This is a genomic window from Dyella sp. 01N448 (genome assembly GCF_056399225.1).
Genome location: NZ_JBFTQX010000010.1, coordinates 57507 through 115177, shown reverse-complemented (window position 1 = coordinate 115177; position 57671 = coordinate 57507). Strand labels below are relative to the sequence as shown.

44 protein-coding genes (1 of these 44 only partly in view) are annotated in these 57671 nt (G+C 64.9%); 13 read left to right on the top strand and 31 right to left on the bottom strand.

Features of this window, described 5'->3' with window-relative positions; genetic code table 11:
* The 6 genes from AC1DKY_RS16580 to AC1DKY_RS16555 all read right to left on the bottom strand — a co-directional run.
* Positions 1–170, bottom strand: the 5' end (the start) of a protein-coding gene (locus tag AC1DKY_RS16580) for an FUSC family protein (protein WP_441604851.1). It extends 400 nt beyond the left edge of the window; the window shows 170 of its 570 coding nt (coding positions 1–170); it begins with the start codon at positions 168–170; its stop codon lies beyond the left edge, outside the window.
* A gap of 8 nt (positions 171–178) precedes the next feature.
* On the bottom strand, positions 179–2374 hold the full coding sequence (uvrD, locus tag AC1DKY_RS16575) for a DNA helicase II (protein WP_441604850.1): 2196 nt from the start codon (positions 2372–2374) through the stop codon (positions 179–181).
* Between the two features lie 58 nt (positions 2375–2432).
* Positions 2433–4388 (bottom strand): serine hydrolase domain-containing protein, encoded by a 1956-nt coding sequence (locus AC1DKY_RS16570; RefSeq protein ID WP_441604849.1) that lies wholly within the window; start codon positions 4386–4388, stop codon positions 2433–2435.
* A 118-nt stretch (positions 4389–4506) separates the two neighbouring features.
* Positions 4507–5679 carry an FAD-dependent oxidoreductase gene (locus tag AC1DKY_RS16565; protein WP_441604848.1) on the bottom strand — a complete coding sequence of 391 codons (1173 nt, stop codon included), beginning with the start codon at positions 5677–5679 and terminating at the stop codon, positions 4507–4509.
* A 181-nt stretch (positions 5680–5860) separates the two neighbouring features.
* Entirely contained in the window at positions 5861–6079 is a 219-nt protein-coding gene (locus AC1DKY_RS16560) for a hypothetical protein (RefSeq protein ID WP_441604847.1), read from the bottom strand.
* A gap of 164 nt (positions 6080–6243) precedes the next feature.
* Entirely contained in the window at positions 6244–7860 is a 1617-nt protein-coding gene (locus AC1DKY_RS16555; RefSeq protein WP_441604846.1) for an alpha-glucosidase family protein, read from the bottom strand.
* A gap of 515 nt (positions 7861–8375) precedes the next feature.
* Between AC1DKY_RS16555 and AC1DKY_RS16550 the strand changes: the two genes are divergently transcribed.
* The 5 genes from AC1DKY_RS16550 to AC1DKY_RS16530 all read left to right on the top strand — a co-directional run bounded on the left by AC1DKY_RS16550 (position 8376) and on the right by AC1DKY_RS16530 (position 19045).
* The gene (locus tag AC1DKY_RS16550) at positions 8376–11261 is read left to right on the top strand and encodes a TonB-dependent receptor (protein ID WP_441604845.1); all 2886 of its coding nucleotides are present in this window, start codon (positions 8376–8378) and stop codon (positions 11259–11261) included.
* Positions 11262–11437: 176 nt separating this feature from the next.
* Positions 11438–13012, top strand: a complete 1575-nt coding sequence (locus AC1DKY_RS16545) for an alpha-amylase family glycosyl hydrolase (protein ID WP_441604844.1) — start codon at positions 11438–11440, stop codon at positions 13010–13012.
* On the top strand, positions 13012–15345 hold the full coding sequence (locus tag AC1DKY_RS16540) for a glycoside hydrolase family 31 protein (RefSeq protein WP_441604843.1): 2334 nt from the start codon (positions 13012–13014) through the stop codon (positions 15343–15345). The genes AC1DKY_RS16545 and AC1DKY_RS16540 overlap by 1 nt, the downstream gene beginning before the upstream one ends.
* Before the next feature lie 11 nt (positions 15346–15356).
* The gene (locus tag AC1DKY_RS16535) at positions 15357–17561 is read left to right on the top strand and encodes an alpha-L-rhamnosidase-related protein (RefSeq protein WP_441604842.1); all 2205 of its coding nucleotides are present in this window, start codon (positions 15357–15359) and stop codon (positions 17559–17561) included.
* Positions 17558–19045, top strand: a complete 1488-nt coding sequence (locus tag AC1DKY_RS16530; RefSeq protein WP_441604841.1) for an MFS transporter — start codon at positions 17558–17560, stop codon at positions 19043–19045. Before AC1DKY_RS16535 ends, AC1DKY_RS16530 begins: the two co-directional genes overlap by 4 nt.
* 99 nt (positions 19046–19144) lie before the next feature.
* On the opposite strand, the gene AC1DKY_RS16525 is transcribed toward AC1DKY_RS16530, so the two are convergent.
* Entirely contained in the window at positions 19145–20170 is a 1026-nt protein-coding gene (locus AC1DKY_RS16525) for a LacI family DNA-binding transcriptional regulator (RefSeq protein WP_441604859.1), read from the bottom strand.
* A 457-nt stretch (positions 20171–20627) separates the two neighbouring features.
* Entirely contained in the window at positions 20628–23417 is a 2790-nt protein-coding gene (gene polA / locus AC1DKY_RS16520; RefSeq protein WP_441604840.1) for a DNA polymerase I, read from the bottom strand.
* 153 nt (positions 23418–23570) lie between these two features.
* Between polA and AC1DKY_RS16515 the strand changes: the two genes are divergently transcribed.
* A complete protein-coding gene (locus tag AC1DKY_RS16515) occupies positions 23571–24104 on the top strand; it encodes a DUF2782 domain-containing protein (RefSeq protein WP_441604839.1) in 534 nt (177 codons plus the stop codon).
* Between the two features lie 30 nt (positions 24105–24134).
* Positions 24135–24566 (top strand): EamA family transporter, encoded by a 432-nt coding sequence (locus AC1DKY_RS16510; RefSeq protein ID WP_046970238.1) that lies wholly within the window; start codon positions 24135–24137, stop codon positions 24564–24566.
* On the opposite strand, the gene AC1DKY_RS16505 is transcribed toward AC1DKY_RS16510, so the two are convergent.
* Positions 24563–25273 (bottom strand): glutathione S-transferase, encoded by a 711-nt coding sequence (locus tag AC1DKY_RS16505; RefSeq protein WP_441604838.1) that lies wholly within the window; start codon positions 25271–25273, stop codon positions 24563–24565. The genes AC1DKY_RS16510 and AC1DKY_RS16505 overlap by 4 nt on opposite strands.
* Before the next feature lie 207 nt (positions 25274–25480).
* A complete protein-coding gene (locus tag AC1DKY_RS16500) occupies positions 25481–26362 on the bottom strand; it encodes a LysR family transcriptional regulator (RefSeq protein WP_441604837.1) in 882 nt (293 codons plus the stop codon).
* Between the two features lie 95 nt (positions 26363–26457).
* Here AC1DKY_RS16500 and AC1DKY_RS16495 point away from each other — a divergent pair, with 95 nt between their 5' ends.
* On the top strand, positions 26458–27459 hold the full coding sequence (locus tag AC1DKY_RS16495) for a bile acid:sodium symporter family protein (RefSeq protein WP_441604836.1): 1002 nt from the start codon (positions 26458–26460) through the stop codon (positions 27457–27459).
* A gap of 91 nt (positions 27460–27550) precedes the next feature.
* On the opposite strand, the gene AC1DKY_RS16490 is transcribed toward AC1DKY_RS16495, so the two are convergent.
* The 13 genes from AC1DKY_RS16490 to AC1DKY_RS16430 form a co-directional block, all read right to left on the bottom strand.
* A complete protein-coding gene (locus tag AC1DKY_RS16490) occupies positions 27551–30628 on the bottom strand; it encodes an ESPR-type extended signal peptide-containing protein (protein ID WP_477180020.1) in 3078 nt (1025 codons plus the stop codon).
* Between the two features lie 214 nt (positions 30629–30842).
* Positions 30843–32453 carry a bifunctional phosphoribosylaminoimidazolecarboxamide formyltransferase/IMP cyclohydrolase gene (gene purH, locus AC1DKY_RS16485; protein ID WP_441604834.1) on the bottom strand — a complete coding sequence of 537 codons (1611 nt, stop codon included), beginning with the start codon at positions 32451–32453 and terminating at the stop codon, positions 30843–30845.
* 132 nt (positions 32454–32585) lie between these two features.
* Complete coding sequence (locus AC1DKY_RS16480; RefSeq protein ID WP_046970233.1) at positions 32586–32873, bottom strand: helix-turn-helix domain-containing protein; 288 nt, start codon at positions 32871–32873, stop codon at positions 32586–32588.
* Positions 32874–33165: 292 nt separating this feature from the next.
* Positions 33166–33951, bottom strand: coding sequence for a zinc-ribbon and DUF3426 domain-containing protein (locus AC1DKY_RS16475; protein WP_441604833.1), 786 nt, complete (start codon positions 33949–33951; stop codon positions 33166–33168).
* A 101-nt stretch (positions 33952–34052) separates the two neighbouring features.
* Complete coding sequence (gene prmA / locus AC1DKY_RS16470) at positions 34053–34958, bottom strand: 50S ribosomal protein L11 methyltransferase (RefSeq protein ID WP_441604832.1); 906 nt, start codon at positions 34956–34958, stop codon at positions 34053–34055.
* Positions 34959–35159: 201 nt separating this feature from the next.
* Positions 35160–35528: a DUF7716 domain-containing protein gene (locus AC1DKY_RS16465; RefSeq protein WP_441604831.1), complete on the bottom strand. Its 369-nt coding sequence runs from the start codon at positions 35526–35528 to the stop codon at positions 35160–35162.
* Between the two features lie 49 nt (positions 35529–35577).
* Positions 35578–36945, bottom strand: a complete 1368-nt coding sequence (gene accC, locus AC1DKY_RS16460; protein WP_441604830.1) for an acetyl-CoA carboxylase biotin carboxylase subunit — start codon at positions 36943–36945, stop codon at positions 35578–35580.
* A 21-nt stretch (positions 36946–36966) separates the two neighbouring features.
* Positions 36967–37419: an acetyl-CoA carboxylase biotin carboxyl carrier protein gene (gene accB, locus AC1DKY_RS16455; protein ID WP_441604829.1), complete on the bottom strand. Its 453-nt coding sequence runs from the start codon at positions 37417–37419 to the stop codon at positions 36967–36969.
* A gap of 69 nt (positions 37420–37488) precedes the next feature.
* A complete protein-coding gene (gene aroQ / locus AC1DKY_RS16450) occupies positions 37489–37947 on the bottom strand; it encodes a type II 3-dehydroquinate dehydratase (RefSeq protein WP_441604828.1) in 459 nt (152 codons plus the stop codon).
* 150 nt (positions 37948–38097) lie between these two features.
* A complete protein-coding gene (locus AC1DKY_RS16445) occupies positions 38098–38640 on the bottom strand; it encodes a TlpA family protein disulfide reductase (RefSeq protein WP_441604827.1) in 543 nt (180 codons plus the stop codon).
* Positions 38637–40841: a protein-disulfide reductase DsbD family protein gene (locus AC1DKY_RS16440; RefSeq protein WP_441604826.1), complete on the bottom strand. Its 2205-nt coding sequence runs from the start codon at positions 40839–40841 to the stop codon at positions 38637–38639. Before AC1DKY_RS16440 ends, AC1DKY_RS16445 begins: the two co-directional genes overlap by 4 nt.
* 93 nt (positions 40842–40934) lie before the next feature.
* Positions 40935–41852 (bottom strand): DMT family transporter, encoded by a 918-nt coding sequence (locus AC1DKY_RS16435; RefSeq protein ID WP_441604825.1) that lies wholly within the window; start codon positions 41850–41852, stop codon positions 40935–40937.
* A 205-nt stretch (positions 41853–42057) separates the two neighbouring features.
* The gene (locus AC1DKY_RS16430) at positions 42058–42756 is read right to left on the bottom strand and encodes a glutathione binding-like protein (protein WP_441604824.1); all 699 of its coding nucleotides are present in this window, start codon (positions 42754–42756) and stop codon (positions 42058–42060) included.
* 110 nt (positions 42757–42866) lie between these two features.
* Between AC1DKY_RS16430 and pdxR the strand changes: the two genes are divergently transcribed.
* From pdxR to AC1DKY_RS16415, 3 genes are all read left to right on the top strand, one after another.
* Positions 42867–44315 carry a MocR-like pyridoxine biosynthesis transcription factor PdxR gene (gene pdxR / locus AC1DKY_RS16425; protein ID WP_441604823.1) on the top strand — a complete coding sequence of 483 codons (1449 nt, stop codon included), beginning with the start codon at positions 42867–42869 and terminating at the stop codon, positions 44313–44315.
* A 90-nt stretch (positions 44316–44405) separates the two neighbouring features.
* Positions 44406–45413: a redoxin domain-containing protein gene (locus tag AC1DKY_RS16420; RefSeq protein WP_441604822.1), complete on the top strand. Its 1008-nt coding sequence runs from the start codon at positions 44406–44408 to the stop codon at positions 45411–45413.
* Between the two features lie 2 nt (positions 45414–45415).
* Positions 45416–45790: a cupin domain-containing protein gene (locus tag AC1DKY_RS16415; protein WP_441604821.1), complete on the top strand. Its 375-nt coding sequence runs from the start codon at positions 45416–45418 to the stop codon at positions 45788–45790.
* Here the strand turns inward: AC1DKY_RS16415 and AC1DKY_RS16410 are convergent, their stop codons facing one another.
* The 3 genes from AC1DKY_RS16410 to AC1DKY_RS16400 form a co-directional block, all read right to left on the bottom strand.
* A complete protein-coding gene (locus AC1DKY_RS16410) occupies positions 45791–47809 on the bottom strand; it encodes a tetratricopeptide repeat-containing sulfotransferase family protein (protein WP_441604820.1) in 2019 nt (672 codons plus the stop codon). It lies immediately after the preceding gene.
* A gap of 73 nt (positions 47810–47882) precedes the next feature.
* Positions 47883–50567 carry a TonB-dependent receptor gene (locus tag AC1DKY_RS16405; protein WP_441604819.1) on the bottom strand — a complete coding sequence of 895 codons (2685 nt, stop codon included), beginning with the start codon at positions 50565–50567 and terminating at the stop codon, positions 47883–47885.
* 188 nt (positions 50568–50755) lie between these two features.
* Entirely contained in the window at positions 50756–51913 is a 1158-nt protein-coding gene (locus tag AC1DKY_RS16400; RefSeq protein WP_441604818.1) for an alpha-D-ribose 1-methylphosphonate 5-triphosphate diphosphatase, read from the bottom strand.
* On the opposite strand from AC1DKY_RS16400, the gene phnF reads away from it, so the two are divergent.
* Positions 51889–52740, top strand: coding sequence for a phosphonate metabolism transcriptional regulator PhnF (gene phnF, locus AC1DKY_RS16395; protein ID WP_441604817.1), 852 nt, complete (start codon positions 51889–51891; stop codon positions 52738–52740). The genes AC1DKY_RS16400 and phnF overlap by 25 nt on opposite strands.
* 3 nt (positions 52741–52743) lie before the next feature.
* Here the strand turns inward: phnF and AC1DKY_RS16390 are convergent, their stop codons facing one another.
* From AC1DKY_RS16390 to AC1DKY_RS16370, 5 genes are all read right to left on the bottom strand, one after another.
* Positions 52744–53928, bottom strand: a complete 1185-nt coding sequence (locus AC1DKY_RS16390; RefSeq protein ID WP_441604816.1) for a TIGR03364 family FAD-dependent oxidoreductase — start codon at positions 53926–53928, stop codon at positions 52744–52746.
* Positions 53925–55247 carry a DUF5690 family protein gene (locus tag AC1DKY_RS16385; RefSeq protein ID WP_441604815.1) on the bottom strand — a complete coding sequence of 441 codons (1323 nt, stop codon included), beginning with the start codon at positions 55245–55247 and terminating at the stop codon, positions 53925–53927. The genes AC1DKY_RS16390 and AC1DKY_RS16385 overlap by 4 nt, the downstream gene beginning before the upstream one ends.
* Before the next feature lie 8 nt (positions 55248–55255).
* Positions 55256–55954 (bottom strand): HAD family hydrolase, encoded by a 699-nt coding sequence (locus AC1DKY_RS16380; protein WP_441604814.1) that lies wholly within the window; start codon positions 55952–55954, stop codon positions 55256–55258.
* A gap of 131 nt (positions 55955–56085) precedes the next feature.
* Positions 56086–56403, bottom strand: a complete 318-nt coding sequence (cutA, locus tag AC1DKY_RS16375) for a divalent-cation tolerance protein CutA (RefSeq protein ID WP_441604813.1) — start codon at positions 56401–56403, stop codon at positions 56086–56088.
* Positions 56403–57050, bottom strand: coding sequence for a class II aldolase/adducin family protein (locus AC1DKY_RS16370; protein ID WP_441604812.1), 648 nt, complete (start codon positions 57048–57050; stop codon positions 56403–56405). Before AC1DKY_RS16370 ends, cutA begins: the two co-directional genes overlap by 1 nt.
* A 274-nt stretch (positions 57051–57324) precedes the next feature.
* On the opposite strand from AC1DKY_RS16370, the gene groES reads away from it, so the two are divergent.
* Positions 57325–57618 (top strand): co-chaperone GroES, encoded by a 294-nt coding sequence (gene groES / locus AC1DKY_RS16365; RefSeq protein WP_121883670.1) that lies wholly within the window; start codon positions 57325–57327, stop codon positions 57616–57618.
* Positions 57619–57671 lie beyond the last annotated feature (53 nt).

Here is a 57671-nt window from a genome sequence, read left to right as displayed (position 1 = left end):
AGCAGGCCCAGCCCATAGGCGCTGCTTGCCGCCAGCAGCGCCTGCAAGGCGAACCACAAGCCCTGCACCAGGCGATGCGTCCATGGCTGGTGGCGGTATACATAAGCCAAGCCCTGCTGGACGTCGACGAGGCGTCGCAGGTTGTCGCGCAGGGAGGGCTGGTCGCTCATGGGCGTGGCTACAGAGGTGTCAGATTGGCATAGGCATAGACCAGCCACTTGCTGCCGCTGTTGGCGAAGTTGACCTGGATACGCATATGCGCGCCGCTGCCCTCGGCCGTCACCACGATGCCTTCGCCGAAACTGGGGTGGCTCACGCGCTGGCCAAGCGTCAGCGGCATGCTCTCTTCCAGCGACTTCGATCCGCTGTTCGGACGTGCCCCGTAAAGCGGGCGGCTCACCTGCACGCGCGGGCGGACCTCGTCGATCAGTTCGGGCGGAATTTCCGCCAGGAAGCGTGATGGGCGCGCGAGCATTTCCACGCCATGCATGCGGCGCGATTCGGCATAGGTGATGAACAGGCGTTCGCGTGCACGCGTGATGCCCACGTAGGCGAGGCGGCGTTCTTCTTCCAGGCGGCCTTCGTCTTCCACCGAGCGCTGGCTGGGGAACAGGCCTTCTTCCATGCCGACCAGGAACACCACCGGGAATTCCAGGCCCTTGGCCGAATGCAGCGTCATCAGCTGCACGCAGTCATCCCAGGCTTCGCCCTGGCCTTCGCCGGCTTCCAGCGCGGCGTGCGAAAGGAAGGCCGACAATTCGCTCAGGCCTGCTTCCTCGTCATCGGGCGTCAGCTCGAAACGGCTGGCGACGTTGACCAGTTCGTCCAGGTTTTCCACGCGCGATTCGGCGTTGCCGCGGCTGTCCTTTTCGTAGAAGTCGCGCAGGCCGGTGTGGGTGATGGCGTGGTCGATCTGTTCGGCCAGGGCGAGCGCGTCGCCAACGCCTGCGCCCGCGAAGGCACGCGCCATGTCCTCGATCATGGTGAGGAAGGCCTTCACCGCGTTCTTTGCGCGGCCGGCCAGCTCGCTGCCGCCGCTGAGTTCGCTGAGCGCGGCCTCCCACATGGAGCTGCGTTCGGTGCGGGCACGACGGCGCAACACATCCAGCGTGCGATCACCAATGCCGCGCGGCGGTGTGTTCACCGCGCGCTCGAACGCGGCGTCGTCCTGCCGGTTGGAGGAGAGGCGTAGATAGGCCAGCGCGTCCTTGATTTCCGCGCGATCGAAGAAGCGCTGACCACCATAGACGCGGAAGCGGATATCCCGCTGCATCAGCTGTTCTTCGAAGTTGCGCGACTGCGCATTGGAGCGATAGAGAATCGCGCAATCGCGCGCCTGGCCATGCTCGGCGACGTACTCGCGGATGCGCTCGATGACGAAGCGTGCCTCGTCCTGTTCGTTGTAGGCCGCGTACAGCGCGATACGCTCGCCTTCGCCGCCATCCGTCCACAGCTGCTTGCCGAGGCGGCCGCCGTTGCGGGCGATCACGCTGTTGGCGGCTTTGAGAATGGTCGAGGTGGAGCGGTAGTTCTGTTCGAGCTTGATGGTCTTGGCGCCGGGGAAATCGCGCAGGAACTGCTGCACGTTTTCCACTTTCGCGCCGCGCCAGCCATAGATGGCCTGGTCGTCGTCGCCCACCACGAACACCTGGCCGGTGTGGCCGGCGAGCACGCGGATCCACGCGTACTGCAGCGTGTTGGTGTCCTGAAATTCGTCGATCAGCAGGTGGCGCCAGCGATCGCGGTAGTGATCGAGGATGGACGGGTTGTGCAACCACAGTTCGTGCGCGCGCAGCAGCAGCTCGGCGAAGTCCACCAGGCCGGCTCGGCGGCAGGATTCTTCATAGGCCTGGTAGATCTGCACCAGGGTGCGCGTCATCGGGTGGTCGCGATGCTCGATGGTGTCCGCGCGCTTGCCTTCGTCCTTCCATTGGTTGATCTGCCACGTCGCCTGGCGCGGCGGAAAGCGTGCCTCGTCGAGGCCAAGCCCGGCGATCACGCGCTTGATGATGCGCTGCTGGTCATCCGCGTCGAGGATCTGGAAACCTTCCGGCAGGCCCGCCTCGCGCCAGTGACGGCGCAACAGGCGATGCGCGATGCCGTGGAAGGTGCCCACGGTCAGGCCCTGGGTACCGCCCGGGATCAGCTGGTCCAGGCGGGCGCGCATTTCGCCGGCGGCCTTGTTGGTAAAGGTGACGGCGAGCACCGACCACGGCGACACGCCCACCACCTGGGTGAGCCAGCCGATGCGGTGCGTGAGCACGCGCGTCTTGCCGGAGCCGGCGCCCGCAAGCACGAGATAGTGGCCAGGAGGCGCGCATACGGCTTCGCGCTGCGCGTCGTTGAGCTTGTCGATCAGGTGGGAGACATCCATCCTGCCTATTGTACCGGGGGAGGCAAGGCCGTTCCCGCCAGGGTGCCCGAGTCGGGCCTCAGTAGTTGAGACCCGGGCTCAGCAGGTGCCAGCAGGCGATGAACGCGATGGCGGCGAGACACGTCAACAGCAGGATTGTGGCGCTGATCCGGCGCCACCAGCTGCCGCCACGGCGCCAGGCGCGCCAGCATTCCATGGCGACTCCCAGCGTACCCAGCACCGCCAGGATGCCGACCATGTGGAGCAGTCGCAGCCGCGTGTCCAGCTGGGCCACGCCCAGCCGCGGCAGCAGCAGGCACCAGCCACCCGCAAACAGCAGGTAGAGAATGGCGGTGAGCCGGCTGAGGCGATACCAACGCAGGTCCTGGTCCGTGAGCGTCGATATCTCGCGCCGACGAAGCAGCGCCACGACGGGCCACGACAAGGCGATCAGGGCGAACGCGCCGAGCATCGCGATGACCATGCCAAGGACACGCGAGGCCGGCCAGCCGCTGGCCGGCAGATACACCTCGATCGGCGACACCGTATCCACCGACAGCATGCTCACCTTGCCGTTGCGCACCAGCGCGCCGAGGTGCCGGCCGCTGGCATCATCCAGCCACAGATACGGCTTCACTTCACGCCAATGCGCTGCGCCGAACATCGGCGTAAGCAGCGTGCCGTCCGGCGCGATGCTGATGATGGTCTGGCGAAACAGGTTGCGCAGCGCGAGCAGGTTGTCGGTCGAGGTGATGCTGGAGGTATAGCGACCTGCCAGTTGCGCCGCATGTTGTTTGTCGGTGGCCAGCGTGGCCGGCTTCAATTGCGGCAACGGCGGAAAATAGCGATCGGAGAAGCGGTTCACCAACTCGCGCAGCAGAGGGTGGCCCTGGCCGCCATCGGTGGCGAGGAAAATGCCGGTGTGATGATCGGGAAACAACGCGAGCAGGCCGTTGAAGCCGGCATGGGAGCCGCCATAGCCGAGGATGATCTGGTCGCCATGATCCAGATGCGCAAAGCCCAGGGCCATACCAGGAAGACCGGGAATCGCCGCGCGCTGGTAGCTCTGCATCGTTTGCACGGTGGCCTGTTCGAGCAGTTGCGCGTTGCCGGAACGGCCGTACTGCAGGTGCGCGATCATGAAGCGCGCCATGTCCTCGCCGCTTGCAGACAAGGCCGCTGCCGGTACCGCCGTGCGCAAGTCGAACGGATGCGGCGGCGTATCCCGCTTGCCGTAATTGAGCGCCATGTCCGCCTGCAGCGGGGCCGGCAGCGGTTGTCGGAAGCTGGCGTGCTTCATCTCCAGCGGCGCCAGGATATGCCGCTCCATATAGTCGTTGAACGGCTGTCCGGACACGCGCTGCACGATGTATCCGGCGAGCGTGGCGCCGTAGCTGGAATACGCGGGAATTTCGCCTGCGGGATAGATGCGCGACGGCACCCACTGCTTCAACCAGGCGTCATAAGGCATCTGGGATGCGGGATCCGCGGCATAGCGATCCTTCAGCACATCCTCGAAGCCCGCTGTATGCGTCATCAGGTCGCGCAGTGTGATCGGCTTGCCATCGCGCGCGGGGATGCCGAAATCGAGATAGCGATTGATGTCGGCATCGAGATCGAGCTTGTGCTTCTCGACCAGCTGCATCACCGCCGTCCACGTGAACAACTGCGAGATCGAGGCAACGCGGAACATCGTGCTGGCCGGATCAACCGGCTTCTTCGCCTCGGCGTCCGCCTCGCCATAACCCTTGGCATAGAGGATTTCGCCGTCCTTCACCACCACCGCCACGGCGCCGGTCACCTCGCCCTTCTGCATCAGGGCGTTCATTTCGCCATCGAGCCAGGGCTGCAGGCTGCGGGCGTCGAGTTCGGATGCGCCCAGCTGGGTGACGGTGGCGTGCTTGGCCTCCGGCAGTGGCGTGATCTGGATCGGCGCCTGCGCCCACAGGCTGGCCGGCAGCAGCATCAGGGTCAGCGTCGCAGCGCATGTCCGCGAACGGAGACGGCTCATCACGGTGGACGCGATGGCGAGCATGCGGGACTCCTTGAAGCAGATGCGGCGGGGACGATGGGCAAGTATGCACCGCCCCTTGTGGCGTGGCGTCGCCGTGGCGTCAACGCACGTCAGGTGGTTTTCAGCTGGAAGCGTGCGCTCAGTCGCGTTTCATCTGGGCAACGACATCGGCCAGTTCGCGCACCGCCGCTTCGGAAACCTCGCGCTGCGGCGTGATGTCCGGGTTGTTGTAGTTGCCGCCGTCGCCGATCACCTGGACCATGATGCCGTCGCTGCGTGGCACCACGCTGAGATTTTGCGTACGCAATCCGTACGTGACTTCGGGCTGCGGAATCAGCCTTGCCGTCTGCCCGCGCACGGGGATCACCGTATCGTCGTTGAACAGTGCGCGCGCACCGTAGCCCGTGGCATTGACCAGGGTGTGCTCGGGCAACTGTTGAAGCTGCTCGGCGTGTTCGAATTCGCGGATCTCGATCTTGCCGCCGGCCGCAAGATATTCGCTCATCAGATAGTTCGCATAGCTGCTGATATTGAACATCAGCGTGGTGTAGCGACGCACATAGGGTTCGGGGAACGGATGCTGGCCTAGTGATAATTCCACCGGGCGTGGCGTGAGATCGCGCACGCGGTCGGCAAATTCGCCGTACTCGGGTTCGTCCGCCACCTCACCGTGGAATTTGCCGAACGGCGCGTCGGCCAGCGAATACCCGTCGATCCATTCGATCGGCTGGCCCGGCAGGCCGAGCAGGCTCTGGTAACGCGCGTAGGAAATGCGCGTCATCATTTCCCAGCGGTCCGCCAGGGCGGGGGCGTGTGCGGCGTCGCAGATGCGCGAGTCGGGTGTCCACAGGCCCGATGCCCGCATGGAGAACACCTCCGGCGGCAAGGCCTTGGCATAGATGCGCGTGGCCAGCCCGGCGCGCTGGGCGAGCAGGGCGGTCGTGAGTCCAATCGCACCGCAGCCGACTACGCCCAATTCGCGTGCGCCGCTCGCCTGCACCATCTGCAGCGCCAGCGTGCCCGAGCCCCACGACAGCGACCAGCCGCTGCCGCCATGGCCATAGTTGTGCACCAACGTTTTCTTGCCGATTTTTTCCAGTTCGATGCGCGGACCTGCCGCACGGAACGGGCGCGTGCACACATAGACGCCGGTGATGCGGTCGGTGCTGGCGCGGATGGGGGCCAGCGATGGGGAGCAGGCGGTAGAGGCCGAGCGCGATTTCACTGCTGGCGCGGTGCAGGCGGCCAGTCCCGCGGTCGAGGCCACGGCGAGCGTGGCGCTGGCTTGGCGCAGGAATTGGCGGCGTTCCATGGGCGTTCCGAGAGGTTGCGGCGCGAAAAGCTTACACGCTCGTCATTCCGGCGCAGGCCGGAATCCAGTAGCGACGGGCAGCGGTCTTCGCGCGAACGTAAGAGATCTTCGACGCATCGCGAGAACCGAATGCACGGCAACTGGATTCCGGCCTACGCCGGAATGACGAGCTAAGGAGGCATCAGCCCTTCTTGAAGAACCCACCGAGCGCCAACAACGCGCCCACCACGATCCCCGCAATACCCACCCACTGCGGCAACGCCTTGTCATGCGTGGCGCTGACTTTAGCCGAGCCGATCTGCACGAGGGTGTCGGTGGTCTGATAGCTGCCATGGCCCAACAGGACCCAGATGCCGCCGGCCAGCAAAATGACGCCGAGGATGATCAGCACTGCACGCATGGAAAGCTCCTTGAAAAGGTGGACGGACGAAGAATCGCCAGAGCGCGTCACGCCGCTGTGAAACCGCGCCAAGTCGTCGACGCGCCACCATAGGAGCAGAGGGAAAGGGAAAAGTCGACGGCGGCGTGAAGCATGGCTGCCGCCGTCGAGAGGGGAAAGCGAGGTCAGTCCACGCGGGCGAACAGCGCGCCGTGGCCAGGCAGGCTCAGGCCATCGGCCGTCGCCGTGCCCTGGCTCAGTCCATGACCATCGATGGCAGTGAGCTTGCCCAGGCCGGCCAGCGGCAGCGCTGCCGCCGTCTTGGACAGGTTGAACGCGACCAGCAGCGTCTCATCGCCGTGCTTGCGGGTGAAGGCGAGCACGGGTTCGGGCGTATCGATGAACTGGATGCTGCCCCAGCGCAGCGCCGGCTGGGTCTTGCGCCATGCCATGAACTGACGGAAGCCGTTGAGGGTGGAATCGGGCGTCGCGTCCTGCAGCGTCACGGCCAGCGCGCGATGCTCGGCGGGCACCGGCAACCACGGATCGCCCACGCTGAAGCCGGCGTTGATGCCGCCGTTCCACGGCATCGGCGTGCGGCATCCATCGCGACCCTTGAAGGTCGGCCAGAAGGTGATGCCGTAAGGATCCTGCAGCGACTCAAACGGCACGTCCGCCTCGGTGAGGCCCAGTTCTTCGCCCTGATACACGCACACCGATCCGCGCAGCGAGCACACCATGGCGCTCAGCAGGTTGGCCAGCTTCGGCGAGGCATGGCCATTGCCCCAGCGACTGAGCACGCGCGACACGTCGTGATTGGAGATGGCCCAGCACGGCCAGCCTTCGAGCATCTGCGCCTCGAGGTTGCGCACCGTGCCGCGGATATAGCCCGCGCTGAAATCATCGGTGAGCAGCTCGAAGCTGTAACCCATGTGCAAGCGATTGCCGCTGGTGTATTCGGCGGTGGTGGCGAGCGAGTCTTCGGAGGAGATTTCGCCGATCGCGGCGACATCTTCGTACTGGTCCATCAAGGCACGCAGTTCTTCCAGGAACGCGATGTTCTCCGGCTGCGTGTTGTTGTAGTAGTGGTATTGGAACGCGTACGGATTGTCCGGGCTGAAGCCGCGGCCGACGCGCTTTTCCTCGGGCTTGGGCGGATTGTCACGCAGCTCGCGGTCGTGGAAGCAGAAGTTGATCGCATCCAGTCGCAGACCGTTGACGCCTTTGTCCAGCCAGTACTTCACCTCGTCGAGCACGGCGCGGCGCACGTCGGGGTTGTGGTAGTTGAGATCGGGCTGCGAGGTCAGGAAGTTGTGCAAGTAGTACTGCCCGCGGCGCGGTTCCCATTGCCAGGCGCAACCGCCGAACAGCGAGAGCCAGTTGTTGGGCGGCGTGCCGTCGGCTTTCGCATCAGCCCACACGTACCAGTCGGCCTTGGGGTTGTCGCGGTTCTCGCGGCTTTCCTTGAACCAGGCGTGCTCCATCGAGGTGTGGCTGAGCACCTGGTCGATCATCACCTTCAGGCCGAGCTTGTGCGCCTTGGCCAGCAGGCGGTCGAAATCCGCATTGCTGCCGAACAGCGGATCGACTTCGCGATAGTCCGCGATGTCGTAGCCGAAGTCGGCCATGGGCGAGCGGAAGAACGGCGAGATCCAGATCGCATCCACGCCAAGGCTCGCGACATAGTCGAGCTTGTCGACGATGCCCGGCAGGTCACCGACGCCATCGCCGTTGGTGTCCATGAAGCTGCGTGGATAGATCTGATAGGTGACGGCTCCTCGCCACCAGGGTGCTTCACTCATTCGCTTGTCCCGTTCCCGCCCAATGCCTGCGTCGCGCGCAGATCTAATCGCTCCGATTGCGAAGCGCGGGGGGCAGCTTAAAGGCAGAGTGCAAAGCGGACGCTTCGACTGCATACGTATTCAGAAAATCGGGATATTGCGATGCAGCAGGTAGCAAAAGGTTTCGTCGCGGAGCGGCGAAACTTGCGCTCGGCGAGGTGCGCTGAAGCTCCGCAAGCCGCGCCGTCATCCGTTTTCCGAGCGCAATGCGCAGTGGCGGCCAACCGTACGCAGACAACGGCCGTGAGACTCGCACCCCTTAGAATTTTGTCAAAGGTGCACAAAAAAACCGGGTCATGAATACGTATGCATAGGCCTGTTCGGGGTTTTTTGCAGCCCTACCATGGCCGCCACGCGACGGGGCCCTCCGAAGATTTCTCGGCTTGCACTGGCGCGTAGCCCGCGGCGGTCTGTGGGGATCGCTGCGGCAACTACAAAACCAAAGATGAAGTGCAAACCCGTGGGAGGGGAAGACGGTGGAACTGAAACGTAATGTGCTGGCCCTGGCGCTGGCGTCCGGTCTTTGTTTGACGGCGAATATTCATGCAGCGCCGGCGGATGCGGGCGCAAACGCGACCGGCACTGCCGCCGCCAACAGTGCGCAAGACGCAGGCCCGCAGACCAATCCGTCCACCAAGAAGGACGATCAGGGCAAGCCGACCCAGGACGAGCAGCTGGCCAAGAGCCTGTCCACCATCACGGTGACGGGTTACAACCAGGGCATGGAAAAGGCGATCGACTATCAGCGTTATGCCGATACGATCCAGAACGTCATCACCCCGGCCGACATCGGCGGTCTGCCTGACCAGTCCATTGCCGATGCACTGACCCGCCTGCCGGGCGTGTCCGCTGAGCGCATCGCTGGCCAGGCTTCGCAGATCAATATCCGCGGCCTCTCGGGCAACTTCATCCAGACCACGCTCAATGGTCGCGAGCAGCCGTCCACCAGCGGCAGCAACTACATCCAGTTCGACCAGTACCCGTCCGAGCTGATCAACATGGCCACGGTGTACAAGTCCTCGCAGGCTTCGCTGATCACCGGCGGCGTCGGCGGCACCATCGGCATGGAGACGGCCAACCCGCTCAATGCGCCGAAGGAGCAGAACCTCAACATCGACGCGCGCGGCAGCTACAACAGCCAGGCGGGCGATGTGGCAGGCGCCAATTCCACCGGCTATCGCGTGAGCGCGGCATGGCAGGGCAAGTTCCTCAATGACACCCTGGGCGTGGGCCTGGGCGTGGCGCAGATGTACCAGCCGCACGTGGCCGAGCAGTTCGTGGGCGAAGCCTCTGATGGCAACAAGGTCACGCTGCCCAGCGGTCAGCAGGCGTATCTGACCCAGGGTCTTCAGCTGCAGCAGAACGGCGGCACCGAGCGCCGCACCGGCGAAGTCGCCACCATCGTGTGGAAGGCCACCGACGAACTGCAGTTCGGCGCTGATGCGTTCTACTCCAAGTACAAGAACACCTCGTTCGGCTACGGTTTCCGTTCGCAGAACATGTACGGCAACCAGGCGCTGATCTCCAATGCCGTGCTTGGCCCCTACGGCACGATGACTGGCGGCACGATCACCAGCACCGGCGGCGGCAACTTCTCCAACGAGACCACGGCCGACAACTACTCCACCGACACCAGCGTGTTCTCCGGTGGCCTGAACATGAAGTGGAACCACGACCGCTGGCACGTCAACACCGACCTGTCGCTATCGCGCGCCACCAGCAACGAGATCAACGTGGACACCACGGCTGATCCGTACACGGGTCTTGGCACCGCCAACCCGCAGCTGATGGGACAGTCCACCACCTACCAGCTGGCTGGTCGCAGCCTCGGCACGGTGTCGTTCGCCAATCCGGGCGCGTACACCAACCTCAACGACCTGGCGCTGTCGCGTTACGGCGTGTACCCCTACATCTATCACGACAAGATGAAGGCGTTCCGCACCGACGTGAAGTACGACCTGCCCAACAGCGGCTGGTTCTCCGCGCTGGAAGCAGGTGTGTACGTCAACAATCACACCTACAACGCGGACCGCGAGGTCTACGTGTATGGCAATGAGTGGGGTGGCAGCGGCACCCTGCCGCTCACCATTCCGGCCAGCGCCGCCAAGGTCACCTGCTGGAGCGGCAAGTTCTCGGGCTACCCGTGCTTCATGCAGCTCAACGGCCCGGCGATTCTTGCCGCCCATGGCATCACGGCCAATCCGGTGAAGAACATCACCGACCAGAGCTGGTCGGAGATCCAGAGCGGCTCGGTCGACGAGAAGACCCGCGATGTCTACTTCATGGCGGACATCGATGCGCAGGACGTGTTCGGCCACGAGCTGACCGGTAACGTCGGCTTCCGTTACTCGCACCAGTCGCAGTACAGCAATGGCCTGCAGCAGGTGGGCAATGGCGCCGGTATTCCGATCACCGACGGCAACGGCAACACCAGCCTCGACTACGCGCCGCTCACCGTCGGCAAGACCTATTCCGACTGGCTGCCGTCGCTCAACCTGATCTACCACTTCACCGACGAAGATCAGATGCGCTTCGCCGCCGCCAAGGTGCTCGCGCGTCCGCCGATCAACCAGATGCTGGCCGGTTCGGGTTCGTGGGTGTCGACCGCAGGCAACCAGAACTATTACAACGTCTGGGGCGGCACCAGCCCGCTGCTCGATCCGCTGCGCGCGACGCAGTATGACCTGACGTACGAGCACTACTTCCAGGACTCCAGCGGTCTGGTCAGTGCCGGCGTGTTCTACAAGGACATCAAGTCGTTCGTCCAGGCAGTCACGTACAACAACTTCGACTTCGCCTCGGCAGGCATCCCGGTGCCGACCGATCCGACCACGGGCAAGCCGTACCTCAATGGCGAGTACCAGACGGCATTCAACGCCAAGGGTGGCGAAGTCACCGGCCTGGAAATGTCGTTCGCCAAGAACCACATCTTCCCGGGCATCTGGGAAGGTCTGGGTGTGCAGGCCAACCTCGCGCTGACCCACAGCACGGTGAGCAACCCGACCACGCTGGGCGGTCCGACCTCGTATATCGGTCTGCCGGGTCTGTCCAAGCGCGTGGCGAGTGCGGCGGTGTTCTATGACTACGGTCCGTTCTCGGCCCGACTGTCCGGCAACTACCGCTCGAAGTTCGCCTCCGACACGCAGATGTCGGTGACCAACCAGATGGTCACCTTCGCCGCTGAAACGGTGTACGACTTCCAGGCCTCGTACAACATCACCGACCAGTGGAGCGTGGTCTACCAGATGCTGAACCTCAGCAATCAGCCGACCCGTACCTACTTCGGTTCCGACCCGTCACAGACCGGCACGATCCAGTACTTCGGTCGTACCAGCTACCTCGGCGTCAACTTCAAGCTGTAAGCCACGATCGCGCCGGCCTCCTTAAGGAGTGCCGGCGCGATGCTTTCCGGTGCTGTGTGTTCTGCACGGCATCCACACACCGCGAGGCCCGGCGTAGCGGTTTCCGGTCCGATGCGATGTCTGCGTTCCGGTGTACCGTTCCGTCGATGGCCAGTCGCCTTCGAATGGAGCTCAGCATGTCCCGGAATCGCCTGTTCAGTTCTCTTGCGCTCGCCCTCTCTCTTGCGCTCGGCGCCGCGCCGATGGGCGCACGCGCAGCCGACGCAACACCGCCGCCTGCTTCCAATATCCAGCCATCGTCCGGCGTCTACTACGAGATCTTCGTGCGCGCCTGGTACGACACCAACGGCGACGGCATCGGCGATCTCAACGGCGTCACGGCCAAGCTCGATTACCTCAAATCGCTGGGCATCAGCGGTATCTGGCTGATGCCGATCAACAGCTCGCCCAGCTATCACGGCTACGACATCACCGATTACTACGGCATCAATCCGCAGTACGGCACGACGGCTGACATGGAGCATCTCGTCGCCGAAGCGCACAAGCGCGGCATCGCCGTGACCATGGACATGGTGATCAACCACACGGCCAAGGAACATCCGTGGTTTGTCGACGCGCAGAAGGCCGATGGCGCGCATCGCGACTGGTATAGCTGGACGTCCAAACAGCCGGATCTCAAGGCCATCAGCGCCACCGATACGCCGATCTGGCACGCCGGCAACGATGGCTGGTACATCGGTGTTTTCGGCGGCCATATGCCGGACCTCAACTACGACAATCCGGCCGTGCGCGCGGAGATGATCAAGGTGGGCCAGTACTGGCTGGGCAAGGGCGTGGACGGTTTCCGCCTCGATGCCGCCAAACACATCTACGTCGACTTCAAGTCGGACGTGCACAGCGCCAAGGCGCTGGACAAGAACGTGGCATGGTGGACCGAGTACCACGATGCGCTGGCCAAGACGCACCCGAACGTGACCCTGGTGGGCGAAGTCAGCGCCACCTCGCCGAAAGAACTCGCGCCCTACCTCAAGCCGCTGGGTTCGATTTTCGACTTCCCGCTGGCCGAGCAGCTGATCGTCAGCGCCAAGAGCGAGCGTGCGGGCCAGCTGGGCAATCTGCTCAAGGCCACCTACGACGCTTATAAAGTCGCTGGTGACACCCCGCATATCGACTCCACCTTCCTGTCCAACCACGACCAGGAACGCGTGATGAGCCGCCTCAACGGCAACGTCGAGCATATGCGCATGGCCGCCGCGTTGCTGCTGACCCTGCCGGGCCGGCCGTATATCTATTACGGCGAAGAGCTGGGCATGGAAGGCAAGAAGCCCGACGAGAACTTGCGCGAGCCGATGCGCTGGACGCGTGAAGCAGGCCCGGGCGAGTCTCGCTGGAAGCCTTCGAGTGTGAACCAGGGGCAGGCCGTGTCCGTGCAGGCCGAGCAGGACGATGCCAGCTCGCTGTACAACACCTATCGCACGCTGATTGGCTGGCGCGCCCAGAACGGCGCACTGCGCGACGGCGACCTGACCGTGGTCGCCACCGGCCTGCCCAACGTGGTCGCCTACTGGCGCAACGACGGCAAGCAGAAGCTGCTGGTGGTGCATAACCTTTCCGGCAAGAGCGCAGTGTGGAAACCTAAGGGGGATCTCCTGCCCAAGGACGCCGCCGTGCAACTGACCACCCAAGCCCACGCCGCACTGGACCATGGCCATCTCCAGCTCCCCGCCTACAGCACCGTCGTGGTGCGCTGATGCGGCCGCGCCTGCTTGCATTGGCGCTGCTGGGCGCCATGGCCGTCACGCCGGCGGCCATGGCCGTGCGTAACGACGCCAGCGCCGACCGGATGGAACTGAGCCTGCCCCAGGGCAAGCTGGAACTGCGCCTGCTGGCGCCGGGCATCGTGCAGTTGCGCGTGGACGGCACGCGCGAGCCGGCCACCCCGGTGATCGATCAGCAGGCCAGTTTCGATCCGGTCGAGGTGATGCGCGAGACGCAGGGCGACGAGCAGATCCTGCGTTCAGCGCAACTGACCATGCGCTGGAATTCGCGCCGCTCGCAACTTCAGGTGGAAGACCCCAAGGGGCGCTTGCTGCTCAGCGCCGATCTCTCGCACGCGATGGACGGCCGCTGGTCGCTGGCGCATACCAAGGGCGATCCGCAGTACGGCATCGGCGGCCTCAATGCCTTCGATGCGCAAACCGGCAATCTCCTGCGCAACAGCAAGCAGATCGCGACTGCAGGGAGGCAGGGCCATACCGGTGCGCCGTTCGTGTGGAGCACGGCCGGCTACGGCGTGCTCGCCGACGCGGAGCCGGCGCAGTTCGATCTGTCGGCCACCCGCATCGGCATCCAGGCCCCGCACACGGCGGTGCACACCATCTATCTGCTGGTGGGCGCGCCCGATGCGCTGTTCGCCCAGGTGCGCCAGATCAGCGGCGCGGCGCCGATGTTTCCCAAGTGGGCGATGGGTTTTACCAACAGCCAGTGGGGCATCGACCAGAAGGAAGCGCTGACCCTGGTGGACACCTACCGGGCCAAGCACATCCCCATCGACAACTTCACCTTCGACTTCGACTGGAAGGCATGGGGCGAGGACATGGGCGAATTCCGCTGGAACACCGACAAATTCCCGGATGGCCCCGACGGCAAGCTCAAGCAGCAGATGGACGAGCGCGGCATGCACATGACCGGCATCATGAAGCCGCGCGTGCATGTGGACACGGTGGAAGGGCGCGAAGCCACCGAACGCGGCTACTGGCTGGCGCAGTCGAAACTGGCCCCCGACTACTTCTCGCACAAGCCCGTGCGCGACGTGGATTTCGACAAGCCCGAAGTGCGCACGTGGTTCTTCAACGATGCGCTCAAGCATTCCTTCGAGACCGGCATCGTGGGCTGGTGGAACGACGAAGCCGACGACAGCGGCGTCGATACGCAATTTCTCAACATGCAGCGCGCCCTGTACGACGGTCAGCGCGGCATCAGCAATAAACGCGTGTGGTCCATCAACCGCAACTACTATCTGGGCGCCCAGCGCTACGCCTATGGCGTGTGGTCCGGCGATATCCAGAGCGGTTTCGCCAGCATGGCCGCGCAACGCCAGCGCATGCTCGCTGCGTTCGATGTCGGCGCGATGCACTGGGGCATGGACGGCGGCGGCTTCAAGGCGCCGATGCCGGTGCCCGAGAACTATGCCCGCTGGATCCAGTTCGGCGCGTTCACGCCGGTGTTCCGCGTGCACGCCGACTTCGGCCAGAAACGCCAGCCGTGGGTCTACGGGCCGATCGCCGAAAAGGCCGCGGCCGAGGCGATCCGCCTGCGCTACTCGCTGATTCCCTATATCTACAGCTATGAGTACCAGTCGCACGCCAACGGCGTGGGTCTGGTGCGTCCGCTGCAGTTCGTCTATCCGAACGATCCCGCCCAGCGCGATCGCATCGACGCATGGATGTTCGGCGATTACCTGCTGGTCTCGCCGGTGGTGGAGCAGGGCCAGACGGTCAAGCATCTGCAGCTGCCGCACGGACGCTGGATCAACTGGTTCGATGGCAAGGCGTACGAGGGCGATCGCGAGATCACGCTGAGCGTCGATGCCACGAACTGGAGCGATGTGCCGCTGTTCGTGCGCGAAGGCGCCATCATCCCGCAGCAGCCGGTGATGGACCATGTCGGCCAGCAGCCAGTGACATCGCTGGATGTGCAGGTGTTCCCGTCCGACAGCGAAACGGCTTTCAGCGTCTACGAAGACGACGGCGACACCTACGGCTACGAGCAGGGGGCTTACTTCCTGCAGGCGCTGTCGGTGCGTCGCGAGGGTAACGTGGTGAACTTCCATGCAGCGGCGGTCAGCGGCAAATTCAAGCCGGCGTTGCAGGATTACGTGCTGGCCATCCACGGCGCTCCGGCCGGCGCCGTGAGCAGTGATGGCAAGCCGCTGCCGGTACTCGGCAGTCTCGATGCCTTGCGCGCATCCACCAGCGAAGGCTGGGCGCATGGCCGTGATCGTTTTGGCGAGGTGACGTACGTGAAAGTGGAAGCGGGCAAGGCAAAGAACATCCAGCTGAACACGTCGGCGGTGCAGCCGTGAGTGGCGCGCCCATGCGTCGTGCGCGTCTCGCGCTGGCTTGCGCAGCATCGCTGCTTGCCGGCGTTGTCCATGCCCAGGCCATCACGCCCCACGGCGATGTGAGCTGGAAGGGCAAAACCGCCAGCATGAGCAGCGAGGCCAACGGCAGCTTCGTGCTCCATGCTCCAAACGGCGACCGCAGCATTGCCGCTCAGAAGTTGTCCGTGCATACGGCGAGCCCGCTGTTCGATGGCCTGTTCGCGATGGCGCAGGACGATCTCAGCCACGATGCGGTATCTGCCATCAAGGACGGTGCCTACGACCACGGCAAGGAAATTCCCTGCCGTTGCTACGCCACGGGCGAGAAGTGGCCGTATGTGTGGACGCGCGACGTCTCGTACTCGATTGACCTCGCACTGTGGCGCATCGATGCGGATCGAGCGCGCGAGTCGCTGCGCTTCAAGCTCTCCGATGTGCGCGAGCCCGCGGCCACGCAAGGCCTCTACGTGATGCAGGACACCGGTTCGGGCGGCAGCTGGCCGATCAGCACCGATCGCGTGGTGTGGTTCCTCGGTGCCAGGCATCTGCTGGGCCAAAAGGCGTTCGCCGAGGACACCTGGCGTGCGCTGAAGGACACGCTGGCGCAGGATCGTCTCTACGTCTTCGACAGCAAGCTGGGCCTTTATCGCGGCGAAACCTCCTTCCTCGACTGGCGCGAACAGACCTATCCCGCGTGGACCGAGAAAGACGTGCGCTATATCGGCGAATCGTTCGCGCTGTCCACCAACGTGTTGCACTACCAGGCCCTGCAACTCGCGGCGCAGCTGGCGGATCAGCAGCACGATGCTTCGGCCAAGGACTTTCGCGTGCAGGCGGCTGCACTGAAGCAGGCGATCAACGCGCACTTCTGGCGCACCGACCGCGGCATGTACATGAGCTACCTCGGTCCCGAAGCCATGCCGGTCGACAGTTACGACCTGCTCGGCATTTCGCTGGCGGTGACCAGCGGCGTGGCCGATACCCCCAGGGCGAAGCAGTCGCTGGACAACTATCCCGCCTGGCAGGCGGGCAGCCCGGTGATCTGGCCGGAGCGCAAGGATCAGCCGGTCTATCACAACCGCGCGATCTGGCCGTTCGTGAGTGCCTACGCGCTGCGCGCCGCGCGCACGGTGAACGACTCGACGCGCATTGCGCACGAGATGGATTCGATCCTGCGCGGCGCCGCGCTCGCCTCGTCCAATATGGAGAACTACGAGCTGGTCTCCCAGGCCGTGCATGTCGACGAGGGCAAGCTCAGTGGTCCGGTGGTCAATTCGCCGCGTCAGCTGTGGTCGGTGGCGGGTTATCTCGACATGGTGATCAGCGGTGTGTTCGGTCTCGACGATGGCGGGCACATTGAACCGAAGTTGCCTGCGTCGTGGGTAGCGCCGCTGTTTGGCGACAAGCAGAAAATCACGCTGGATCTGGCCGGCCAGCGCATCACCCTGGTGCGTCCGGCCAAGCTCGACGGTGATCTGCTGGTGACCCAGTCGCAGCATCGCGAGGGCGACGAGACCATCGTGCAGCTGAAGGCGATTCATTCCGGCGCAAAGCCGCTGCGCACCGATGCGCCGCTGTTCGCTGCGGAGATGCCCGATGCGCCCGCGGTTACCGAAAACGGCAATCGCTGGCAGGTCGGTTTCCAGGGCAAGGGCATGTTGTATCTGGACGGCCATCGCGTGGGCCCGATCGACGGCAGCCTCACGCTGCCCAAGGGCAACACGCGCCAGTGCTTCCAGCTCACGCGCGTCGGAGACGACGGTCTGGAATCCTTGCCGAGCATGGCCACCTGCAAGGGCGAGGAAACGCGCCTTGCAGGGCCAGGACCGTGGGAGTGGAAGGCGCCGAAGGATGGCTCGTTCAGCGTGTCATTCGACTATGTAAACGACCACGGGCCGATCAACACCGGCGTCACCGCCGCGGTGAAGTTGCTGGACGTGTCGTGCGATGGTGCAGCGCCACAGCGCGTACCGGTGGTGATGCCGCATAGTGTGGGCACGCAGCGCTCCGCCACGGCCACCTTCTTGACGCGGGCGGGTGCGATTTGCCGCTACCGACTGGACCAGGGATTCAACATGAGTGACTTGCGCCACAACGCGCACTACACCGGCGAGCAGGGCGGGGCGAGCGGCCCGGTCAACGATACCAAGGTCGAGGCCATGCTGGTGTCGCCGTCGCCGGTCACGGCCAAGCCATGACGCGCAAGCCCGAGCTGTCGTTCTGGCAGATCTGGAACATGTGCTTCGGTTTCCTGGGCATCCAGTTTGGATTCGCCCTGCAGAACGCGAACGTCAGCCGCATCTTCCAGACCCTGGGCGCGGACGTCGGCGATATCCCGGCGCTGTGGATCGCCGCGCCGTTCTCGGGTCTGCTGGTGCAGCCGATCATCGGTTACTTGTCCGATCGTACGTGGACAAAGTTGGGCCGTCGTCGTCCGTATTTCCTGATCGGTGCGGTGCTCACCACGCTGGCGCTGCTGTGCATGCCCAACTCGCCGGTGCTGTGGGTGGCGGCAGGGCTGCTGTGGATCATGGATGCCTCGATCAATATTTCGATGGAGCCGTTCCGCGCCTTCGTAGGCGACCAGCTGCCGCCGCGCCAACGCCCCGTGGGCTATGCGATGCAGAGCTTCTTCATCGGCGTGGGCTCGGTGGTGGCCTCGCTGCTGCCCTGGCTGCTGGCCAAGCTCGGCGTGAGCAATGTGGCGGGCGAGGGCGCCATTCCCGATACGGTGAAATACGCGTTCTATCTCGGCGGCGTGGTGCTGCTGGGCTCGGTGCTGTGGACGGTGCTCACCACGCGCGAATATCCGCCGGGTGAGCTGGAAGCTTTCACCGATGGTCAGGTCGAGACCACCGTGACGAACGCGTCGGGAGCGTGGCGCTTCGGCGTGCTGCTGATCATCGCGGGCGCCGCGCTGCTGGTGGCGATCCGCCACTACGCGCTGGAGAAAGAGCTGTATCTGCTGGCGGGCGGCCTGGTGCTGTTCGGCGCACTGTTTTCATGGCTGTCCATCACACGCAGCAGCGGCATGCTGAAGCAGGTGATGGGCGATCTCTACGGCATGCCCGAATCCATGCGCCGGCTTGCCGTCGTGCAGTTTTTCTCCTGGTTTGCTTTGTTCGCCTTGTGGATCTACACCACGGCTGCGGTGACTTCAGTGCATTACGGCACCACCGATGTCCATTCGGCCGCTTATAACGAAGGTGCCAACTGGGTGGGCGTGCTGTTTGCCGCGTACAACGCCTTCGCGGCGGTGGCGGCTGCCGCCATTCCGTGGATGGTGCGTCGCTGGGGCCTGCGCATCAGTCATCTGCTCAATTGCGCGCTGGGCGGTGCGGGCCTGCTGTCGATCCTGGTGATCCGCGATCCGCAGTGGCTGTTGCTGTCGATGGTGGGCGTGGGTTTTGCGTGGGCCTCGATCCTGTCGCTGCCGTACGCGCTGCTGTCGGACAACCTGCCGGCGTCGAAGATGGGCGTCTATATGGGCATCTTCAATTTCTTCATCGTGATTCCGCAGCTGATGGCGGCCAGTGTGTTGGGCCTGTTGCTGAGGCTGTTCTTCCATGGCCAGGCGATCTGGGCGCTGGCGATGGGCGGGGCGAGCCTGCTGATCGCGGGGCTGTGCACGTTGCGGGTCGCAGAACCGTCGACGCGGTTGGACCCGGTAGTAGCGCATTAATCTCAAAATGTAGGAGCGCACTTGTGCGCGACCGCGGACTACCAGACGTCATCGCCATCGGGTTGTCGCGCACAAGTGCGCTCCTACAGTGGGATTTCTTCAGCGTTTGACGCTGGATTTCCGCACGATCAACTTCGCCGGCAACATCCCGCTTTGTGCCGGCTCGCCGCGAATCAGCGCGAGCAAATTGTCGACCAGGATCTCGCCTGCGAGCTTGGTGTCCTGCAATACCGTCGTGAGCGGCGGACTGACGAAGCTCGCCATCGGGATATCGTCAAAACCCGCCAGCGCCACATCGTCCGGCACGCGCAGACCGTGGTCGGCGAGCGCACGCATCGCGCCAAAAGCGATCAGGTCGCTGGCGGCGAACACCGCATCGAAGCTCACACCCCGCGACAGCAGCGTTTCCAGCGCGTCGTAGCCGGACCGCTCAGTGCTTTCCGCATTGACTTGCAGCAAGGGCTCAACGTGCAGCCCGGCGTCGCTCAGGGCGCGTGCATAGCCGCGATAGCGATCGAAGAATTCAGGATAGTGGCTGGAGGCGTCGCCCAGGAAGGCGATGCGGCGGCAGCCTTGTTCGAGCAGGTGCGCAGTGACCTCGCGGCCGCCGCTGAGGTTGTCGCAGCCCACGGATACATCCGGCTGATCGGGCAGCACCGCGCCCCAGCGCACGCAGCGGGTGCCCTGGTCCACCAGCTTCTGCAGCTTGTCGCGCGTGGCCAGGTAATCGCCGTAGCCGAGCAGGATGATGCCGTCGGCCTTCATGCTGTCCGCGTAGTCGGCGTGCCAGTCGCGCGAGAACTGCTGGAACGAGATCAGCAGGTCGTAGCCGCGCTGCGCGCTGGCGCGGGTGATCGAGCCGAGCATCGAAAGAAAGAACGGATTGATATGGGACTCGTCCGCGGTCGGGTCCTCGAACAGCAGCAGGGCCAGCGTGCCGGTGTGCTTGGCGCGCAGGCCCGAGGCGTTCTTGTCGACCTTGTAGTTCAGCTCATCGACCGCGGCCTGGATGCGCCGGCGCGTCTCCTCGTTGACCAGCGGACTGCCGCGCAAGGCGCGCGACACCGTGGACTGGGAGACCCCGGCCAGGTGGGCGATATCGAATGAGGTGACTTTTCCCTTGATCTGCACGCAGCGGTGACTCTTGAGTCAGTGCGCAGATCCTAGCGGCTTGTGTGCTCGCTGTCCTTTCATGCGTCTGGGCTGGATGCCAGGCAAGAAAAAGCCCCGAGGATTAGGGGGGAATCCTCGGGGCCGGGGTGGAAAGCGAAACCCAGGGGAGAGGTTCGCTTTACCGTTTGGGCTCGTCCAGGGAGGTGGCGAGCCCGCGGATGCCGTTGCGTGCATCCGAGATATAAGAACGCGCCAGACGGCGAAAGTTGCACTGCCGCATCCGATTTTGGTTAGCAGGCGTTCATTTGACGAAAATCGAACATTTCGCTGCGCAGCCCCGCGCCGAAACTGTGGGAGCGCACCCTGTGCGCGACAGCGGCGCTGAGGGCCACCTCTCCGATGGGTCGTCGCGCACAGGGTGCGCTCCCACAGGTGGAGGAAGAGGGTGCTGGAGCCCCCCATCTCACCCTCAGTGCGCCTCATCCCAATTCTTGCCCACCCCAGCCTCCACCAGCAGCGGCACGGACAGCTCCGCGGCCGCCGACATGCGTGAGACAACCCCGGCACGCACCTCCTCGACCACATCCTGACGCACCTCGAAGACCAGTTCATCGTGCACCTGCATCAGCATGTGCGCGTCGTCGCGGGGTTGCAGCCAGTCGTGCACGGCGAGCATGGCGCGCTTGATGATGTCCGCCGCGGTGCCCTGCATCGGCGCATTCACCGCGGCGCGTTCGGCCCCGGCGCGCAGTGCCTGGTTGCGCGACTGCAGGTTTTCCAGATACAGGCGGCGGCCGAACAGCGTCTCCACATAGCCGTCGCGATGCGCCTGCTGGCGCGTCGCTTCCATGAAGGCATGCACGCCCGGATAGCGCGCGAAGTAGCGCGCCATATAGTCGCTGGCTTCGCCGCGATCCACGCCGAGCTGGCGTGCAAGACCAAACGCACTCATGCCGTACATCAGGCCAAAGTTGATCGCCTTGGCCGCGCGGCGCTGGTTGGCGCTCACTTCTTCAGGCGCCAGCCCGAACACTTCGGCGGCGGTGGCGCGATGCACGTCGCCGCCTTCCTTGAATGCCTTGACCAGCCCTTCATCGCCGGACAGGTGCGCCATGATGCGCAGCTCGATCTGCGAATAGTCGGCAGCCAGCACCACCCAACCCGGTGGCGCCACGAAGGCCTGGCGGATGCGGCGGCCCTCTTCGGTGCGGATGGGAATGTTCTGCAGGTTGGGATCGGACGAGGACACGCGCCCCGTGGCCACCGAACCCTGGTGATAACTGGTGTGCACGCGCCCGGTGCGCGGATTGACCATCTCCGCCAGCTTGTCCGTATAGGTCGAACGCAGCTTGGCCAGCCCGCGATAGTCGAGGATCAGGCGCGGCAGCGCGTGATCGTCCGCGATGGCGGCCAGCGCTTCCTCGTTGGTGGACGGCTGGCCAGTCGGCGTCTTCACCTTCGCCGACAGCCCGAGCTCATCGAACAGCACGGCCTGCAACTGCTTGGGCGAATCAAGGTTGAACTCGTGCCCCGCGCCTTTCCACGCTTCCTGCTGCAGTTCCAGCATGCGCTTGCCGAGCTGCTGGCTCTGCATGCGAAGCTCGCTGACGTCGATCAGCACGCCGCGCTGTTCCATCGAGGCGAGCACGGGAATCAGCGGTATCTCGATGTTTTCGTAGACCGAGCGCAGCGACGGCTCGCTCTCCAGCTTCGGCCACAGCGCGTGGTGCAGGCGCAGCGTGATGTCGGCATCTTCGGCGGCGTAGCGGCAGGCGGTGTCCAGATCCACCTGCGAGAACGAAATCTGCTTGGCGCCCTTGCCTGCAACCTGCTCGTACTTGATCGTTTCCACGCCCAGGTATTTGCGCGCCAGCGAATCCATGTCGTGGCGCGTGGCCGTGGCATTCCAGATATACGACTCCAGCATGGAATCGTGCTTGAGGCCGCGCAGATGGATGCCGTAGTTGGACAGGATATTGATGTCGTACTTGGCGTGCTGTCCCATCTTGGGACGGGTCGCGTCCTCGAAGAACGGCTTGAGCGTGGCGAGCACCTGCTCGCGCGACAGCTGCGCGGGCGCGCCGGGATAGTCGTGCGCCAGCGGCACATAACAGGCATGGCCCGGTTCCACCGACAGGCTCAGGCCCACGATGTCGGCCTGCATCGAATCGATCGAGGTGGTTTCGGTATCGAACGACACCAGCGGCGCCGTGGCGATCTTTGCCAGCCAGCTTTCGAACTGCGCCTGCGTGGTGACCAGTTCGTATTGGCCGGCCATCGCAAGATTCGCCGCGTGCTCAGGCTCTTGTGGGAGCGCACCCTGTGCGCGACTGGCCGTGTCGGTAGCGTCGGCTAAGACCGCTGCGCCCGCGTCGCGCGCAGGGTGCGCTCCCACAGGTGTGGTTGTTGCGCCGGCTTCGGCATCCATTTCCTTAAGCGCCGCCTTGAAGTCGTAGCGCGTGTACAACTCGCGCAATGCCTCGCTATGCCGTTCGCGGAACGTCAGCTGCGATACCGACTCATCCAGCGGCACATCGAGCTTGATCGTCACCAGGTCGCGCGACAGCGGCAGCTGCGGCAGCGCGGCGCGCAGGCTCTCGCCAATCTTGCCGCCGATCTTGTCGGCGTTGGCAATCAGGTTATCCAGCGTGCCGTATTCGGCCAGCCATTTCGCCGCGGTCTTGGGGCCGCACTTGGGCACGCCCGGCACGTTGTCCACGGTGTCGCCGGTGAGCGAAAGAAAATCCACGATTTGCGAGGGCTCGACGCCGAACTTGTCCATTACGCCCGCGCTGTCGGTGGTGGTGTTGGTCATGGTGTTGACCAGGGTGACGCCAGGGCGCACCAGCTGCGCGAGATCCTTGTCGCCGGTGGAAATCTCCACCTCGATACCTTGCGCGTGCGCCTGCTCGGTGAGCGTGCCGATCACGTCGTCGGCTTCTACCCCGGCCACGCGCAGGATGGGAAAGCCGAGCGCGCCGACGATGGCGAGCATGGGGTCCACCTGGGCGCGCAAATCGTCCGGCATGGGCGGGCGATTGGCCTTGTACTGGTCGTAGAGCTGGTTGCGGAAGGTGGGCCCCGGCGCATCGCTGACAAAGGCCACGTAATCGGGCTTGGCCTTGAGCGTGGCGCGCAGCATGTTCACCACGCCAAACAGCGCGCCGGTGGGCTCGCCCTGCGAATTGGTGAGCGGTGGGAGCGCATGGAAGGCGCGGTAGAGGTAGGAGGAACCGTCGATCAGGATGAGCTTGGCCATGCCGCAATTGTCGCACGCGTGCACCGGGCTGCACGGCTGTGGGTTGAGGCGCGGCGCAACGCCGTCCCGGTCCCTCCGCGACGCTCCGGGGACGCTTCACGAGCCGTGCGGTTCGGCGCTGATATGCTCCACTCTCCACAGGAGGCCATCATCATGAAACCCGTCGCTTTGCTTGCCGTTCTTGGTGTGGCCATCGCGTCCCATGCGCTTGCCCAGTCGTCCGCCAGCCAGTTTCCGCCGGCCCCGCCGCCGCCGGGCATGAACGACCCGGGTGTGAAGGCGACGCCCCCGCCGCCGGCGCCCAAGACAGCCCCCGCGCCCAAGTCCGCCGCCACCAAGAAATCGGCATCGGGCAATGTCTCCGCGGATACGGAAGCCACCCTGAGCGCACCAGAGACTTCCTCCCCGGCCACCTCCGACGCCCAGCCGCGCGATGCCAACGGCAATGCGCCGCCGCAGGTGAGAGTGGTCACGCAGGGCGACCAGACCATCCAGGAATACAGCCGCAGCGGCCAGGTCTACATGGTGGTGGTGACGCCCAAGAGCGGCATTCCGCAGACCTATATCGTCGACCAGAAGGGCGCCTGGTCCAATCAGGCTGGCGAGCCGGTGAAGCCGGTGATGTACAAGGTGATGGAGTGGGGCAAGAGCAAGTCCGCCGAAGACCAGGACAACGGCGGCCAGTAAGTCCGTGCGACTGCCAGCGGCGAGGACCGAATGAATCTGCGCGAGAGCTGGCTGCTGTTTGCGTTGGGTTCGGCGTTCTTCGCCGCGCTGACGGCATTGTTCGGCAAGCTCGGCGTGGCGGGCATCAACTCCAACCTCGCCACTTTCATTCGCACCATCGTGATCCTGCTGGTCACGGCCGGCATTCTCAGCCTGCGCAACGAATGGGCGCGCCCCACGGGGTTGCCCACCAGCAGCTGGGTCTTCCTGGTGCTGTCGGGCATCGCCACGGGCCTCTCATGGCTTTGCTATTACCGCGCGTTGCAGTTGGGTCCGGTGAGCCGCGTCGCGCCCATCGACAAATTGAGCGTGGCCATCGCCATCGTGCTCGGCGTGTTGTTGCTGGGCGAACAGCTGAGCTGGTCGCTGGCGATCGGCGGCGGTTTGATCGTGCTCGGCGCGATCATCATCGCGGTGTTCTAGCGCTCGTCCAGTTCCGGGTAGTGGCGGAAGATGCCGTCCTCGTTGAACGCAATGCGTCGATCCGAGGCCAGATAGGCCGCGATATTCGGCCGCTCGGCCACGCGGTCCTGCAATGCACTGAGTTTCGTGGTGCGACGGCGGATGGCTTTCATCGCATTGGGAAACGCATAGTCCAGTCCCGACATCAGCTGGAACAGCGACAGATCCACATAGGAGTGGCGGCGCCCAATCGCGTGGCGTCCATCGCCACGGTCGAGCACTTGCTCGAAATAGCCCAGGAATTTGGGGATGCGCGCTTCGCAGAACGCGTTGGAACGCTTGCGCGCCTCGCTGCGTTGCTGCTCGTAGTACAGATCACCGGATATCGGGTGATGCGTGTCGTGCACCTCGGCGACGATATCGGTCACCGTCTGCTGCAGTTGCATCGCATAGCGCTGCGCGGATTCTGATGCGGGCACCAGGCCATGGCGAGGCCCCAGGTACGCAAGGATGTTGGCGGCCTGCGCAATCACCTGCTTGCCCGCGGATAAAAAGGGCGGCGCGAATGGCAACGCGCCCGGATGTTTGCCGTGCAGGAACGGCATCATGGCCTGGTCGCCCTGTTCGCGCGCGACATCGTCGTAGTCGGCGCCGGCATCCTCCAGTGCGAGCCGAACAAATTCGCCGCGTCCCTGGATGCCGCTCCAGTAGTAAAGCTTGTAGCGCATGACGAGAGCCTCAGAAGAAGAGGGCGAGGCTAGGTGCTGCGCATTCAACGAAGCGTGATTCCGGCATCGCCTCGATCATCACCGTTCGACCCCCTCAAAAAAACTGTGGGAGCGCACCCTGTGCGCGACAAGCCCTCATGACACTGGAACGTCCGGTTCTAGCCGAGACGCCCAGTCGCGCACAGGGTGCGCTCCCACAGGGCGCGGTTACATCGTGCGGGTCAGCTCGCGCAGCCGCTCCCAAACCAGCATCGCCAACGGCGACAGCGACCGCTGCCGGCGCTTGATCAACACCACCTCGCGACTTTCCTGCGGCGTCAGCGGTCGCGTCACCAGGGTGGGTGGCGGCGGCGCCAGTGCGGGGCTCACGCTGATGCCAAGCCCCGCTTCGACCATGCGGAACGTAGTGAACGTGTGGCCAGTCTGCTGCACGATGTTGGCCTCGATACCGCGGCTCGCCAGCGCGTGATCGATCAGGCGACGGCTGCCGGAGGAATAGTCGAGCAGGATCAATGGCTGCCCCTGCAACTTGCGCCAGGGCACGCGTTCGAGCTGCGCGAGCGGATGATCGGGCCGGCAGACCAGCACAAACGGATCGCGCAACAGGCGTTCGCTATCAAATTCGCCGGTGAGCGGCGGATCGATCGCCACGCCGAAATCCACTTCGCCGCCGCGCACGCTATCCAGCACCATGGTTTGCGCCTGGTCGTGCAACTGGATGGTGAGTTCGGGATAGCGCGCAGCGCAGTCGGCGATGCACTGGGGCATCAAGCCCGCTGACAAAGTGGGCACCGAGGCCACATGCACCTTGCCGCGCTTGCGCTCACTTTCCGAGTGCACGTGCGAGAGCACGCCCTCCAGTTCGTCGAGCACGCGCCCGATCGCGCTTTCCAGATAGCGGCCCGCCTCGGTGGGCAGCACTTCGCGGGTGGTGCGATCGAACAGGCGGATGCCCAGCTCCGCTTCCAGATCCGCGATATGGCGGCTCACCGCCGGCTGGCTCAGGTGCATGCTCTCCGCCGCCCGGCGGAAATGCTGCTGGCGGGCCACGGCAAGAAAGGCACGAAGCTGGCGCAGGCTGATATTCATGCCAATAGTGTATCAGTGGATCAGATAAAACGATTTGATTAATCAATGGTCTGGCAGTCCAATAGCGCAGTCCCCGATTTGCGCGTGCCACGGCCATGTCCCTGAGTCGCTTCCTGCCCGACCGCTTCACCTGCGCCCTGATCGTCACGGTGGTGCTGGCCAGCCTGTTGCCCTGCCGCGGCACCACGGCGAGCGTGTTCAATGTGCTCACCGACATGGCCATCGCACTGCTGTTCTTCCTGCACGGCGCCAAGCTCTCGCGCGAAGCCGTGGTGGCCGGCATGACGCACTGGCGCCTGCATCTGACGGTGTTGGCCAGTACTTTCGTGCTGTTCCCGGTGCTGGGACTGCTGCTGCGTCCCGTGCTGTCCCCGCTGGTGACGCCTTCGCTTTACCTGGGCGTGTTGTTCCTGTGCACGCTGCCCTCGACGGTGCAGTCATCGATCGCCTTCACCTCGATGGCGCGCGGCAATGTGCCGGCGGCGATTTGTTCCGCCTCCGCCTCGAGCATGCTTGGCATCTTCATCACGCCGCTGCTGGTTGGCGTGATGCTGGAATCGCACGGGCAGGGCGGCATGAACTGGGATGCCATCGGCGCCATCGTGCTGCAACTGCTGGTGCCGTTCGTGGCCGGCCAGGTCGCGCAGCGCTGGATCGGCCGCTGGGTGGAACGCAACCGCTCGCTGCTGTCCTTCGTCGACCAGGGCTCGATCCTGCTGGTCGTCTACACGGCCTTCAGTGCGGCGGTGCTGCAGGGCTTGTGGAAGCAGATCCCACTGCCCGTGCTCGGCGGCCTGCTGATCGTCAACGCCGTGCTGCTCGCCATTGCGCTCATCGTTACCCGCTACGGTGCGCGTGCACTGGGCTTTAAGCGCGAGGATGAAATCACCATCGTTTTCTGCGGATCCAAGAAGAGTCTCGCCAGCGGTGTGCCGATGGCCAAGGTGCTGTTTGCCGGCCATCCGCTGGGCGCCATCGTGCTGCCGATCATGCTGTTCCATCAGATCCAGCTGATGACGTGTGCGGTGTTGGCGAAGAAGTATGCCCAGAGGGTGGAAGGGCGTAGCCCCAAGGTCGGTGTCGCCGCGGAAAGCTGAAACGCTGGAGCCGGCCTGCAACGTTGGTGCCGGCCAAGAAAAAGGGCGTCCTTGCTGGACGCCCTTTTCTTTTGCCCGCGTGATTTCCTGCTTACCAGCCCATGCCCACGCCCACGCCGACCGAGCTGTCGCCACCGGTGACCGAGGCACCGACGGTGATGTTGGCGCGCTTGCTGATGGCGCGCTGGTAGCCGACGGAAATCGCCTTGGAGCCGTTGGAGAAGCCGGTGCCGGCACCGAAGCGGTTCTGCGTCTCGATGCCGCCGAGGCTGGCCGCCATCGTCATCATGGAGGTGCTCATGGCGTTGTTGCCGCTGATGCGCTTGTTGACGTTGCGGAACTGGTCGTCCATCTGCTGCTGCATGCCGGCGACCTGTTTGGCAACGTTGCCCACCTGCTGGTCCGTGTAGCTGTTGGCGCTGCTGGTGGCCGAGCCGCTTGCCTGGTTCATCTGGGCGACGTTCACCGCATCCGTGTCGGTCGCACCGGCCTTGACGTTGGTGATCTGGCGCTCGTTGCCCTGCGAACCCACCGACACGGTGTTGTCGCGGTCAGCCACAGAGCCGCCGCCAATCGCCGCCGAGTGCTCGCCGGTCGCCTTGGCCGCAGGTGCAGCGGCATCGTTGGAAGCGATCGCGTTCGACGTGCTGGTGGCCTGGGATACGACCGCGTTGAGCTGCGCCACGTTCACCGCATCCATGTCGGCCGCGCCGGCCGTCACGTTGTGGATGGTCGTGCCGCCAGCCGTCTGACCGTTGCCCAGTGTGACGCTGCCATGGTTGGCCGAGCCGTCCGCGTTGTGGTCGTACGTCACGGCGGCATTGGCCGAGCCGTCGCCGTTGATCACGCCAGCGGCCTTCAGCTGCGCCACGTTCACGGCATCCGTATCGGCGGTACCCGCCTTCACGTTGGTGATCTGGCGCTCGTTGCCCTGCGAACCTACCGACACCGAGTTGTCGCGGTCCGCCACCGAACCCGAACCCAGCGCCACCGACTGGCTCGCCGTCGCCTGCGCACCGCCGCCCACCGCCACCGACTCGCGGCCCGAGGCGACGGAGTCGATGGCTGCTGAGTTGGCGTGGAAGAACTTCACGCCGTTGCCGCCGGTCGTGATGTTGTTGATCGACTGGCTCAGGCTGGCGATGGATGCCGTGTTGCCGGCAATGGCGGCGGTGTTCTGTGCGACCTGCTGGTTGGTGGCGAACAGCTGGCTGCCGTTGACGGCATCCTTGCTGGACGCGCTCACGTCGCCTTCGGCCACGCCTGTCACCGTGCGCTCGCCCTCGGTGCCCGCCATGTCCACTCGCTTGCCGCCGGTGTCCTTGGCCACCGTCACCACCTTGCTGCTGGCGTCCTGCTTCACCAGGCCGAGCTCGCCCTGGTTGATCTGGTTGGTGAGGTTGCTGACTTTGCCTTCCACGTTCGTCACGCGTCCGTCCAGCGAGGAGATGCTGTTGGTGTTCTGGGTGACGCGGGCGTCGATGTTGCTGACGTTGGTGTTGATCGTGCCGATGTCGCCCTCGTTGGTGGTGACACGCTTGTCCAGCGAGGAGATATCCGTGGTGTTCTGCGTCACGGCCGTATTGGTCGCGTTGAGCTGCGACATGTTGACGGCATCCTTGTCGTTCACGCCGGCTTTGACGTTCTTCAGCGTGCGGGCGTTGCCGTTCTTGTCGGCAAAGTCCACCGCCGCGCCATCGGTGGCGTTGCCCACCGTCAGGTCCGCACCGGCCGACGCCTGCTGCACCATGCCCACCGAACCGCTGTTGATCTGGTTGGTGAGGTTGCTGACGCCGCCTTCCACATTCGTCACGCGGCCATCCAGCGAAGAAATGCTGTTGGTGTTCTGGGTGACGCGGGCGTCGATGTTGCTGACATTGGTGGTGAGCGAGCTGATGTCGCCTTCGTTGGTGGTGACGCGCTTGTCCAGCGAGGAGATGTCCGTGGTGTTCTGGGTGACGCGGGCATCGATATGGCTGATGTTGGTGTTGATCGTGCCGATGTCGCCTTCGTTGGTGGTGACGCGCTGGTCCAGCGAGGAGATATTCGCCGTGTTCTGCGTCACGGCGGCGTTGGTCGCGTTGAGCTGCGACATGTTGACGGCGTCCTTGTCGTTCACGCCGGCTTTGACGTTCTTCAGAGTGCGGGCGTTGCCGTTCTTGTCGGCGACGTTCACCGCAGCACCGTCGGTAGCGCCGCCCACGGTCAGGTCTGCACCGGCGGCTGCCTGCTGCACCAGGCCCACGGTACCGTTGTTGATCCGATTGGTGATGTCGTTGATCGAGGTGGTGTTGCCGGCGATGTCGCTGGTCTTCTGAGCCATGGAGGTATTGAGTTTGCCCAGCGCGGCATCGACCGTGCCGAATGCACTGCCCACATCCGTAGCGGCGCCCGTGCTGCCGTTGATGCTGTTGGCATTGGCCAGTGCATAGCTCGGGCCAGTGACGGCGCCTGTGCTGCTGTTGAACGCAGCGCCGCCGCCCAGGGCAGTGACGACCGGGGTGACCTGTGACACGTTGACCGCGTCGGTGGCAGCCGTACCGGCGGCCATATTGATCAGCTGGCGCGTCTGCGGCACAGCGCCGGCATTCGGAGTGGTGCCGCCCGGGTAGTTGGGGGCGATCGGGCCAGCGCCCAGACCCACGGAAACCACGTTGTTGCGTCCATTGTCGTTCGCACCCGCGCCGAGGGCGACGGTGCTGCGGCCGGTGGCGCCTGCCGCCGCACCGAGCGCCAGGCTGTCGACGCCGTTGGAGTACGAGCCGTAACCCATAGCGATGCCGCCTTTGAGGCTGGTCGCATGCGTGCCCATGGCGATGGCCGAATAGCCCCAGTAGACACCACCGGTACTGGCGCAGGCGGCCGATGCGATGGCGCCGGCGCCAATGGCGATACCTTCGGAGTTCGCCGTTGCGTCCGTGCCGCTGCCGTAGGTCATGGTGATCGTCCCGGTTGAGCCGGAGCAGGCATCGGTGTTGCCGATGAATTCGGCGGCGCTGACATGCGTGGATGCGATCGCGCTCATCAGGCCAACCGCGATGGTGGCCGCCACGGCGACAGCACGGCTGCCACGTGCCTTGGACATCTTCTTGCGGCCCTTGGCCAGTTCAGAGGCGACGACCCAGCGGGCGGTGACAGCGTTCCACACAATGCGATAAATGGCGTTCATGACAAGACCCTTAAGCGGAAGAGGAAAGTGATGGCCGTTTCCGTTTGGCTTGCCGGACGTCCTTGCCGTCCACGAAGCACATGGTCCGCTCGAGGGTCTGCGCGAAACATAAGAACTGTCTGATCTGGGGCGATATCAGATTTGTCTCAGGTGGGTATCCACCAAGAAAAAAGGCGCCCAGGGGCGCCTCTTTTCGTATCGCTAAAACTGCTAATCAGTGCCTGAAATGGCGAATGCCCGTGAACACCATCGCCATGCCATGCTCGTCCGCTGCTGCAATCACTTCCGCATCGCGCATCGAACCACCCGGCTGGATCACGGCCTGGATGCCGGCGGCAGCCGCCGCGTCGATGCCATCGCGGAACGGGAAGAACGCATCGGACGCCATCACCGAGCCGCGCACTTCCAGCTTCTCGTCGGCGGCCTTGATGCCGGCGATCTTGGCGCTGTACACGCGGCTCATCTGGCCCGCGCCCACGCCGATGGTCTGGCGGTTCCTGGCATAGACGATGGCATTGCTCTTGACGTACTTGGCCACCTTCCACGCGAAGATCAGGTCGTCGATCTCGGTGGGCGTGGGTGCGCGCTTCGTGACGATCTTCAGGTCCTCGGCCTTGACCATGGCGCGGTCGGCGGTCTGGATCAGCAGGCCCGAACCCACGCGACGGCAATCGTTGCCGGGATGGGCCTTGCTCAGGTCGCCGTCGGCCGGCGGCGGAATTTCCAGCACGCGCACATTGGTCTTCTTGGCGAAGGCCTTGAGCGCTGCGTCTTCGTAGCCGGGCGCGAGCACCACTTCCACGAACTGCCTATCCACGATGGCCTTGGCCGTGGCCGCATCCACCACGCGGTTGAAGGCGATGATGCCGCCGAAGGCCGAGGTGGGATCGGTCTGGTAGGCCAGATCATAAGCACGGCCGATGCCATCCAGGCTCACTCCCACGCCGCACGGGTTCGCGTGTTTGACGATGACGCAGGCCGGCTTGGTAAAACTACGTACGCATTCCCACGCGGCATCAGAGTCGGCGATGTTGTTGAACGACAACTCCTTGCCCTGCAGCTGGCGGAACGTGGCCAGCGTGCCCGGCGCGGGATACAGGTCGCGGTAGAACGCGGCCTGCTGGTGCGGGTTCTCGCCGTAGCGCAGATCCATCATCTTCACGAAGCGACCATTGGCCTGCGCCGGGAACGCGTCATGGCCGGCGATGGTGTCGTAATCGTCATTGAGCTTGAGCGCGGAGAGATAATCGCTGATCGCGCCGTCGTAGTTGGAAACGCGATTGAACGCGGCGACGGCGAGCCTGAAGCGCGTGGCGCGCGTGAGGCCGCCATGCGTTTCGATTTCCGCCAGCGCCTCGTCGTACTGGTCCGGCGAGGTGAGCACGCCCACGTCGTTCCAGTTCTTGGCGGCAGAACGCAGCATCGCCGGGCCGCCGATGTCGATGTTCTCGATCGCTTCTTCCAGCGTGCAATCGGCCCGTGCCACGGTCTGCTCGAACGGATAGAGATTGAGCACCAGCAGGTCGATCGGCGCGATGCCCAGTTCGCTCATCACGGCGTCGTCCGTGCCGCGGCGACCGAGCAGGCCGCCATGCACCTTGGGATGCAGGGTCTTGACGCGGCCATCCATGATCTCGGGGAAGCCGGTGACGTCGCTGACGTCCTTGACCGGGATGCCCGCCTCACGCAACGCCTTGGCGCTGCCGCCGGTGGAGAGCAGCTCCACGCCAGCCTGGTGCAGGCGCTGGCCGAGCGCGATCAGTCCGGTCTTATCGGACACGCTAAGCAGCGCGCGACGAATGGGGGATACGGCAGAGGCAGGCATGACGGCTTCCAGGACGGGGAAGCCGGGCATTATAGCCGCCTGGGGCGGGCGCCGCCTGAAAGCGGGCGGTGCGCCAGTTGGATGGCCAAATGCAAGGGGATGCGCGCCACCGGCGCGCATGATGCAGCAGTGTTACAGCAGGCCGTGTGCGGCGAGCTTCTTGCGCAGCGTGGCGCGATTGATGCCGAGTACGGCAGCCGCGCGACTCTGGTTGCCGTCGTGCCAGGCCAGCACTTCACGCAGGAGGGGGCCTTCGACTTCGCGGATGACGAGCGCGTGCAGACCTTCGTCGCATTCCGTATCGCCGATATCGGCAAGATAGCGGCGCACGGTGCGGCTGACGCATTCGCTCAAGGCGCTCTGCGACGATGTCTCTTTCGGAGACTCGCTGGCAGGCAGTCGTACGGCGTTCACGGGCATTTCCCCTCACGTTCTAACGCAGCGACTACGTGGGCCGCTGCAGTGTTTATGGCAAATACCGCTGGCGGCGGCTCGCATGGAACGCCGGGTGCAGCACAAGACGAAGGAGCGAGTGTACCCTCGCGTGCCGAGAATTTTAAGTACCCGTTTGGCGGGACCGCATTTGGATCACGCAACCAAAATGTCCTATGGACATTCACTTGCATTGGTGGCACGACATGTGCCTGTGTGAATCCGGCGAACCGGCCTGAGACGATGCCGGCCGCTGCATGGCGCGCCATCAAATGGACGTCTATTCGAAATCGAACTCGAACGCCACGGCCTTGCCGCTGGGATCTTCCACTTCAAGCATCAAGGCCGCGCTGCCATCGGGCGGTATGCCTTTTTGCAGAGTGGCGTTGTCGCCGAGGTATTCGCTGGGCCGCAGCCGCCGCATGGCGAGCTTGCTGCCGTTCGCATCGGACAAGGTGATCGACACCACCGGATAAGGCTGTGCGAACGGCGCGTCGTTGTGCACGTTGGCGGTGATCAGCAGCGCGCCCGGCACCGATGGATGGGCCTGCACGTCGCGCGCGACCAGGCTCAGCCGCGTAATGTCCTGCACGAGAGGCAGCTGGCAACCCATCGTGTCGCAGGCCTCTCTCAGCAGCGGGCCCGCCGTGTCGTCGCTGATCAGCGCATCGCGCTTGGCCCATGCCAGCTGCCCGCCCAGTGCCAGCAGCAGCAGGCTGCAGGCGGTGATCCAGGGCCAGCGGCGCTTCTTCTCCGGTTTGCGCGCGAAGCGCGGCGCCACCACCAGGTGGGCGAATTCGTCGAGCACATCGTGTGGTGCCGGCGCCTCCGCCACGACCGCCGGCTCCGCCGATGGCCGATAGACCGCCAGATCCAGCCGCGGTGGCGTCTCGGGCATGCGCGGGGGCAGGTGCTCGAACGGCTCCGGCGGCAGCTGGTCGCTCAGGCTGGCCAAGGCATCGAATACCGTCTCGCAATGTCCGCACACGACCTCGCCGCGCGCCTGCGCAAGCGTTTCCGTGTTCAGCGAGAACACGGTGAGGCATTCGGGACATTGGGCGTACATGCGGACCGTGGTGACCGGATTGCAACAAGCCTAGTGCACCGCGCGAGACAAATCACCCGCGGGCATGCCGGTATCGTGAACGGTCACTCAGTGGCTCTGTACTAGCGCGTCCCTGCGCGTCGGCCGCTGATGCGCACCCAGTCTTCCTGGGTATCCACGCGCAAGTCCTCGAACCACTCCGCATAGCGCGCCAGCAGCTCTTCTTCCTGGCCGTGCAGGATGCCGGAGATGGCAAACGGCGCGCCTGGCTTGGCGGCGGCGGCAAAGGTCGGCGCCAGTTCGCCCAGCGGACCGGCAAGGATATTGGCGATGAAGACGTCCGCCGGTTCTGCAATCAGATCTTCGGGCAGATACACGGTGAGGCGATCGGCCACCTCGTTGCGTTCGGCGTTGTCGGCCGAGGCGATGAGTGCCTGGGGATCATTGTCCACGCCCACCGCGCCGGCGGCGCCGAGCTTGAGCGCGGCGATGGCAAGGATGCCCGAGCCGCAGCCGAAATCCATCACGCTCTTGCCCTGCAGATCCAGGCTGTCCAGCCATGCCAGGCACAGCGCCGTGGTCGGGTGCGTACCGCTGCCGAAGGCGAGGCCCGGGTCCAGGCGCACGACCACGATGTCCTCATCGACGGGCGGCTCGATGTTCCACGGATAAATCCACAGGCGCCGGCCGAACGGCATCGGCTTGAACTGGTCCATCCACGCGCGCTCCCAGTTCTCGTCGGCCACGTCGCGGAACAGCATCTGGTCCGGCTCCAGCCACGGCAGCAGGTCGCCCAGGGCTTCGCCCAGGCCGCGCCGATCCGTCTCGGCTTCGAACAGCGCGTTGAGCGTGATGGTCGGCCACAGCGGCAGTTCGCCCACGCCGGGCTCGAAGATGGCCTGCTCGTCCGGCGTTTCCGCATCGGCGTCCTGCAGCGTGATCGAAAGCGCGCCCAGATCATCGAGCGCCTCTTCGACACGAGGCTGCTGTTCGGCGCGGACGGTGAGGGAGAGTTCAAGCCAGGGCATGGGGCGATCCTGCGATATTAGGCGTGCATTGTCGCCGAAGTGGGGGCTACGGTGTCTCTCTCCCTTGTAGGAGCGCACTTGTGCGCGACCGCGGAGCTTCGGTGCGCCTCGGTGGCTGGTCGTGGCGCGGTTGCCCGGCGAGTTCGCGAATTTGAATGGTGGGGCTAGCGTGCGGTGTTGCGGTCGCGCACAAGTGCGCTCCTACAAGGGGCCTGCGGGCGGCACACCCAAAAAACCATCGTGCTTGCGGTAATACTCCAGCGCACGCGCGAAATCCTCTAGTGTGGGCGACGGCTGCTGCCGCGGCTGCACAAACAGCACTTCGGCGAAATCCGCCGCTTCAAGAAAATGGCCCAGCTCATGTTGCGCAGCGAACTCAGGCAGCGCGGCGCCGTGATCGGCAATCAGCGCTTCTTCCTCATCGCCGACGTGCGAGAGATACAGCCTGCACGAAGGCTCGGTGATCTTGCCGCGGATATAGACCCAGGCATAGCGATCCCAGCCATCGCCTTCGTCGAAGGCCTCGGTGATGGCGTCGATCGCTTCGCGCAGTGTGAGCAGGGCAGACATCGTGGTCAGGCAAACCGGCGAGTCGTCGGGACGACTCGCCGGCCACACATCAGCCGCCGTGGGCGGCCTTTTCCTTCTGTTCGGCCATGCGCTTTTCCAGGTAGTGGATGTTCTGTCCACCCTGCTGGAAACCGGCGTCGGCCATGATGCGCTGCTGCAGCGGGATATTGCACTTCACCCCTTCGATCACCGTCTCGGCGAGCGCCAGGCGCATGCGCGCGATGGCGGTTTCGCGATCCGGGCCGTGCACGATCAGCTTGCCGATCATCGAGTCGTAGTTCGGCGGAATGCGGTAGCCGTCGTACAGGTGCGTATCGACGCGCACGCCCGGGCCGCCCGGCGCCTCGAAACGTTTGACCGTGCCCGGCGAAGGCAAGAAGGAGTCGGGATCTTCCGCGTTGATGCGGCACTCGATCGCGTGACCGTGGATCTTGATGTCCGACTGCTTGATCGACAGCTTCTCGCCACCGGCAATCAGCAACTGCTCGCGCACCAGGTCGATGCCGGTGATCAGCTCGGTCACCGGATGCTCCACCTGGATACGGGTGTTCATCTCGATGAAGTAGAAGCGGCCGTCTTCGAACAGGAATTCGAAGGTGCCGGCGCCGCGATAGCCGATGCGCAGGCACGCATCCACGCACACCTTGCCGATCTGCTCGCGCAGTTCCGGCGTGATGCCCGGTGCGGGTGCTTCTTCGACCACCTTCTGGTGGCGACGCTGCATGGAGCAGTCGCGCTCGCCCAGATGGATGGCGTTGCCCTGGCCATCGGCCAGCACCTGGATTTCCACGTGGCGCGGATTTTCCAGGAACTTCTCCATGTACACCTGATCGTTGCCGAAAGCGGCCTTCGCTTCCTGCTTGGTCATGGTGACGGCGTTGCCCAGGTGAGCCTCGGTGCGCACCACGCGCATGCCGCGGCCACCGCCGCCACCGGCGGCCTTGATGATCACCGGGTAGCCGATCTCGCGCGCAATGCGGATGTTCTCTTCCACATTGTCGCCAAGCGGGCCACCCGAGCCCGGCACGCACGGCACGCCGGCGGCCTTCATGGCGCGGATCGCTTCCACCTTGTCGCCCATCAAACGGATCACGTCCGCGGTGGGGCCGATGAAGATGAAGCCCGACTGTTCCACCTGTTCGGCGAAGTCGGCTCGCTCGGACAGAAAGCCGTAACCCGGGTGGATGGCCTGGGCGTCGGTGATTTCCGCCGCGGCGATGATGCGCGGGATATTGAGATAGCTGTCGATGGACGGCGCCGGGCCGATGCAGATCGACTCGTCGGCCAGGCCTACGTGCTTGAGATTACGGTCTGCGGTGGAGTGCACCGCCACGGTCTTGATGCCCAGACTGTGGCAGGCGCGCAGCACGCGCAGGGCGATTTCGCCGCGGTTGGCGATGACGACTTTTTCGAGCATGGGCATGATCGGTCAGCCGGCTCAGGCGATCACGAACATCGGCTGGTCGAATTCCACCGACTGGCCGTTTTCGAGCAGGATGGCCGTCACGGTGCCGGCCACGTCAGCCTCGATCTGGTTGAACATCTTCATCGCTTCGATGATGCCCAGCGTCTCGCCAGCCTTGACCTGCTGGCCGACCTTCACGAAGGCCGCTGCGCCCGGGCTGGACGAGGCGTAGAACGTGCCGACCATCGGCGCCTTCACCACATGACCGGCGGGCAGGGCGGCCTCGGCAGGCGCGGCTTCCACCGGCGCGGCGACGGCGACGGGCGCGGCCACCATCGGGGCGGCCTGCATTACCGGGGCGGCGGTCATGGTGCCCTTGGGCACGCGCGACAAACGAACGACCTCTTCGCCTTCCTTGATCTCAAGTTCCGCGAGGTTGGATTCCTCGAGCAGGTCGATGAGCTTCTTGATCTTGCGCAGGTCCATGGTTCAAACCTTTTCGTTGAGGCCGCCGCAGCGGCCGGAATGGGAATATGTGGGCGACAGGCCCGGGATTCAGGAGGCGGACGCGCCAGCGCGGTCCAGCCGGTTCAGGGCGGCATCCAATGCCAGCCGGTAGCTGTCTGCGCCAAAACCGCAGATCACGCCCACGGCGATGTCCGAGAGGTAGGAATGCCGGCGGAACGCTTCGCGGGCATGCACGTTGGACAGATGCAGCTCGATGAACGGGATGGCCACGCCCGCCAGCGCGTCGCGCAGGGCGATGCTGGTGTGGGTGAAGGCGCCCGGATTGATCAGGATGATCGCCGTGCCGTCCAGGCGGGCCTGGTGGATGCGGTCGATCAGGGCGTGCTCGGCGTTCGACTGGAACGCTTCCAGGCCGTGTCCGGCGCTCTGGGCACGCTGCATCAGCGAGGCGTCGATATCGGCCAGCGTGTCGCGTCCGTAAACCTCCGGCTCACGACTGCCCAGCAGATTGAGATTGGGTCCGTGCAGGACCAGGATCTTCGCCACGCCCTAACCTTGGGTTGTGCCGGCAGGGCCGGCGTCCGGCGCGGAGTGTGCGCGCCCCGGCGGATGTTGTCCAGTTCGGCGCAGTTCGGCGATGTTTGAAGGAGAAGTTAGCGTTAAACCGTGCGGCGACGTATGGGTGCCGAAACCGCGTCAGGGCGCGGCTGGCGCGGCCCAGGCCTTGAGGTCGTCGGCATCCAGGACACCCCGGCGACTGAACAGCACACGGCCGTTCTCGTCCAGAAGCACGCTGTACGGCAGCACTTCGCCGACGTTACCCAGCCGCAGCGAGGTGCTGGGGCTGTCGAGGCTGCCCAACAGGATCGGATAGTTCACCGGATGGGCGGCCAGGAAGGTTCGCACATTGGCCGGATCGTCCATAGCGACGCCGACGATGATCGGGCCTTTTTCGCCGACGTTGGCCTGTGCCTGCACCAGCGCGGGCATCTCCTTCAGGCACGGCCCGCACCAGCTCGCCCAGAAGTTGATCAGCACGCGGCGGCCGCGGTACTCGGACAGGCGATGTTCCTTGCCGTCCAGGTCGCGCAAGGCCACGTCGGGTGCTATTGCTCCCACCTGGGCGACCTGCACGCCTTGCGGCACACGGGCGCGCTGGCTGGAGTGCTGCAGCCAGCCGCCCACACCGGCGACCAGCACGGCGGCGCCCAGAATGATCCAGTTGCCGCGGCTGATCATGGGTTGGCGGCGACCGGCGTGCCGGCGGCCTTGGTCAGCGCATCCTCGACCAGCGACGAAGTGAGCACCGTCGGCAGCATGCGGCCTTCGCCGCCGTCCTTGGGGAATACCACGTAAAGCGGCACGCCCGGCGAGTGGTACTGCTGCAGGAAGGCGGCAATGGTCGGGTTCACATCGGTCCAGTCGCCCTTCATATAGACCGCGCCGGTCTTCTTGAGCAGGTCGCGGAAGGCGTCGGTGTCGAGCACCGCATGCTCATTCGCCTTGCAGGTGACGCACCAGTCGGCGGTCATGTCGACGAACACCGGCGTGCCGGCCTTGCGCAGTTCCGCGAGCTTCTCCGGCGTATAGGCGACCACGCCGTCCGTTGCGACTGCAGCCTGCGTCGGCGCCTGCACCTTGGACAGATAGAACAGCGGCACGACGGTGAGTGCGAGCAGGACGACCACCGCCACCCGGCTGAACGCGCCCCGCGAACGGCTGCGCTCGAACCACCACAGCGTGGCCGACAGCAGCACCACGGCCACCAGCACCAGGCCCACCGCATCGGCGCCGCGCTGATGCGCCAGCACCCAGATCAGCCACACGGCGGTGAGGTACATCGGGAACGCCAGCACCTGCTTGAGCGTTTCCATCCACGCGCCCGGCCGCGGCAGCATCCGCGCCAGCGCCGGCACGAAGCCTATCGCCAGGAACGGCAGGGCCAGACCGATGCCCAGGGTCAGGAACACCAGCAAGGCATTGATCATCGGCGCGGCAAAGGCATAAGCCAGCGCGCTGCCCATGAAGGGCGCGGTGCACGGGCTGGCCACGGCCACCGCGAGCACGCCGGTGAAGAAGTCGCCCGCATGGCCCGAGCGCGAGGCCAGGCCCGAGCCCACATTGCCCAGCGAAGTGCCAAACTGCACCACGCCCGACATTGACAGACCCACGGCCACCATCACGCAGGCGAGCACGCCCACCACCACCGGCTGCTGCAACTGCGCGCCCCAGCCCAGCGCATGGCCGGCCGAACGCAGCGCGACGATGGCGACGCCGATCAGCGCGAACGTGCTCAGCACGCCAGCCGTATAGAAGAGGGCGTGCGAACGCGCCTTGGTATGGCTCTCGCCACTTTCCAGCAGACCCACCGCCTTGATCGACAGCACGGGCAGCACGCAGGGCATCAGGTTCAGCACCAGGCCGCCGCCCAAGGCCAGCAGCAGCGCGGTGAGCAGGCTCACCTGCAGCGGAGTGGTGGCCAGGCCGGCCGGAGGCATTTCCGGCGCCGGCTCGGCGGCAGCGCCGCTGGTAGGCGTCGTCGCGCTCAGGTCGATGGTGAGCGCGCGGGTCATCAGCGGATAGCAGATGCCGCCGTCCTGGCAGCCCTGGAAACTGGCTTCCAGATTCACGCTCTTGAGCGCCGACGTATCGCCTTCAATGGCCACCGGCAATTCGATCTGGTCGAAATAGACCGTGGTCTTGCCGAAGTGCGCATCCTCATGTTCCACGCCAGCCGGCCACTCGGGCTTGGCAAGGGTCAGGCCGTTGGCATCCTTCAACTTCAGCGCGGTCTGGTCGCGATAGAGGTAGTAGCCCTTGGCCACGGTCCAGCGCAGCAGCAGGTGCTGGCGGTCCTTGGCGAGCGCCTCCAGATGGAAGGCTTGTTCGGCGGGGAGGGTGGCGCCACCGCCGCTCTTGCTGGAACCGAGCTTGCCCAGCGCCGCGCTCATCGCATCGCCGCCGCCGGCCACGCCCGCACCGGCCGGCACCGGCAGGCTCAGCTGCTCGGTATGCGGCGGATAGCAGATCTTGGGATCCACCTCGTGGCAGCCCTGGTACTGCACGCTGAGCTTCAGTTCGGTGGCGCCTGCCGCGACGGTGTACGGCACGGTCGCGTCGACGCCGTGGTGATAAGTCTCCACGTCGCCGAGATACTCATCGTGGTGCTTCTCGCCGTCGGGCAGCTGCGCCTCGCCCAGCGTCGCCCCGTCCGCCGCCTTGAACTTCATGCGGCCGCGGTAGAGGTAGTAGTCCGGCGCAATCGTCCAATGCAGCTTCACCACGCCGGGCGTGGAAGCGTCGGCGGTCAGCTTATAGGCCTCGGTCACCGGCAGCAGGCCGTCCAGATCATCCTGAGCCAGCGCGGGCAAGGCGACCAGCAAGAGGCAGAGCAGGCTGAGGAAGCGGGCGGCCAGTCGGCCAGGGTGGATCAGGCGCATTGCAGCTCCAACAAGGAGAGACCCGCGCCGGGGCGCAGGTGAACCGGGATTATGGCTCAGCTTGCCGGCGGGCCGGGGAAAACCCGCCGGAGCTCAGGAGTGTTCTACAACTACTTCGCTTGACGCGGGCCCGCGGTTACGGCGCAGACGCAGCAAACCGGTGGTGAGTGCCACTCCGAGCAGGATAACGATGCATCCGCCGGCCATCGCCAGGGTGACCGGTTCATGCAGGAAGATCAGGCCCCACACCACGCCGAACACCGGGATAAGAAACATCACCACCATGCTGCGCGAGGCCCCCACGCGGGCCATCAAGCCGTAGAACAGGACGTAGGCGAGCGATGTGCACAAGGCCGCCAGGCCCAGTACGGCCAGCCGTGCCGTCAACCCCGGGGTCCTGACGGGCCACATCCAGACGGTAAAGGGCAGCAGCAATACGGCGGCGGCCAGCTGGCTGCCGGTGGCGACACTGAGCGGCGTGACGCCGCTGCGCAGGCGGCGATGGCTGTAGTGCGCGCCAAAGGTGTAGCAGACATTGGCACCCAGGCAGGCGGCCATCGCCCAACCCATGGCATGCGTGCCACCACCAAAGCCCACCGTGCCGGCCACCAGCCACACCACACCGGTAAAGCCGATCACCAGGCCGCTGGCCTGCATCGGGCTCAGCTTCTCGCCCAGCAGCATCCAGCCCGACAGCGCGACCAGCAGCGGCGCAATCGCATCGGAGATGGCCGAAACGCCTGCCGGCAGACTCTGCGCAGCGAATGAGAACAGCACGAACGGCAGCGCTGAATTGGCGATGCCGACGATGGCGATGTCGCGCCAGTGCGTGCGCATCTCGGTCACCCGTGTGCGTGTCAGCAGCGGGGCCGAGCAGATCGCCGCGCCGATGGCGCGCATGCCGGCCAGTGCCATGCCGCCGAACTCGTTCGCGCCCATGCGCATGAACAGGAACGAGGCGCCCCATAGGGCTCCCAGAACTACGAGTGCAGTGATGTCGGAGGTTTTCATGGCAGTTCTTTGCTCGTCATTCCGGCGCAGGCCGGAATCCAGTAGCGATTAGGTTTGGTTGTCGCGAGTGCGCACACCGGCTCCTCGTGCGAAAGCCCTGCTCATCGCTCCTGGATTCCGGCCTGCGCCGGAATGACGAGGGATGAGAGGTGGCTGTCGATTTGGAAGTCTAGCCGCCCATTGCGTCAGAACCTGTCAGCAGTCTTCAGGCCTTGGGCGCTGCACCCTGGCCAAACAACACGCGGCGTTCCTCGTCCGACAGCGGCTGTTTCGGCGTGTACGCATTCTCGACACCTTCATACGTGCGCACCGTGGCCGGCCGCTGCGAGATGGCGATAAACCAACGCTCCAGGTTCGGGAAATCCGCCAGGTTCTGGCCATGCGCCTCATGCGGCACGATCCACGGATAGCAGGCGATGTCGGCGATGGAAAACTCGCCCGCAATGAACTCGCGTCCTTCCAGCCTGCGATCCAGCACGCCGTAAAGCCGTGCGACTTCGCGGGTGTAGCGGTCGATCGCATACGGCACCGGCTCGGGCGCGTACACCTTGAAATGCCCCGCCTGGCCGGCCATGGGGCCCAGCCCCGCCACCTGCCAGAACAACCACTCCAGCACCTCGATGCGGGCGAGGCTGTTGTTGGGCAGGAATTGGCCGATCTTCTCCGCCAGATAGAGCAGGATCGCCCCGGACTCGAACACCGTCACCGGCGCGCCGCCCCCGGCGGGAGCGTGATCGACGATGGCCGGGATCTTGTTGTTGGGCGAAATGGCCAGGAATTCGGGCTTGAACTGCTCGCCCTTGCTCAGGCTCACCGGGGTGATGAAGTACGGCAGGCCGGCCTCTTCAAGGAATAGCTTGAGCTTCAACCCATTGGGCGTGGCGGCAAAGTACAGCTCGATCATGGCGGGGGCTCCGTGGAGTGGATGGCGACAGTGTCGGGTTTTCACTGGTCTTGAAAAAGATCCAGAACAAGGGAATTCTTTAGGACCAGTCAGCCTTATCGGACACCGCCATGGAACAACCCCTGGCTTTCCCGCTGGATATTCCCCTGCGAGGCCGACTGCAGGCGCTGCATGGACAATTGCGGGCGGCGATCCTGGATGGCCGTCTTCGCATGGGTCAGCCCTTGCCCTCCACGCGCGCGCTGGCGACCTCGCTGGGCCTGTCCCGCAACACCATTGTGGCGGCCTACGACCGCCTGCTCAGCGAAGGCTATATCGTGGCCCGCCAGGGGGCGGGTTATCTGGTCGCCCATGCGGGGCCAACGCAGTCGACGGCACCGCGCTCGACCGGTGGTGAGGAAAAGCGTCTGCAACCGCAATGGCGCGACGCGATCTTTCCCGCGCCGATGAATGCCTTGCCGCCTGCGCGCTACGACCTTCGGGTGGGCCTGCCCGATGCCGCCCGTTTTCCCTTTGAGGCATGGCGCAAATTGTCCGCAAGGGCTCTGCGCTCGTTGTCGCGCACGCCGTCGTTCTATGACGCGGCTACCGGGCGCGAGGCATTGCGCGAGGCTATTGCCGGGCATGTGTCGTTCACCCGTGCTGTCACCTGCAGCGCGGCGGACATCATGGTGGTCGGCGGAGCGCAGCAGGCCTTCGATCTGCTGGCGCGCATTCTGGTCACGCCAGGGCACACGGTGGTGGCGGTGGAAGATCCCGGCTATCCGCCGCTGCGTCAGACCTTCGAAGCCGCTGGCGCGCAGATCGTGCCCGTGCCGGTGGACGACGAAGGCCTGGTGGTCGAGCAGATTCCACGCAACGCACGCGTGATCTACGTGACGCCGTCGCACCAGTTTCCGTCCGGCATGGCGATGTCACCCGCGCGTCGAGCGGCCTTGCTCGACTTCGCGCGACGAAACGACGCGGTGATCATCGAGGACGACTACGACGGCGAATTCCGCTACGGCGGGCGTCCGCTCGATGCACTGCAGACCTTGGATCGCGACGGCTCGGTGTTCTACATCGGCACGTTCTCCAAAAGCCTGTTTCCATCACTGCGGCTTGGCTATGTGGTGGCGCCCGAGTGGGCGATGCCCGCACTGGCCTGCGTGCGGCAGCTCGGCGACCGGCACAGCGACGTGCTGGCGCAGGACACACTCGCGTTGTTCATCAACGAAGGTCATCTCGCGCGGCATGTGCGCAAGATGCGACGCATCTATGCGGAGCGGCGCGAGGCACTGCTCGAAGCGTTGGCGCGGCACGCGGGCGACGCCCTGCAGTCGCTGGCCTCAGATGCCGGGCTGCACATCGCCGTGCAACTGCGCTGGCCGGTTGCGGCGAGCCAGCTGGTCAGGGATGCGCAGGCGGTGAACATGCGTATCGAAGCGCTGGGCGATTACGCCATCGGCAGCACGCGGCCGAACGGCCTGGTGTTCGGCCTGGGAGGCATGCCGGCCACGCGCATGGACGAGGCCGCGCGCGTGCTGGCCCGGTTGCTCCAGGCACATCGCCCGGCTTAGCACTGGTTCTCTCATTTCCGCGAAAACTGGATCTGTTTAAGTACCACCGGGCAGCGGAACATGACCCTATCTTTCCGGGGATGCATCGCCATGCGTTATCTGATCCTTCTTTGCCTGCTCCTGGCCTGCGCGTCGACGCATGCTTCCGAGTCCGGCCAGTCGCGCGCGGAATCGGCCGGGCGCAGCCTGATCGGGCAGCCAGCGCCGCGCATGGTGGTCAAGACCATCGATGGCCAGACCATTGACCTGGGTGCGCTGTACGGCAAGAAGGCGGTCTACCTGAAGTTCTGGGCGACCTGGTGCGTGCCCTGTCGTGAACAGATGCCGCATTTCGAACGCACCTACGAACAGGCCGGCCCGGACATGGCGGTGATTGCGATCGATGTGGGTTTCGACGATAGCGTCGACGAAGTGCGCAAAGTGCAGAAGCAGCTGGGGCTCGGCATGCCGATCGTGTTCGACGACGGTTCGCTGGGCGAGGCCTTCCACTTGCGCGTGACGCCGCAGCACGTGGTGATCGGTCGTGACGGACGCATTGCGTATGTGGGTCATATGGCCGATGAAAAGCTCGACGCTGCATTGGCGCAGGCACGTCGTCCGGCGACCGCCAACCTCGCGTCTGCCGCCGTGCCGAAGGACGAACCGCATTACGACGTGGGCGACCGCGTGCCCGCATTCGAGCTGCACACGCTCGATGGGAAATCGCTGCCGGCATTCGAAGCAGCGCGACCGACCGTGCTGCTGTTCCTGTCGCCGTGGTGCGAGTCGTATCTGGCCAAGAGTCGTCCGGCCATTGCGCAGAGCTGCCGCAGCGCGCGTGAACGCGCCGATGTGCTGGCGCGCGACAGCCATGCGCGCTGGCTCGGCATCGCCTCGGGTCTGTGGGCGAGCCACGACGAGCTCGCCGATTACCAGCGCGAGCACAAGATCGCGATGCCGCTGGCGCTGGACGACACGGGCGCCCTGTTCCGACGCTTCCGCGTGATGCACGTACCGACGCTGATCGTGCTGGATGCGCAGGGTAAAGTGATTCGTCGTACGGAAACGGTCGATGACGTGCTGCCGATACAGGCAGCGGCCACGGCCACGAGGCGTTGATCATGCGGACGACCCTGTTTCTCGCCGCGATGTTGATGCTCGCTGCCGCCGTGCCCGCCAGAGCGACGCAGGACAATACCCTGCTCACAGCAGCGTTGACACAGGCGCCCGGCAAATCGCTGGAAGCGCTGCGAGTAAGCTATGCGCCCGGCGAGGCGTCCAAGCCGCACTCGCATGACCGCGATGCTTATGTTTACGTAGTGAGCGGCCACGTGCGCAGCCAGGTCGAAGGGCAACCGTTGCGGGTCTATGCGACGGGCGACAACTGGTTCGAGCCGGCAGGCGCCCGCCATCTCGTCAGCGCCAACGCCAGCAGCACGGAGCCCGCCACCATCCTGGTGGTGTTCGTCGGCAAGCCGCAGATACCGCACAAGTAGTCAGCGATTCGTGCGGTACCGTTCGAGCGCGTCGCCGAGCTGCTCGCGCAGCGATGCCAGATACGGCGCGTAATGCGTCCACTGGTCGATGCCGTCGCGGAAGATCGGCTGGCGTACCTGCTCGGAGCTTGCCGTGCGCACGCTGCGCCGCGTTTCATGGAATGCCAGGCACGCGGGATCGAACGGAAGCCCGCAGTAATCCAGGATGCGCCGCACGTTGCCTTCAAGATCGTCCACCACATCTTCGTGATGCACGCGCAGTACGCGGCCGGGCAGCACGCGGTCCCAGTGCTCCATCACATCGAGGTAGGTGCGGTAATAACGCGCGATGTCCTCGATGCTGTAAGTGAACTCCTGGCCCGTCGCGAACAGTTGCTTGAGGTTGCTGAAGCAGCAGGCCATCGGCTCGCGTCGCGCGTCGATGATCTTCGCGTTGGGGAACATCAGGTGGATCAGCCCCAGGTGCCGGAAGTTGTTGGGCATCTTGTCGATGAAATAAGGCGCCGCGCCACGATAAGTGCGCGTGTCGCGCAGGTAGGCCTCGCCCATCCCGCGGAATTGCTCCGGCGACATCTGCGCAAGCACGCCCGGATAGCGCGGGTCGTCGAGATCGGGGTCGCGGCCCTGCAGTTCCAGCACGATGCGCGGGATGTCCGCCAGCTCCTGCGTGCCGTCCACCAGTGGATGCGATGCGAGGATCTGCTCCAGCAGCGTGGAGCCCGAGCGCGGCAGGCCTACGATGAAGATGGGATCGGCACTGGGGTCTCCCGCACCGGCGCGTTCGGCGAGGAACTCGCGGGTGCACACCTCGATCTGCCGGCGCGTATTTGTTTCGATGATCTCGGGCCGGTAGCGGCTTTCCGATCGCTTGAGCGCGTTGCCCTTGGCGTAATGCTGCCAAGAGGCGGCATAGTCGCCGCGGTCCTCCAGGGCCTTGCCGAGCGCAAAGTTCAGGTGATAACCATCCACCAGCGACGTAGACGGCATCGCGACCTGCGCGAGCATGCCGTCGATTTCTCCGTCGGTGAAACGGTAGGTCTTGAGGTTCGCCATGCTCCAGTAGGCATCCCCGAAATGGGGCCGCGCGGCGATGGCGGCGCGGTAAGCGTCGATGGCCTCGGCCCGGCGTCCCTGGGTTTTCAGTGAGTGGGCAAGCGACAGATGCAGGTCTGCCGCCTCGGGAACGATTTGCAGAAGTTCGCGGTACAGCCCGATGGCGCGATCGTGTTCGCCCAGGCCGACGTTGGCACTGGCATGCAGCGCGCGATAGTCGAGGTGGTGCGGATCGATGGCGAGAAGCCGCTCCATCTGCACGCAAGCCTCTTTGTACCGATGCCGTTCGAACAGCACCTTGGCGTAGTCGAAGCGTGCGGCGTGGTGATCGGGGGCGAGCTGCAGCACGGCTTCCAGCAGGATGTCTGCGTCGTCGAGCACCTCGCGGGCCACGGCCACACGCGCTAGCAAGCGCATGCCTTCCACATCGTCGCCCACACGCTGCAAATGGCCACGGATGACCCATTCGGCCTGCACCAGATCACCATCAGAGAACAGACTGGTGGCGTGCACCACCGCAGGAGCGAGGCGTTTTAGCGTCGCCACGTGGTCGGCGGCCAGTTGCGCGTTCGCATGGTCACCAGCCATGCGATAGAGCCCCTCGAGCAGATTCCAGCTTGAGGGCAGCGCAGGATTGATGTTCACCGCACGAAGCAAGGCATCGATCGCCTGCGTCGCATCGCGCCGCACGACGTGGCAGTGGCCGCGCTCTTCATGCAGCCGACTGAAGGCAGGATGGTGCTGCTCGAGCACGAGCAGAGTTTGCAGGGCGTCGTCGACCTGTCCCAGATGACGTTGGCTGCGGGCGAGCAGATGCATCACGTCGCGGTTTTCCGGCAGCTCACGCGCCAACCCCAAGGCCAGTTGCAAGGCCTGCGGGTGCTGCCCCTCTTGCTGCAATTGCCGCAGTTGCGCCACCTGCTGTTCGACGGACATCGTGATCGGATCAGTGAGCGCTGCGTTCATGCCTGGCCTGCGGGGAAGATGGGGTGGGCTTGCGCCCACCCCATGCTAACGACGCACTCGCGACGGGCAGATGTCAGAACTTGTAGCCAAACTTCACGCCCACCACGCGCGGGCGCAGCGGCACTTCGGACTTGATGAACTGTGCCGACGAGGTGAACACGCTGGCGTGGCTGTTGCTCAGGTTGGTGCCATAGAGGGACAGGTCCCACGCGTCCTTGGCGATGCCCAGCGAGGCGTCGTAGGTGGTATAGCCCTCCTGCAGGTAGCGCAGGTCCACCGTGGTCGGGTAGATCACGCCTTCGCCGCTGGGATAGGTCGCCGGCTGGTTGTACATCGAACCCATGTGGCTGCCACCCACCATGGCGAATGCCTTGTAGCCGCCGTTGAAGTCCCAGTCGTAGCGGGCGCGCAGGTTGAACTGCGAGCGCGGCGAGAAGGCCGGCACGCTGCCTTCTTCGCCGAACGGGTTGGCGAACGGCTGCAGACCCTGGCCGGCGATGGTCACTTCGGTGATGCACGCGCCGTAGGACGGAGTATTGGGGATGTTGCCCACCAGGCACGGCGAGGTGGTCTGCTTGGAGCGGTTGAACGACCCCGAGCCCATCAGCGAGAAGCCTTGCGTGATGCGGGCGTCGAACTGCAGCTCGATACCATCCACCTTGTAGTCGGGACCGTTGACGCCAAACGTCGTGTTGCCAAGCACCAGCGGGTTGAAGAACTGCATCTGCACGTTGTTCCACTTCATGTGGTACAGCGAGCCGTTGAACAGCAGGTGGTTGTCGAAGAACTCAGTCTTGAAGCCGATTTCGTTGTTGGTCAGCGAGTCGGGCGCGTAGCTGAGCGGCTTCTTGTACTGCGGGCCGTCCGGGCCGGCGGCGACGGCCTTGGTGGTGCGGTTATAAGCGCCGGGGCGGAAGCCCTGCGAGAAGGTGTAGTAGACCATCGCATCGGGCGAGATATGCCACACCAGGTTCGCGCGGCTCTTGAAGCCGTGATACGAACCGTTGAGGCCTTCGGCCGTCATATTGGTGGCATCGCCGCCCGTGCATTGTCCGTTGGGCACGTTCACGCAGTTGGAACCGGTGCCGTACTGCGAACCACGCTGATATTCGGAGTAGTGGTAGTAACGCGTGCCGGCCGTGGCGGTAAGCACTTCGGGAATGATGTCGTACGACAGCGAACCGAAGGCCGCGACCTGGCGATAGCCGCGCTGCTCGTCTTCGCCGAACGCGGTGCTGTCGCTGCGCTGGCCCGGATCCATCTGCGCCGTGCCGGGATAGGGCACCACGTTCGCCACGCACGGCGCACCGCCGGCGAGGGCGCTGGCGAGATTGGTCGGCGTGCACGACGGGATCGTCTTGTAGTTGAAGTTCATGTCGTCGAGGATCTTGAAGTCCTCGAAATACAGGCCACCGATGGCGCGCAGGCGGCTGTCTTCGGGCGTGCTGAAGCGCAGCTCGTGGCTCTGGTGCGTGCTCTTGACCTGGTCGTTCCAGTAGCCGATCGGCGAATAGCAACGCGGCGTGGTGCCAGCACCAAGGCCCGTGCCACCGGTGCAGCTGTAGTACCAGCCGCCCACGGCGCGCGCGTAGTTGGTGTAATCCTGCTGTTGGCTGATGTGGCGGTCGGTGTAGCCACCGGTGTAGACGACGGAGAGATCGCCGATCTTGCCGTTCACCGTCCAGGCCGTGTTGGAGTAACGGTCCTTGTCCCACGCCGGTACGAACACGGTGGTCTGCAGCGGTTGCAGCTGCTGGCCGTCCGAGCCGATCGGATAGGTCGACGACTGGCCTTCCGCATCCATCTCCTGGTAGCTCTGCGCGATCAGCACGTCCCAGTCGTCGTTGATCTTGTAGAGGCCGGAGATGCGCGCGCCCTGGTAATCGACCGGGTTCCAGTCCTTCCTCGCAACGGCGTTATTGTTGGCGACCGGGCTGCCCGGCACCGTGCAGTAGCCGGTCCGGGTGGGCAGGCCGTTCGGGCACAGGCCGCCGGTGGGCTTGATGTTGGCGTAGAAGTTGCCGCCGTCGCTGTTGTTGCGCGTGAACGTGCTCGGCACGTTGTCGATATAGCCGCCGCGGTGGTCGTTGTAGATCACGCCGCGCAGCGCGAAGGTGCCGGGGATGATCGGCAAGTTCAATACCGCGCTGGCCGAGTTGTTCGGACCGCCGCCGGCCGTGACGCCGGTGCTCGCCTCCACGTTGCCGCCGACCTTGTTCAGGTTGGGCTTGTTGGTGATGTAACGCACCGCGCCCGCCTGTGCACCGCCGCCGAACAGCGTGCCCTGCGGACCTTCCAGCACTTCGACGCGCTCCATGTCGACCATGTAGATGTCGAGGTTGCGCGCGGGGAACTGCATCGACTGGTCGTCGAGATACACCGCCACATTCGGGAACGGCGCAATCGACGCGCTCGACTGGTTGCCGAGGAAGCCCGTGCTCAGTCCGCGCATATAGATGTTGCCCTGGCCCGGGCCGTTCGCGGCAAAGGTGACGTTGGGCAGGTATTTGATGATGTCGTCGAACGTGCTGACGTTGAGCTGCTGCAGCGTCGTTCCGGTGAACGCCTGCATGGTGATCGGCACGTCTTGCATGTCCTCGTTGGCATGCTGCGCCGTGACCGTGATGGATCCCAGCGTGGACACCGAAGAATTTTGTGCCGCCGGTGCGGGCGCGGCCGGCGCCGCGTCGTCGGCATAGGACACGCGGGTGACCGCAAGCGCGGCAAGCACCGCGCAAGTGATGGCATTGATCTTCAAGACGCACTCCCCGAGGTTTGATGTCGCCGACCAGCGTCGGCAGGCTTATGGCTACTCGGGCCGGGAGGCTAGGGAGGGGCGATGAAATGCCCGTGACTCGGACTAGGCAACGAATGCCCGCTGTCTATGCTTTCGAAGGGGCGGCCCAGAGCCGGGGCCGCTGTGCGGAGGACGGAGCGTGACGACCGTCACAACCGTTGCCTGCCCGCCACCCACGCCGAGCGCACTACGGGCTCGTCCTGGTGCATGCGTACGCGCAGCAGGTCGGCGCGCAAGCCTTCGGCAAGTTGGCCGCGGTCATCGAAGCCAAGCGTAGCGGCGGGCGTCGTGGTGACTGTAGCGATGGCATCCGGGAGGGACCATCCCGCTTGCCGGTGCAGGATGAAGGCGCCGGGAAGCAGGCTGGTTGGCATGTAGTCGGACGAAAGGACGTCCAGACATCCGCAACGCGCCAGCGCCATGGCGGCGACATTGCCGGCGTGCGAGCCACCGCGCACCAGGTTGCTGGCGCCTGCGACGATAGTGAGTCCGTGTTCGCGCGCAGCCTGTGCCGCGATGAGCGTCGTGGGAAATTCGCAGATCCTCGCACCGAGGAGAACCGCTTCGTCCACGTGTTCAAGGTCGGTATCGTCGTGGCTGGCGACCAGTACGCCGTGACGGCGCGCCAGCTTCATCACGCCAGCCAGCTGCAGGTGGCGATGGCGTGCCTGCTGCTGGCGACGCTGTTCGAGCACGGCGGTGAATTCCTCATCGCTCCAGGTGATGCCGCTGCGGCTGTAGTACGTACGGTACTGGCGCACGTCGTGATACTGGCGCTGGCCAGGCGTGTGATCCATCAACGACAGCAGGCGCAAGTCCTTGCGGGAGACCAGGGGCGCAGCCAGCTCGAGCAGGCCTGGCCAGCTCAGTTCGCAGCGCAGATGGAGATAGTGCTCGCAACGCAGCAGGCCGTGACTGCGCGTTTCATCGAGCGCGGCCAGTGCGCGGTGCAGCGTGTCGATGCGGCCGCCGTCTTCCTCCAGATCGCCCAACGACATGGCGTCGAGCACGGTGGTGATGCCGGCTGCGAGCAGTTGGGCATCGTGCGCCAGCATGGCCGGTAGGGCGGGCCATGCCGCGCCGGCGCGTGGCAGCAAGTGCTTCTCAAGGTTGTCGGTGTGCAGTTCGATGAGGCCCGGCAGCAGGAAATCGCCCTTGAAATCGATGGCGTCGTGCGGACACTCGTCGCCCGGCCCGAGCCATTGGATGCGTTCGCCCTCGATAACCGCGCCGCCGACGATGACCTGGTCGGGCAGCACCAGTCGCGCGCGTGCAATGCGCCATGAATGCTCTTGCCCTGATGTCATGTCTGCGAAAACTGGCCTGCCCATACTCCCTGCTCGATCACCGCTTCCCATGCAGTCTGTGTCAGGAACATGCAGGAATGATGGCAAACCACTTTGAGCCACTGGATCGGTCATGCGATGTGCCCGTGTGGCGGCAGATCGAACAACAGGTATTGCAGCAGATCCGCAGCGGCGAACTTCGAGGAGGCGCAAAGCTCCCTTCGGCACTGGAACTCGCCCGGCGCCTCAATGTGAATCGGCACACCGTGCGCCGGGCGCTCGACTCGCTTGAACAACGCGGCGCCATTCTTGCCGACCCCAGTCGCGGCTTGCGCGTGCGCGAGGAGTGCTACGACTATCCGATCGGTCGTCGCACCAGCTTCAGCCGCAACATGCATAACCTCAACGTCAGCTCGGGCAACAAGGTGTTGGCCACGGCGCTGGTCTTGCCACCGCAGCGCGTGGCCGAGTCGCTGGCCCTGGCGCGCGGCGAGCGCGCGTGGTGGATCGAGTCCTCCGCGCACGCGGAGGGTCGCGTGCTCGATCACGGTCAGGCATGGTTCCCGGCGGCACGTTTCCCCAAGCTTGGCGACGTGTTTCAACGCACCGGCTCGGTGAGCCGCACGCTGGAAGAGTTCGGCATCGCCGATTATTTCCGCAGCTACACCCGCGTGACCGCGCGACTGGCCGGGACGACCACCGCACGTGTACTGGAGCAATCGCCCGACCTGCCCGTACTGGTCGTGGAATCGCTCAACGTCGACGACAAGAATCAGCCCGTGCAATACGGGCTGACCTGTTTTGCGGCGGAACGCGTGCAGCTGGTGATGTCCACTGCCGAGCGCTGAGGTTCATCGCGCATCGGTCGACGGGATTTCAACCTGCTCGGCAGGCAAGCGCCCGCTCACCACTTCTTCGGCCAGGCCGAACGACAGCGTCATGCCCAGGCCGCCTCCGCCCACGCCGTTGACGATGACGACGCCCGGCTCCGCTTCGACCACCAACTCGCTGCGCTGCCCATCGGTGAGCTTGGCGTAGCTGCCGTGCCAGCTTTGCTTCACGTGCCAGCTCGGAAGATCCAGCACGCTGCGCAGATAGTCGACGATCTTGTGGTTGATGGCGCTTTCGTCGAAGGGCTCGTACGTATGCCCGTACTCATGCGAGTCGCCAACGGTGATTTCGCCCAACCCGTTCTGCGCTGCCATCACGTGGATGCCCAGCGCCAGCAGGTCGGCGTATTGATCAGCAAGGCGCTCGCGCAGGCGGTCAATGCTGGGCGTGGCGTGGAAGCCGCTGTAGTGCGCCATGGTAAGGCCGCCGCACACGACCGGACCCAGCTTGAACGGCGCGGGCTGCGCCTCAAGCCGCAGCATCTGCAGCTTGCACTTGGTGATGGCAAGACGTTCGAACAGTTCCGGATACAGGGTTTCGAAATCCGTACCGCTGGCGACATAGATCAGGTCGGCGGTGTAGCGCCGGCGACCGCTCCACACATAGGGATGCTCGATGCGCGTGATCGCCTGTCGCCAGTGGAACTCGACGCCATGGCGCTCCGCCAGCCAGGCTGGCAGTTTGCGGATCGCCTCGCGCGGATCGACCACCATCTCATCGGTGCTCAGCAATGCGCCACGCAAGTCGGCGGCCACGACGCCGGGCGCCTGCTCGCGCACCTGTGCAGCGTTGAGCATGCGGCATGGTCGCAGCCCCTCGTTCATCGCCGCGTATTCGTTCATCACCGCCCACTCGTCCTCGTGGAACGCAGCGATCAGGCTGCCGCTCGGCGCCTGCCAGGTATCGGTGGCGTTGCAGAATTCGCGCCAGATCTCGCGCGAACGCAAGGCACGTGCATACAGCGGCCCGTTCGGCACGCCGATCGGCCAGATGGTGCCGAAGTTGCGCACCGAGGCGCCCACGGCACGCTCATGGCGATCGAATACGGTGACGCGGTAGCCGTCCTCGGCCAGGGCGCGCGCCATGGCCAACCCGACGATGCCTGCACCGATCACGATCGCGGTGCGTGTTTCCGACTTGCTCATAGACGGCTGCTTTCCATCTCAAGAGGTGACAACGATGCCGCTGCGTGTCCGTTCTGTTGGCCATGCCGCCAGAACCAGCGCGCAGCCAGCGCGGTAAGCACGAGTCCCAGCAGGCTGCTTGCCAGCACGGCGCGTTCGAAAAACTGCGTCCAGTTGAGCTGCAAGGCGAGGAACTGGCGGACCAGCAATACCGCGACGCTGCCCAGGTAGCCGGAGGCATCGGCGATATACATCACGAACGACGCGGTGCCGCTGATGCGGAAGGTGGCCATCAGCCGCTCGAAGAACATGCCGTTGAGCGGGATGTAGCCAAGGTAGAGACCAAAACCGACCAGCGTCATCCACAACAGCGGTGGCAGTTCGCCGTGGGCGAACAGCAGCGTGCTGATGCCCGCGCAGCACAGGCCGCCGCCGATCAGTACATGGTTGAGCATGAAGGCGCGCATGTTGTCCCGTACGAGGGTCAGCGACGCGGTAAGCATCAACACGCCGATCCCAATCGGCGTATCCACTTCACCGAACACGATGGCGCTGCGGCCGTAGCCCAGGTCGCGAAAGATTTCGGTGTCGAAGTTCTCGCGGAAATCGCGCAGCACGGTCAACAGCACGTACAGCGGCACGATCAGCAGCAGGCCCGGCAGAAAGCGGCGCACGAAGGCGTGCCGAGCCTCGCGATCCATGCGTCCACGTGGTGCGCGGGCGGCAACGTCGTCGGCGCTGGGCGGCGGCAGGCGCGTGAGTACATGCAGCGACAACAGCAGCGGCGGGATGAACACCAAGCCGGTGAGAAACGGCATCCAGTGCTCGCTGACGCCGGCCAGCAACATCGCCTTGCCCACGCCTTTGACCACGCCCGAGGCGAAGATAAAACTTGAGGCGAGGATGGCGCCCATCAGCTCCGTCGCCTGCCGACCCTCGATGTATCCGAACACCAGGCCCCACACCATGCCCAGCGGCAGGCCATTGAGGAACAGAAACACGATGCCCGGCACCGGCGGCGCCAGCGCAAAACCCAGCAGCGCCAGCCACGACAGGCCGATCAACACCAGAATCGCCACGGCGCGGCGCGATGTCTGCAGCTCGGGCACGAGTCGGATGCCCCACACCTTGCTCAGTGCGTAGCCCATCACCTGGGCGATCACCAGCCAGATCTTGTAGTCGACGCCCAGCCAGCTCATGCCCTCGTAGCTGCCGGCGCTGAACGGTTTGCGGAAGGCATACATGCACGAGTAGGTGCAGAACGCCGCAAAGCCCGCGACCAGCGGCAGCATCGAGGGCGACCAGGGCGACCACGCCCGGCGCGATGGAGGCAAGCGCATGGGTTGCGTCACGCCGGGTTCGGCCGGCCGGCACGAACGAGCAAAGCGGGCAGCTCATCCAAGCTGTCGAGCACGGCATCGGGCTGATAGGCCAGCAACTCGTCGCGGTGATAAGCGCCCGTCGTCACCGCCACCACCAGGCCGCAGCCCGCCGCGCGACCTTCGCGAATATCCACTTCGGTATCGCCCATCTTGATGACGCGCGTGGCATCGCTGACGCCGCACGTCGCCATCAACGCGCGGATCATGTCGGGCGCGGGCCGACCCTGGGCAACGCGATCCGCCGAGATCGCGGCATCGATCAGGCCGCGCTGGCGCCAGCCGAAGCGTTCGATCAGGCATTCGGCGATGTCTTGCGAAAACGCCGTGTTGAGCGCGATCTTCACGCCCTGCTGCCGCAACCAGGCGAACAGCTCTTCTGCCCCGGTCATCGGGCGCACGGCGTCGTGTGTCCGGTAGCAATCGAGCATGCGCTGGACGAAATCCGCGTGCACCTGCGCCACCTGTGAGTCGTCCGCCGGCAGGTCGTGCGCCGCCAGCAAACTGCGAATGGCGGCCGGCTTGGTGTAGCCCATCAGGGCTCGCAGATCCGCCAGCGACGCGTGGCAGCCAGCCTGCGCCAGCGCGTCCTGCAGCGCCTGCGCCACCAGGTCCGGATCGTAGACCGTGGTGCCGGCCATATCGAAAACCGCCAGTTCGAACGTCATATCGCCTCCCTTGATGGAGAGGCATGCTGGCGAGCGGCGATGGCGCGCCGGTGACGCGGACATCGACAGTCGGCGCCGACTGTCTAGTCAATGCGGCGCAGTGGGAATCCCGTCACGCGCGACGCCAAACATCAGCCTGGATTGCGCACCCAGTCGAGGTAAGGCGCATGCCCCTCGGTCACCGGCACCGCGATCAGCTCGGGCAACTCATAGGGATGCAGGCTGAGCAGGCGCTCTTTGAGCGCGGCGAACTGCGCGGCCGTGGTCTTGATCAGCAGCAGTTCTTCATTGTCGGTGACCACCTTGGTCTTCCAGCGATAGGTGGACGACACCGCGGGGATGCGGTTCACGCAGGCAGCCAGGCGTTCGCCCACCAGGGCCTCGGCCAGGTGCTGCGCGCTGGCCACATCGGGACAGGTGCAATAGCAGAGCAGGACGGTTTCAGACATCACGACCTCGACATCAGTCCGTAGTGGGCGAATTTCTCCAGCACCGCGGCCACCTCCTCATCGGTGAGCATGACCGGCGTGCCGACCTGCAAGGACAGGGCGTACTGGCGGGCGAGATTTTCCACCTCCACGGCGCGCCACATGGCCTGCGCCAGCGAACTGCCCAGCGCGATCATGCCGTGGTTGGCCATCAGGCAGGCCAGTCGGCCCTCCAACGCTGCCACCACGGCATCGGACAGGGCCTGGGTGCCATAGGTGTGGTAGCCGGCGCAGCGGATCGAGTCCCCGCCACCCACGGCGATCATGTAGTGGGCGGGCGGAATGTCCCGGCGGCACATGGCCAGCGCCGTGGCATAGGGCGGGTGCACGTGGACGATGGCCTGGGCGTCGGGCCGGGCCAGGTAGATGTCCCGATGGAAGCGCCACTCGCTGGAAGGTCGCTGCGAGCCCGGCCACTGGCCGTCCCGATCCACCAACACGATACCCTCCACCGTGATCTCCTCATACGGCGTGCCGCTGGGCGTGATCAGAAAACCCTCGCCGCAGCGGGCACTTAGGTTCCCCGAGGTGCCTTGGCTGAGGCCGCTCACGGCCAGCCTGGCACCCTGGTTCACGAGCTCCTGGCGCAGCGTCGGCTCATCGCTCACGGGCGGGTCCTGGTGGGGGGCAGGCCGGCATGGTCGGCCGTCCGCAGGCCTCTGTCGATAGCACGATCGGTGACTTTTCGGCCCAATGCGCCTTGAAAGGCCCCCGCCGCTCCCCCATTGGAAGACTCAGCCATCGGACGGGCGCCTCTTGCAGGGGGCATTTGCGTCGTTAGAATTGGCACTCACCTCCGGGGAGTGCTAACAAGCGCCACCCAGGCGCCGCTCCGGGGTCCCGAATCTTGTTCAACCATCCAAACGAAGCTGGAGCCCACCCATGAGCAAACTGCGTCCGCTGCACGATCGCGTCATCGTCAAGCGCCTCGAAGAAGAGCGCGTCTCCGCTGGCGGTATCGTCATTCCCGACAGCGCCACCGAAAAGCCGACCCGCGGCAAGGTCATCGCTGCCGGCTCCGGCCGCATCCTGGAAGACGGCAAGGTCCGCCCGATGTCCGTGAAGGAAGGCGACACCGTGCTGTTCGGCAAGTACGCCGGCCAGGAAATCAAGATTGACGGCGAAGAGCTGGTCTTCCTCAAGGAAGACGACATCGTTGCGGTGATCGAAGGCTAAGCGCCTCTCCCGCACCTCTTCCCACCTACTCAACGCATTTGAAGGAATTACGA

Coding starts and splice junctions, on each gene's coding strand:
- uvrD (WP_441604850.1), bottom strand. CDS start 2,374: ATGGATGTCTCCCACCTGATCGACAAGCTCAACGACGCGCAGCGCGAA.
- AC1DKY_RS16570 (WP_441604849.1), bottom strand. CDS start 4,388: ATGCTCGCCATCGCGTCCACCGTGATGAGCCGTCTCCGTTCGCGGACA.
- AC1DKY_RS16565 (WP_441604848.1), bottom strand. CDS start 5,679: ATGGAACGCCGCCAATTCCTGCGCCAAGCCAGCGCCACGCTCGCCGTG.
- AC1DKY_RS16560 (WP_441604847.1), bottom strand. CDS start 6,079: ATGCGTGCAGTGCTGATCATCCTCGGCGTCATTTTGCTGGCCGGCGGC.
- AC1DKY_RS16555 (WP_441604846.1), bottom strand. CDS start 7,860: ATGAGTGAAGCACCCTGGTGGCGAGGAGCCGTCACCTATCAGATCTAT.
- AC1DKY_RS16545 (WP_441604844.1), top strand. CDS start 11,438: ATGTCCCGGAATCGCCTGTTCAGTTCTCTTGCGCTCGCCCTCTCTCTT.
- AC1DKY_RS16540 (WP_441604843.1), top strand. CDS start 13,012: ATGCGGCCGCGCCTGCTTGCATTGGCGCTGCTGGGCGCCATGGCCGTC.
- AC1DKY_RS16535 (WP_441604842.1), top strand. CDS start 15,357: ATGCGTCGTGCGCGTCTCGCGCTGGCTTGCGCAGCATCGCTGCTTGCC.
- AC1DKY_RS16530 (WP_441604841.1), top strand. CDS start 17,558: ATGACGCGCAAGCCCGAGCTGTCGTTCTGGCAGATCTGGAACATGTGC.
- polA (WP_441604840.1), bottom strand. CDS start 23,417: ATGGCCAAGCTCATCCTGATCGACGGTTCCTCCTACCTCTACCGCGCC.
- AC1DKY_RS16515 (WP_441604839.1), top strand. CDS start 23,571: ATGAAACCCGTCGCTTTGCTTGCCGTTCTTGGTGTGGCCATCGCGTCC.
- AC1DKY_RS16510 (WP_046970238.1), top strand. CDS start 24,135: ATGAATCTGCGCGAGAGCTGGCTGCTGTTTGCGTTGGGTTCGGCGTTC.
- AC1DKY_RS16505 (WP_441604838.1), bottom strand. CDS start 25,273: ATGCGCTACAAGCTTTACTACTGGAGCGGCATCCAGGGACGCGGCGAA.
- AC1DKY_RS16500 (WP_441604837.1), bottom strand. CDS start 26,362: ATGAATATCAGCCTGCGCCAGCTTCGTGCCTTTCTTGCCGTGGCCCGC.
- AC1DKY_RS16495 (WP_441604836.1), top strand. CDS start 26,458: ATGTCCCTGAGTCGCTTCCTGCCCGACCGCTTCACCTGCGCCCTGATC.
- AC1DKY_RS16490 (WP_477180020.1), bottom strand. CDS start 30,628: ATGAACGCCATTTATCGCATTGTGTGGAACGCTGTCACCGCCCGCTGG.
- purH (WP_441604834.1), bottom strand. CDS start 32,453: ATGCCTGCCTCTGCCGTATCCCCCATTCGTCGCGCGCTGCTTAGCGTG.
- AC1DKY_RS16480 (WP_046970233.1), bottom strand. CDS start 32,873: ATGCCCGTGAACGCCGTACGACTGCCTGCCAGCGAGTCTCCGAAAGAG.
- AC1DKY_RS16475 (WP_441604833.1), bottom strand. CDS start 33,951: ATGTACGCCCAATGTCCCGAATGCCTCACCGTGTTCTCGCTGAACACG.
- prmA (WP_441604832.1), bottom strand. CDS start 34,958: ATGCCCTGGCTTGAACTCTCCCTCACCGTCCGCGCCGAACAGCAGCCT.
- AC1DKY_RS16465 (WP_441604831.1), bottom strand. CDS start 35,528: ATGTCTGCCCTGCTCACACTGCGCGAAGCGATCGACGCCATCACCGAG.
- accC (WP_441604830.1), bottom strand. CDS start 36,945: ATGCTCGAAAAAGTCGTCATCGCCAACCGCGGCGAAATCGCCCTGCGC.
- accB (WP_441604829.1), bottom strand. CDS start 37,419: ATGGACCTGCGCAAGATCAAGAAGCTCATCGACCTGCTCGAGGAATCC.
- AC1DKY_RS16445 (WP_441604827.1), bottom strand. CDS start 38,640: ATGATCAGCCGCGGCAACTGGATCATTCTGGGCGCCGCCGTGCTGGTC.
- AC1DKY_RS16440 (WP_441604826.1), bottom strand. CDS start 40,841: ATGCGCCTGATCCACCCTGGCCGACTGGCCGCCCGCTTCCTCAGCCTG.
- AC1DKY_RS16435 (WP_441604825.1), bottom strand. CDS start 41,852: ATGAAAACCTCCGACATCACTGCACTCGTAGTTCTGGGAGCCCTATGG.
- AC1DKY_RS16430 (WP_441604824.1), bottom strand. CDS start 42,756: ATGATCGAGCTGTACTTTGCCGCCACGCCCAATGGGTTGAAGCTCAAG.
- pdxR (WP_441604823.1), top strand. CDS start 42,867: ATGGAACAACCCCTGGCTTTCCCGCTGGATATTCCCCTGCGAGGCCGA.
- AC1DKY_RS16420 (WP_441604822.1), top strand. CDS start 44,406: ATGCGTTATCTGATCCTTCTTTGCCTGCTCCTGGCCTGCGCGTCGACG.
- AC1DKY_RS16415 (WP_441604821.1), top strand. CDS start 45,416: ATGCGGACGACCCTGTTTCTCGCCGCGATGTTGATGCTCGCTGCCGCC.
- AC1DKY_RS16410 (WP_441604820.1), bottom strand. CDS start 47,809: ATGAACGCAGCGCTCACTGATCCGATCACGATGTCCGTCGAACAGCAG.
- phnF (WP_441604817.1), top strand. CDS start 51,889: ATGAATGCTCTTGCCCTGATGTCATGTCTGCGAAAACTGGCCTGCCCA.
- AC1DKY_RS16400 (WP_441604818.1), bottom strand. CDS start 51,913: ATGACATCAGGGCAAGAGCATTCATGGCGCATTGCACGCGCGCGACTG.
- AC1DKY_RS16390 (WP_441604816.1), bottom strand. CDS start 53,928: ATGAGCAAGTCGGAAACACGCACCGCGATCGTGATCGGTGCAGGCATC.
- AC1DKY_RS16385 (WP_441604815.1), bottom strand. CDS start 55,247: ATGCGCTTGCCTCCATCGCGCCGGGCGTGGTCGCCCTGGTCGCCCTCG.
- AC1DKY_RS16380 (WP_441604814.1), bottom strand. CDS start 55,954: ATGACGTTCGAACTGGCGGTTTTCGATATGGCCGGCACCACGGTCTAC.
- cutA (WP_441604813.1), bottom strand. CDS start 56,403: ATGTCTGAAACCGTCCTGCTCTGCTATTGCACCTGTCCCGATGTGGCC.
- groES (WP_121883670.1), top strand. CDS start 57,325: ATGAGCAAACTGCGTCCGCTGCACGATCGCGTCATCGTCAAGCGCCTC.